The organism is Shewanella sp. POL2 (assembly GCF_000282755.1).
Lineage (GTDB): Bacteria > Pseudomonadota > Gammaproteobacteria > Enterobacterales > Shewanellaceae > Shewanella > Shewanella xiamenensis.
Window position 1 is genome coordinate 1 of the sequence record NZ_AKZL01000014.1, and the last position, 57671, is coordinate 57671.

Here is a 57671-nt window from a genome sequence, read left to right on the forward strand (position 1 = left end):
CAACAACTAAAACAGGACGGAATTTGGGGCCTGGCCGATTAGGATGTTCATCCGAAGGGAACCAGGCAAATAGAATGACCCCAACTAGGGCCGTAGGGTTACTCATAGGAACCTCGACCTAGTTGTAGGAAATAATTTGATTGAATTATGGTTTGCTGAATACCCCATTTCTCGCGAAGAAATCCTCAATGGACTCTCCTGCGATCGATGGCGAACAGTCACTCTGCATTCCTGCTGAAACGAAACGTAGAACCAATTGCTCAGTTGTAATACCGAGCTGAGAAGCTTTGGCCTCCAATTCTGCAAGAAGAGTGTCACGATCATCAAATCGAATTGTGATTGATGGCATGTTAGATACTCGTATAAAAAGTTTACTTGAGCATCGTAGCACGTTCTGTTGTAACATGAATATTCTCCTGTGGAACAACTAAACATAATTAGCTAACTCAATAGATTCTTGAGCCATTTTTAGTGAAGTGGCATCAATCACCCTTGCTGAGTTCTCACCATCACAAATGAATTTTTTCATAGCGGATACCTATAAAGTTAATTAAAGGGAATCCGCCCTAGGGCAAAATTCCCTAGGGATGGTTAATCTATGTTGATTTATATTTATGCGGCTTCTCGAATGTAAGCACCAGAAGTCCAAGCGCTTGTCGCGATTCGGACTTCATATTGCTCACTTAACTCATCGAAAAGTTTTGTACTTGCAGAAGCATGATGGAAAAGAGCCAAAGGATTAAATTCCCAAGGTTCTGACCAATTCGCTTCTTTGATTTGTACGCTGATAGCGATGTAGCTACACCAGCTGGTTAACAGCACTTTATAAAAGCCGTTTTCAGCGATAATTTCTCCATCTCTAGTGCGAACATTAAATGTTGGCTCAGTGAATGATTTGGGTAAAAGAGACTGAACCGTCGCTTTCACGTCGTCAATAAACCACTGAGTCTCGTCGTGCAACTCCCAAGGCTCCCACGCTTCATCAAATGGTAATTCGATATGCACGGTACTTGCGTTTGCTAGACAAAAATGACCTGCGCCCATAACTCACTCCTAAAAATTAATTAGTAAAAAAGTAAAATGGTGCGCAGGCCTTGAGGCTATGCACACCTCAAGGGTTTTGGCTTTAAGCGGTACTTAAAGCATTGTTAGACCTTAACGTAGGTTCGACGGGCTTTCGCCAATACATGACCGCAGTACAAGAATCATCAAGTTCATTAGTCATGCAAAATCCAACTGTATTTAAAGTGGTCGATTTACGACGGTCTTAAACAAGGTTGGAAGGGTTGCTCGGTTAGCACTGAGGCCGTTACCGAGTAGTCATCAAAGTTGGCCACTCGGTAACGGCCCCGCGTTGGCAGGGCTTTGGAATTAACTATCAAGGGGAACCCTGATAGTGATACCTGCGGGTGGAGACTTCCGGCTAAGAACGTATCCAAGCACTTCACCGCAATCGGTGTGAGAGCTTGTGATCATTCGCTCACCATCTGTCTCAATGAACCGCCATACGCTAAAGGATTCCTCCTTTTTCACGCTGGGGTGCAGGTAGTTTTTTCCGTTGATGTGGATTTCTTCTCCTGTAGATTTCTGGCTCGGTATCGGCTGAAACTCAAGGAAAAAGCTCACTTCATCAACGTAGTTCGTTGGGCAGTTTGGAAAGCCGTTTTGACTCATATTCACTCCATTAGTTTATAGAGTGAGGGCTTCCCATTGAGGGCTTTCGCCCTCGCTGTGTGTGGTATTTAGGTGTTCATCTCAAAGCAGACTGTTATTAATCCACTTTAAAATGAACACCTTTTGTAAGGTATTCATTTACGACTCAAGCCGCTGTCGGTTTTGATAGTTGATTGTATTCATCAAGCCAATCAATTCCTTTCGAACCCGCTGGTATTGCTTGCTTTGGGAAAAATACCCGAGCCTCAACACCATGCGATTCTAACCGCTTCCTGAGATTTTCCGCTGCCGCCTGACCTGCGCCAGAAACGTCTTTATCAGCAAAAATGCTGACTCGTTTTACACTCGATGGTATGTGAACAGCTTCTAACAATCTATCGCTGTAACACGCCCACGTCGGTAAACCGGACATCTCTCGCACTGCCAGAGCAGTCTCAATGCCTTCAGCAACAGCCAAGTGTTCCCCAGGATGATAATCAAGGCGGATAGCTCCACCTCTTATATCACCTGGTGGTGACATCATCTTTTTGACGTCTTCCACATTGGCCTTATTACCTTCGGGTGTCAGGTAGATCCGGTGCAATGTCAGGGGCTTTCCTTCTTTATCGAAATAAACGCCTAACATCGCTGGAGTCCAGCTTTTCACTATTTTCCCATCGACATTGCTGACGTTCAGACACGATTTAATACCGCGCAGTGTATTGGGTAAGTCAGATACATCTAAACCGCGTTTAGACAGATAAGCCTTCACATAATCAGCTTCCATTGCGAGAACGGATTTTGACCACACCTTGCGTAATGACTCGGTACGTTTTGCAACATCTTCAGGAGGTAATTTGTACTCGGCAGGTTTGCAGGAACCCGATGCCACGTACTCAGAATCTAATTTCAGATTAGCCAAACGACTGATTTCATCGCAGGCCTTCATCTTCGGTAGATCAAGTACGTATGCCACCGTATCAATCACATCCATGTAACCAACCCCGTTGAGGTAAGTAGAACCATTGGATGCAATTCGAAACACGGTTGTCCCACTCCCCGTCCGAGGATCAGGTACTTGAGATGGTTTCTTGCGTAGCGCTTCGCTGAGCGCCGGAATTTTGCCGTAAATGTCTAACGGATTAACGCTAGACCGAATAGCTTGGATTTTTTGTATTGCGTCCATAAATGCTCCTTTACTCAGGGGATCTTTGATACCCACTAACTAGAGAACGCATCAAAGATCCCCCGAGGGAAATCTAGGACGAACACACAGAGAGAGCGATTGCAGGGAAGCAATCAAACTGCGTATTCATGCGCTAAATGGCGCACTTCTCCCTAGAGGGGAAGTACGCCCCTCTAGGGATTAATTGTGTTAAATGTGTTGCTTAAGCAACTGCATTAACTGTTTCGGTAACTCGTTGACGTGGTCGATACAGGCTACTTTCAGGTCTTTAAAACCAGTAAACCTTACGTCCACCTGACCAATGATGACAGGCAAAACCACAACGCCATGCTGAGCTAACCAATCGAGTGAACCAACCACTTCATGCGGACAGTCTGGTTGACCATCGGTAATAACAAACATCACCTTTTTTTGCGATGACTGTAAAATGAGCTTGCTGCCCATTTCCATCATCGCAGCTCCAGTGCTTGTGCCGCCGAGGTCTGAATAGGGCAAGACCGAAGGTGTTTTCTTCTGAGCAAAACCTTTTAGCTCAAGATAAAACTCACCAAACAGCGATAATGACGTCAAAACACCACTCTGTTTTTCAAGAGCCTGTGTCATTGCCATTGCCGCTTTTGTTGCTACACAAGAGCGGTGTGTATCGTCATCCGGATACCCCATAGAACCTGAAGCATCAAGCAACACACCTACAGATAGGTTTGCCGCGACATCACGACGGATGTTTTTGGCGCCAGGGTTACCCAGATAAGCATCGACCAACCGATCCTCGTCTAACTCTCCAAACTGCGTCACGCCGGATAATTTCATGTTTCGTTGTCGAAACATGACCTTAATAGCATTGGTGACAGCGCCATTCACCTGCAGATTTGCCGCAGGGAAAACACTGTTTGGATTACCACGCAACAACTCCTGCACAGTGTAAGGAATGACTTTGATTGGTTTAGGAACACGAGAATAGTTACTCATATCTTGCTGATCTCGGTGAGCCTCTAACAGTTTGCCTACGTCCAAGTCCTCGAAAGATTGCTCCAAATCGATTTCGTTGAACCCTGCGCTATTGCTAAGAGCCTTACCGCTTGGCTTGCCGTTGCTTTCACCTTCAGCATCACCTTCAGCATCACCTTCAGCATCACCTTCCGCTTCACCTTCAGCTTCACCTTCACCTTCCGCTTCACCTTCAGCTTCACCTTCACCTTCAGCTTCACCTTCAGCTTCTTGCTGATTAGCCTGTTGCATTGCCGCAAGCTCTAACAGAAGGTTTTCTGCCAACTCACGCACTTCTAAGGTGTCTTTCGCCGTTTGTGCAAGCTGTGCGTATTTCAAACACAACTTATCAAGCTCCAGTGTTACCCAATCAAATCCAGCTAATGCTGGTTTGATCGCAGTAATCCCGTTTTCAAGGTTTCCGACTAGAAGTACGTAATACAAAATGTCGTCGAGACAGTTTGTAAACTCACGCTTGGTAATGATGTCTACCAATATTCTTCGGCTTGATTGATAAGACTGTATTGCGCCAGGAAATTCCCTGATATTGCGCAAGTCGATTCTTATGTCCTCAAGCACGTTGATTGCGTTTTTCAACGCTGTACTGGTCTGCTGCATGACGTTTCCGATTGCACTGAAGTTGGTGTGATTGAGATGGGCCGACTCGTGAAGTAACGAGCAAACCATCTGATCCCACGGGCCAACCCCAATGACAATTCTTTTACCGTTGGTGTAAGAACTGCCACCAGCAATCGTGACGTTAACGCCTTTGCGAGTTAACGCATTCGACAGCATCGAGAATGACGCTTGTTCAGTATTTCTTTTCATTTCTCACTCCAATTGCACCCGTAAGGTAAAAAAAATGGGGTGAGAAAGCCCTTGGGGGCGTACTCACCCCCAAGGGTTAAATTAAGCATTCGCAGCTGTTAGCGATTGCGTAAACATTTCAGCTAAATGCAGCTTGCCCAACTCATTAAGCGCTAGACGCTCTTCAGGAGTTGAAGCGGCTGTAAACACAATCTCAAACACCTCCTGCATCGTGAAGTCAGGCAACAACTCCCACATTACCGCCCAATCAACTAAAACACGAGTTGATAGTGCTGATTGAATGCAGTGCTGAGAATTGCCGTTGACAGCATCGGTGTTCATCGCATCACGTACCGTTTTGGCAAATTTCGCCATCGCAAGACGAATACGATAAGACAGCTTAGTCATATCACCGAGAATATCTGTATCCACAGAAATTGCTGGATATTCAAAGCCAATCCAAAGGAAGCGACGTTTAACCGCCTCGTCCATATCGGATGAAATCGAACCGTAACGGCCAGACATGTCGGCTATACCTGGGGTCTGACACGTTGCAATTACTCTAAAGAGCGGGTGAGGATTTACCACCTCGCCAGTTTTCTCAATCGCAAGAGGTTTGCCCTCGAGGATTGGGTGAAGACTAGCTAGCAGGTCGAATGAGCCTTTATCCAGCTCGTCCAGCAACAGAATACCGCCTTCGCGATACGCTTTGACCACCACGCTCTCTTCAAAAACGGTTTCACCATTTTTGATACCAATGTTGCCCTTCAGCGTTTCGGGGCGCATGGTTTCACTCACGGATACTCGGTGCAGAGATAAGCCAAGAGAAGCCGCAAGAAACGCGACAAACTCCGTTTTACCCGTACCTGTTTCGCCATAACAAGCCAGTGACATGTTACGGCTCTTTCCGAACATCCAAGTCAGCGCAATGAGCAAATTACGCTCGTTTGGTCTGTACTTGGGGTTCACTTTTGGCACGTTAGCCATACCTTCAAAAACAGCGACCATTTTACCGCTTAAAGTTGGGCATAATGGGAATACTGTTGCACCGGATACTTGTTTAGCTTTAATAGACATAACTCACTCCAAAATTTTAGAAATGCCCGTAAGGCATTAAAATAAAAGGGTGAGTCTGCCCCATGGGGACAAAACTCACCCCCAAGGGTTTAAAAATTAATTAAAAAACGCAGCAAAAGCGGCATCTAACTCGGCACTTAATTCCGAGTGCTCCACTTCTTCAGTCACTTTTGCCGTTGTAACTTCCGTTTCACCACTGTCTTCTGTGGATCCGCGTAACGCATGTAGCAACTGAGCGACATCTTCATCAATCTCAGCCATAGGCTCGTTAACAATTTCAGGCTCAACCATCGCTTCCAAGCCTAGTTCGTCGTATGACGTTAACAGAGTTTCAAGCGCGGTTTTGTTGCTTAATGACGTTAGTAACAGCCGTAACAAACCTAACGATTTGCTATCCAGTTGCCCATTCTTAGGGAACGAGTTGCGCATCTCATTGAGACATGCCGCAAGTCCGACCCAAGTATCAGAAAGAAAACTGAAGTTCGCCGCCTTTGCTTCCATATCAGCAAGGAATGAAATTGCCTTTTGACCAATCACGTCGCCGCGACCAATCTTATTCAACACATCCTCTGACAAATCCGCAAATTCTTGAAGCAGCTTTTTATCCAAGTGAGTATCAGCAGCAGCCGATTCATCATCGGACATAGAACCGATAACGATAGACATTGGTGGGCTCATGCTCATATAGAAGCGTGATTCCACGTCACTGACAGTAGGCGCATCACGGCGAATGAATCTTGCCGCTTCAGGATGTGCCGCACACTGGTTATCCAGCAGCTCTTCGTAATCTTTCACGAAGGCTTCTGCTTCCTCATTAAAAGCACGCTGAATTGCTTCAAAGCGAATTTTTAAGGTATCGAACTCACTCTCAGGGACTAACCACCCACCCCAAACAGGAATGCCAGCAGTATCCATGAGTCGCTTAGCTCTCATGTAATATTTACTGACGAATTTAAGGGCTGATTTATCAACCAAGAACTTACGAGGCTTCTCTGTGACTTCTGACACGTCCCCACCTTGATCATCAAATACCTTTGATGATTTCTCTGACTTCTTGCCCGAAAAGGACGAGAAATCTAAAGACAGATGGAGACCTTTTTGGCCTTGCAATGAAGCAATTTTGGCCTGACGTGCAGCGATGTTACCTGCGGTATTAAATTTCATGACTCACTCCAAATATGCCCGTTAGGCATAAAAAAAGGGTGAGTCTGCCCCGGGGGGACAAAACTCACCCCAAGGGTTAATAAATTGATTTGTTCACCAGCTGCAGCAGTCAAACTCCGTTGGCGTTTTATGGCTCGGATTTTACTGATGCAATTGGATATGCTGGAGCGATACTGACTCAAAATAGTGCCAATGATTCGCCCCAAGAAATAGTCTGCCAAACGCCTTCGCCATTTCGCAATTGCGATTGCTGCTTAGTGCGTTTTTTAGACCAAGTTTCGTTGTTGAGCTTTATTCTGGCATTGACGATTTCAACTGGGTCAACGACGTCTAAGACACCATCCCTCAGTAAATCACAATCTAAACCAGCATAACGACAAGCAACTAGAAACTGCTCTGAAAACACCCAGTCAAGAATGTCTTCCGCTTCAGTCACCGAATCTCTCAGTAACTCCAGATTTGCAGAAATGATTCCGTCCCAAAAAGCGCGACATTGTTCAGCGCTCCAATCAACAGATTCATGAATGCCTAATTCACCCAACGATTTCTCGCGGGTTTGATATTTTTTAGCCATACCCACTCCAAATAAATAAGTTGCGGGTACGGCCCTTTAGTGGGCAGAACCCACAAGGGAAAAAATGCTTAACGCAGCATCAAAGCGCCCTTTCGGGAGATTGTGATGGTCAAACTAGATGCTCTAGTAGACGCACCACAACCAAACAACAACTCGGCAATTAAATTCCAGTTTCGCGTAGGCGATTGGAATACTGATGTTCAGCGCTTAATTGGGAGTTGTTGTGAGGAAGCATGGAGTGGTACTAAGCAAAATAGGCTTGAAAAAACCCACTTTGGTTAGTTGTGCCAATCAGCACCGGCACTGATTGGCTGACACGTCCGTAAGACGGTCTTACTAGCCGGTTAGATAACACCTAGAGTTTCCTCTGGTGACAGAATGTTTTGAGATTTTGCCCAAACTGATAAACGCTCAGCCAGTTCGCCATGATCACTGCTGCTCACATCAAAACCAACCTTGCTTGATGTAATAGCAACACATTTTTCAGACGCGGTAACGAGCACATTCAGATCAGAGAAGAAAATCGCAGATAGTGTAGACATAAGTAAAATTCCTGTTTATAGAGTGTCGCTAGTGCTGTCTATTGCGAAAGAGCATTAGTGACACCCCATAAACAGTCCTAGAGGACGCTTAAGTGATGTCGATTTACAGTGGTTAATTTGGCATTACCAAACTAGGCCCAATCTCTCTAATACAGGTCTAACTAAAAACAGATAGATAGTCATAAAACCCATAAAGATTGCCGCAAATACGATAGCGTCCATAGTCTCACTCCAGTTTTAATAAAATAAAAAAGAAAAGGGGTGAGAACGCCTTTTAGGGCAATTCATCACCCCAAAAAGGTAGGTTTGTTAATCAATGTAACAAGTTGAATAGATTCCGTTTGGCCAAGCGTGTACGTGCGCCAGAGTCAAGCAAGGCATACGTAAAACTGTCTTGAAGCTCTAAAGGGAGTCGATTCATTAGTTCTTTAAATGTCGCAACCATCTCTGATTTCAAAGATTCAGCCGCAGATAAATAAAGGGTCCCACACAACTCACCAGCTAAATCAGCATGGAATTTGGCGTTTTTTTGAATTTTTGAATTGACATCACGAAACGGAGAATCGTTAAGCAAGGCAATCTGAGCTGAAGCAGTTTGAATCTCGCCTTCAGCGTCACAAAGTGTGATTTTTTGATTAAGGGTGATCTGATGCAGAACACTCTCGGCCGAAAAAATACTATTCATAGTTCACTCCAATAATTAAAAATTGGGTGAACAATCCCTGTGGGGGAATATTCACCCACAAGGGAAGATATTTAGAAAATCTAAACATCTGGTTTCAGGTCGCTAATCTGAATTGAGTCTGAGTCCGAGGCTAACGGAGACTTTTGGTTGCTGCGTAGCAACACCTTTTGAACTAAACGCCGAATCTATCTAACTGAATTTTTCAGTGATAGATTTTTCGTAAAGAAATGGAAAGCTGATATTCAGCGAGCCAGACGTTTAGGTGGGAGGTTCGGCTGCGCAATTGCACTAGGAAATCGTTATTTCCTAGTGAAACTGGAGGTAAATCAGAAATAGCTAAAGCCACCGATACGAAAGCCATGAACAGGTGTGTACATCATGGCCCTGAAAAGAATGCCTACTGAAAAGTAGAACACTTAGAAAGGCGAAGGGCATCCGCCCACATACACATTATTTTAATTTCACTGGTTTGTCAATCTGTCAGTTTAAGCGTAAAACCCCACACTTCTTTAGGGGGTGGAGGATGTCAAGCGGCGTCAAAATCGTCAGCATCGTCTTCATATCCAGACTCCAGCTCTACAACCCTTTCTTTGTTAACCTCGTACAGAAACTCACTGGGCTCACTGGTGTAACTCATAGTGAGCGACGAGATAGCGCGGGTCATGGCCACATACATTAATCGACGTTCTTCCGCTATCTTACCCTCTGCTAACGCCTCTTTGCTCGGGATGGTTCCTGTGTCGCTCCCCACAATCCACACGTTGTCGAACTGCAAACCTTTTGAAGAGTGCATAGTGATCAATGACAGCTTAGGTGCGGCCTCTTCTGATTGGTCTTTACGCTTTTTGCAGTCTAACGAAGACTTCAGTTGCGCAATACTTTCGCCCAGGCTCTCCCAGTGACGTCCAGCAATGACATCACCGACGACTTGAGCATGTTTTTGGTCCCGCTTATCGAGGTGTATGGCTAACAATTTAACGATAGATTGCATGTAGGTTCGCTTAGCATCCTCACGCCCTGCAGGTATGTCATGCCAGGCTTCAGCTAATGAGTGGAACTTTTGCAGGTCAGCATGATGACCAATCTCCGCATGTTTAAGGCCGCCAAAGGTCGTTTTCGCCGTCCGGCATAAACCAATAATTCTTGCCGTTTCCGCCTCTGGCACTGACAAAGCCGCCAAAGCCCGATGCAGGGTATGGTCATCATGTTTGCCTGAAATCACAGAGGCAATTTGAATCAAGCTGTAGGGTGCTACGCCATCAAAAAACGACTTACCGCCGCGTCGATTGTACTCAATGCCATGACCCTGAATAACCGTTTCAACGCGGTCAAGGATGGCATTGTTCCTCGCAATTACTGCCCACGTATGAGGCTCTTTGCTCACCGCATCTAAAATCTGGTTAAGCTGGTTATCCATCGTGCCAGACTTAATGATTTTGACAGTACCTTGCTCTTCCCTAACCGCATTCATCGGCTTATCAATCCTATCGGGGTTATTGAACTTAATCAGCATCCCCGCTCGATTCAGGATTTCCTTTGAGCATCTAAAGCAGTCTCTTAACACGTAAGCATCTGCGTTAAACTCTGACTGAAAGGCCACCATATTGTCGTATCCTTGGCCACCCCTAAACGAGTAGATAGCTTGATCGTCATCACCAACGACCACCAGCTTTTTACCAAGCAGCGCGTGTTCACGTAGCCACATGTATTGCAGTGCATCGGTATCTTGAAATTCGTCTACCAGAATATGCGTAGCCGACACAGGAGGGATTTCCCTTTGCGCCAGCCAGCTCACGGACAATTGGCATACGACGTTAAAATCCGTCTTGCCCTGCTTAATCAGCATATCTTTGTAAAGCTCGTACAGGGCAACTTCTGTGTCACTATACTCTTTTGACAGGTCTTGGCTTCGGCCCATTTCATCAAACAGCCTAACAACGTCCGGCACCTTAAATCTGAACTTATCAATGAGGTCTAAATGGTCAGCTTCATTGAGCACCGACTTAACGAACAGCATTAACTCATTGGCCATTAATAACCGGCGATTAAGTTTGCCGCGAGTCATCGCTAACGCAGTTGAATGAAAGGTACTGATAGTTACACGTTCCATAGCTCGTGGGGTAAGGGCGTGAAGCATTCGCTCAGTGAGCTCAACACGAGCCGCATCCGTGAACGTAAGTAAATGGACAGAATAGGCGCCATCTCTGGACAGTAAACGCTTAGTCAGCTCTACCAAAACATAGGTTTTGCCGCTTCCAGGTAATGCACAAACAAGGGTATTGTCGTCACGCTCGATGACTAACCCCTGATCTTTTGTTGAGCCCATTTAAACTTCACCATTAAATTTATGTGTTGTCCAAATGATAATTTTCACAGGCAAAACAATCAACCTTTAACCACTCATATTATATTTCAAGAAATTTGCCAAGTATTAAGCCTGTGTTAACATTGTTGGCAATTCTATCAGGAGTTCACCATGAAAAAGACCTACTCACTTGCCGCCGTTCTTGCTTGCACCGCATTGTTCTCTGGTTGCGCGTCAACACCAACTGACAAATCAGCACCTAAAACAGTCTCTCAACTCGATATTAAATCTGATGATTCTTTTGCATTTAAAGTTTTCAAGTTGGGTCATGGGGGGCATGGAAACATCAAAGACAAAATTGTTTCTGATGCTGAATGGGAGAAAATTAACGGTTCTAGCGGCTCGGTTGTCGCAATGAACGCGGCAGCTGGCACAGCTGGCTTAGGTGTGATTTCTGGTTCCGGCCTATCTGGTGGCCTATTAAATGCGGGTCTATTTTTCTTAGGTTCAGGGGAGATCCCACCTTTACCAACATTTATGTTTTATCAAATTGTGCCAGCAGAACAGATGGAACAAGCAAAAGGTGACTTAATCAAAGCCTACTTGCCAAATGGTCAGAAATTTGAACTCACAGCTGGAGTTGATGGCAGAACTGTAGTGCTGGTTGATTCGAATTATTCAGATTTACCATTACCCCAATTCAAAGGTAAATTTGCGGCATTGAGCATTTCTACAACTACCTTGCTTAGTGGGGCTGAATTGAAATCATTGCTGAATATTGGTGATGGAAGCGGTAGTTATGCGATTTTAAAGTTAGGCATTGGTTCTTGTTACCAAGTTGAGAGCAGCAAGTTATTAGCTCAGACCTTTGAATATCCATCCTACTTTTATATGCCACCAAAGGCACCTAATTCACGCAAAACCTGTGAGTCTGTTGATAAATCATTGACTGATTATCCATATATCATTGACGTTAATACCAAAACTCAGCGCTTCTTCGTCAAAATGTAATCTTATCCCCGCAACCATTTAACAAAATACTTGCGGGGTTTTGTCACTTTAGATTGGGCAAGATGGTGGTCTTGGGAAACCAGAACAATCTAGGTTAGTAGCAGGGGAAGCGTTTTCAAACGCTTCTCTAACTTTTACACCAGTATCCACCCCTAACTGATTTTTAATCCTGTCATCGGCGCTGTCTCGCGCATCGGGGTTAACTATGGCATCTTCACCCGTTTTTTCCATGTCAGGCTCAGGGAACATACCAGATTCAGTCATTAACCCCACCCACTCGCTGAAGTCTACTTTTCCTAGGTCGATATTCGATAATTCGTCTAGGGTTAATCCACGACACATTTCGTTGTCATGCCATGACACTGGATTATGGCCAAGTTGAACTATCACCTGCTCCATGATAATTCGAGCTAAGGTACTCTTGAAACAGCAATACTCGTTGTGCGCCTTATCAGTACATATCCCTAATGTCTTTTTACAAGGCACTTTACGGACAAAGAAGCACTTGCGCTCTTTCAGCTCGGTCCCCATTTTCAGCTCTTCCTCGTCACATGCCGTTAGAATCGTATAAAGCAATTTGAGCATGTTATAAATGGTGTAAAGCATCATCACGAAAGAAAGCGCTGCTATGAGGTTACTTACAACACCTTCCATAGCCTGTGCGCCAGCACCTTCTGCTAAAGCACCTGATTGCTCTTTGGCTACTTCAACCCCTAGCGCTTCAGCCCCAGAAACTATAGCTTCCTGCATCGCCTGCGGCATGACATCATAAACCCACTGGTAGATTTGAGTTTTTACCGTATCGATTGAGGTAGCCAAATCAGTAAAAAAGTCAGTAACAACGGATCCAGCTTCTCCTGATACGGTAGTTGTCGCATTACCTGCTGTAGCAGTAGCTTCAGACGAAAAGGATTTACCAAGATAATCCCATGCACCTTTTGCAGCCTCCGTCGCTGGTTTAGTTGAGTCAGATACCCAATCGACGGCATCATTCCAACCACTTTTTACCATGCTCCAGCCTTTTTTGGCATATTCCCCGCCTAAATACTCATTCACCCACGCGTTCTCACTGGACACTGCGTTTTGCCCAGCTTTAAAGGTCATTAATGACAGTTTAAATAAGTTGGATGTGGTATCGGTGCCTTTGGTGGAGCAGCAGTCATTTACCTTGAGTTGATCCCAACTACATTGCTCAACACTGCCGACGAACACTTGGCAGGTATCAGGATTAGTTGGGTCAGTACATGATGATCCGTTATCTAACTCGTTAATCGCCGCATACATCGCCGCGGTTTGAACAAAGTCTGTAATGGTCTCTTTTGCTTTTGTTTCGCAATTGCCGTTCACACATGAAGTATCTGTAAAACAGGTATTGTTCTCTACCGTTTCAGTTTTGGTTATAACCGAACCGCTCTCGCAGCGATAAGTTACATCCCACCCAAAACATGTATTTGTTGCCGAATCAAGCCACCCCTCCGCACACGTAGATGACTCAATACTGCATTTTTCATCTGAAGTATACTGACTGCACTGATCCCCCATTGTCCGAATGTCAGAATAACCAACGGTGCCACCATTAAAGGGTAGTCGATTACCCTTAAGAGGATCACACACATAATCTTCCATGTGTGCATACATGCAAGGCGTTAGGCCATCATCACCCTCGTATAACGGATCTAGATTGACCAGAGCAAACATATCTTTGGTTTTTTCTAACGCTTCGAGCACTTGTTGGTCCGAAGTTATATCACGCAGTACTTCCCAATGAGCAAGATATAGTGGTGCGTTAGCTCGTTTGGTCCAATCCTCAGAGGTATTCCCACGCCCAATAATAATTCGACGTTGTTTTAAAGAGTCAAAACTTCCACCATACATCTGCTTAGAATCAAAGATCTGGCCATTCTCATTGTAAAAACGAGACGTCACACCATTGTTAATTTTAACAGCAAATACAGACCATTTATTCCGTTTAGGTAAGACGTTAACAAACTCTGTCCCATACATTCCGGGTCCACTATAGATACTATGAGTTTGAAACCCTATCCCCTCTTTACATACCCATAAACCGTCGTCGTTCTTATTGTCACCTTCATCATCTGTGGTGCCAACGATGTTACCGCAATTTGATTTTGTCCCATTTGCCAAGCTTGGTTCAAAATCCCTACGCATAACCATTAATACTACGTCATTAGCTCCGGAAACGGCCTGAACCCCCGGTGCACCTTCGATATCCGACAGGTTCAATACACCACCGTTATTGATTAACTCCGAATCTAACCGAGCATCGCATTTCCAATCTGAAGCCGTGCAAAAACTGTCAGTAGTTGACAACGATGCCTCACATCCTTCTGGCGACTCAACAATGTCCTCAACCCAGTTAGCAAGCAAGTCCTGGTCAAAATTAATGGTTATACTTGTATAGCCCTCCCCCAGGTTTTTTACTGATAGCAGCTGCTCGACTGTCAGTGTGCGATTTTTTGCCAATGCAGTTTGAAACGGCACAGTCACATCAATAGGGGTAGCACTGGTGGTATTACCGACATCGGAGCAAGACTGTCCATCAAGAGGAAACGTAGAAGACTGGTTCAGAATTGTGTCGTTGACTGACAATTTGAAATAATCGTCGTACCTTGATTTACCGATTGTAGCGGAAACAATATTTATTCCTTCAAGCAATCTGAACGACGACGCATTGCGGTAGACTTTACACGTTCCGTCTTCATGGTCTTGAAGAGCATTATCCGATTCATCTCCCAAATTGATTGAAATACAGCGTTTACCACAATATCCAAAACCACTGCCAAAAATTTTATTTTCGTTTGGAGGCGTTAAGATTCGTTCTCTATTACAGCTTGAAAGATTGTTTCTGTTTGGCTTAAAGCATTCTTGAATTGTATTTTTAACCAAGGAGTCATCGATAGTAGTTTTGGTTACAGTCTCTGTTGAACAATCTCCGAAAAATTGCCCTCCGCTACCATTAAGAATGTTTTGCTGTTCCTGTGATCCAGATTTAAGGAATGAAGCATCCTTTCCAATAGTGTGTGGCGGGTTCTTGTTTTGAGCATCAAGCAAGGTTAGATAAGCATTGGCACTATGATCTTGCGCATCATTCGTTTCATCTTGATTTGCCCCTACAACGGGCTCTGACTTTCCATAAGCCGTGTTTCGCTCAACGGCCTCTTTAATCGATTTTTGTTGCGCCTTTTCGTCCTGATAAGTACCTGTTGCAGATACGTTGTAACCGTTATTGGAGTCAAGCCCGAGCATATCAGCATTGGTCATATTAGATGTGGTCATATCTGTTTGACCAACATTCCGGTAATTAAGCTTAATATTGTTAGTTGTGCCTCCTGGCAGCTCAATGGCGCCTACCGCGGATTTGCCAAAATCGCGGCCCATCTGCATAAAGTAATCAGGATCTGATAAGTTTCCCTTCGCCGTAATACAGGTATTGCTGTAGGGATCTAACTCTTTTCCAGTTGGACAACTGGCGACAGAACCCGAGGAATTAACACATGAACCGTTCATTAACGTCGTACCTGCCGGGCAGCTCGGGGCAGTCCCAGGCATACACTGACTACCATCTTGATAGTAGCCTGCCGGACAGCTTACAGTTGATACAGTGGTTTCGACTTTCTGGCAGTTGTCATCACCGGCAGGCGTGTAGCCAGTTGGACAAGTGGAAATGGTTCCCTCATACAAGGTTCGCTTACAGGTTGATTCGTTTTGCTTTTGCCAGCTTTGATCAGGCAATGTAACTGAGACCGTCTCGTCCTTTTTACAGAGTCCGAGGTCTACATAGGTTTGTGGGCAAATTTGCTCTACTGTTTCTGCCGCCCCACCTTCATCCGGGCAAGTTTTACCCAATGGGGTCTGCAGTTTAAAACAAATTCCATTGCTAAATGTTGTGTACCCTGTGGGGCAACTGGCCTGAGATGAAGCGCTTTGCCTTGCTGAACAAAGGTTAGGATACAGAGGGTCATGATAGTTCCACGATTGTTGAGAGTCCAACCAGTTTGTCCCAGTGGGGCAACTGTTTATCGTTGTCCGGGACTCGTTTTTGGCACATGTTTGTAAGCCATTTACCGTGGTGACTGAATAGCCCGGTGTCGAGCATGACACTACCGGGGCTGCATAAGTGTACTTAATACAGGTGCCATTGGAATAGCTCCACCCTGTTGGGCAGGAATACTGAAGAGATACTGGCAATGGGAGATCTGCAAATGCAGGGCTACTTGTGAGAAATAGCGCCAGAAAACTCATAGTTAAAATATTGAATAAGTAAATGCTTCCTATTCCGTAAGAGATTGCCTTTTCCCACCACGTAACCAGTTTATCTTCCATTGTTATTGAACCCTCACACAGCAATCGGTGTATCTGAAAATTGAATAAACCGCGTGTTGGTCTTTTCCATTACCAGGAGACTTTCTACCTGAACCCCACCAAATCGTAGGCCAACCGAGAGGGTGACAACATTCATCCCATGAACCATCTAGGGTTGATTTATTTTTATCTTCGCTGTTGTCGTAATTGCCAGTTTCAGGATTTTGTAGATCCTCAATATTAAAAGCCTTCGTGGGTTTCACAGCTGATGCTGCTGCAGGATTAGCTTCAGGAGACGGATACATCATAGAAATTTTGTACTGCGCCTTAGGGATCATTGGACTGTACTCGGCGTTACACATCGCCTCTTTACCGTAAGTTTTTCGCGCTAACCCCCTGCGATGTAGCGCAGCAAGTGAACGAGTCGTGATTAACTGAGTATTGCGGATAAAATCATTGTCGGCCCCAATAAAGCCGGTTAATGGATACAAGGGACCATCTAAACCAGCGCAGAACCACAGTGCCTCGTTAGCACTGCCGCTACTAGCAGTGATCATCCCATCGGCAACACAAATGGCGCGGCCAACTGGATTCGCAATCGGAATTGCGTCAGGAGTGAACAGAAATGATAGCGCCGAGTTTTCGTAGGTGACATCGAGGATTGACATGTACGCAATATCGAGGTCAAAGTAACCAGGGGATGTGTCGCACTCAGGCAACAAGAAAAGACCTAACATCTTGAAAACCGGATTGATGATGTAGTTGTAATGTAAGAACGATACCGTTTCGGCAGATTGAGTTTCTGGGTTGGATGCCCTCCCCCGCATCGTCATGTCATTTTGTAGCAAGGTTCCACCCAGCGTTGGACTGCACCATGGCGTTGCAGAGACTTCAACTAAATGATCAGGTGACCAGTAACCCAGAGATACCCCAAGCTCCGGCACACCCAGAGCATCCGAGCATGAGCATAAACGACTCGAATTAGCCCCTTTAGGCACATTGTCCGAGAATCCGGCGAGGTTAAAAGGTAGCGTACATGACCAGCAAAAAGAGTTAATCAGGTTTGAGAAATAGCCAGCATCGGGGCAAACCGAGTCCGGCTTACTGTTCGCACTCACATTTACGGACATCATGGAAGCCAGAAAAACAGCTACTTTTGCGAACTTCTTCATCATTTGGCACCGCCATTTGGAGCTACTAATAGTGTCGGTAATCCCGCATTACTCAGAGTTCGTTGACCAATCTCAGTGACGCGGATTTCTCCCTTAAACAAATCAACCAATGCGGGTAAATGCTCAAGCTGAAAACGAGACACCATCGTCGGTTGCATCAAGTACAAGCGACGGCCTAGTTTTGTCTGCAACCGGTTAAATTCGGTTAAATCGCTACCGGCCGGCAGCGCAGATAGCAGCACGTAAACTTGCTTGTGCTCAGTCACGGAAAGTACATCATTCATCCACGCCAGCTGACGTTCACTGGTTGGGTCAATCATGAATAAGCGGGTTTCCATTTGGAGTAATGCTGTAGGATCTACAACATCACCGGCCTTGGCAAAATACTGGCCATCCGGCGTTGTTTGGTCTTGGGTAAAGCGAACACGCGGGTCAATTTTGTAACGCACATCCTCGTCTTTAAGGCTCTCTGTCAACTGAACCTCTTTACGGTTAACGAATCGGCTAACGGCCTCGTGCTTTTTCTCTTCCCAATCTACTTTTTTGAGCTTCTGTTGGATAAGTTCGAGCATGTCCATCTCAGTAATGTCGTAAGTGTCTGACAACTTCCCGAGCGAGCCGCTTTGCAACAAGCCTTCGGACTGCTTAACGAAATCTTCTAATGACTGTAGCCCTGTCGCGGTAACCACTTTGCCACCGTTGCGATACACCATTGTTGGCGCTACTTCGACTGCATAGGTATTAAACAAACGAGGGTCTATGATAACTCTTGGAGTAACATCTAAATCTGCTTCATCTATCACTCTATGAATGGCGTTGGAGGCATCACGCAGACTTTCAGATTCATCTTTCAGGCCTCTAAATACGACTGTTGTTTTAACTTGGCTTTGAGATGCTGCTCTCAGCGCTGATTTCAGCGTGTATGCTGGCATACCGAATGAAGCGAAAATGAATACCTCTCCGTTTGCGGCTATCTCTTGCTGCACAACAGGCGTGACAGGTTCTGGCTTTGGCAGCACTTGATGCCTGATCGCATCGGCCTGCTGGGTGAGCATTTGTGCTTGTGAAATGTAAGATTGCTGCCCCCAAGCAGCGGGGAGGCCACCTTGGGGCTGCTGGGTATTGTTCTGCCTCATAGCCTCGATTTGGCTACGGACTTCATCCATCTGTCGTTTTGCATCCAGAATAAACTGCTGGTTATCGTCTGTAGCCATTGCATCGAAATAAATGGCAGACATCGTTACCGCCACAAACAAGCTAACAAGAAACTGTCTATTAGATAATGAGGTAAGCACGACCAATCACCTGCTGAGTTTTGATTGAACCAAAGAAACGACTGTCATAACTGCCAGGTTCTGTGCCTAACACAAAGATCCCGCCATTCTCTACAGTCCGAGTACCAATGAGCTTTTGTACATCGATATTCAGCGCATTCGCCGCATTGTCGATAGGTGCTGGGAACCTGTGTTTTTTGTTGGTCACACTAAACCTCCCTATTTCTACGAGGTCTCCTTCGACACCTGCCACTAACTTTATGATGTTGATCCCTGACGGAAGAATGTCGGTTTGAGGAGACATGAACATCACCAGCTCGCCGCTATTAACGTGTTTTTGTCGTGTGTCTACCACGAATACTGAACCTGGAATGCATTTATCGCTGTTGAGTACCAATATCAGTTTATAGCTATGACTAAACCACGTAGTAGCAGCTGTAATGACGGCAGCAATACAAAATGGAAGTAAATACGTGTGACGCCAGTGAGCCTTGTCGAATTTGATCATCTACACATTTCTATTAGTATACAGTTCATGTATATTACTAGACGGAATGCAGTTCAGCAACAACGAGAGCGGCGATGAAATCTACTGTGAATGACTTAGAGCTAATTTTGAATCAACTAGGAATTGACCCGACAACACTGATCCCAGTGAATATTACAGGTCTTACAATTGAAGAGTTGGACCGCATTTCCGCACACGTAGAATGTGGGAAGAGTTTTGTGAATTGCTGTAGAACTCAGAGCATATTGAATGCTGAACTTATAGTGCAAGGGATCGTGATTGTCGCGATAGGTGATAATTTAATCGCGCTAGATCATCGATGGTTAAAGCGTGGCGACTACTATTTAGACCCCACATTTAGTTTATTCAACAGCACCAGCAGCCCTAATGATACCTATGTTCTTAGCTACTTTATGCAAATTGAAGTTGCAACCGCAAATGCTGCTAATGATTCAATATCCGATATTTCGATCGATTCATTAAGCAAACTAGCTCAATAGTGAACAACCATCTTCCGTTTAGACCCATTTAACCGAGGCCTCAACCACCTCGGTTTTTTTGGTTTGGGTTAGATTTTACTTGTCTTGACATCCTCCTCGCCGTAAACGACGAGGATTCCTACTGCGGTTAGGCGCGAACGCCGGACTCGCTTCGGTGGGTTCCTGCTGCTGGCGGCATTGTTGCACCACTCACTTCACAGGCTAATCGGGCGTGTCCCGCCCTTAATACATTGATCGCGCCGACGACATCGGCGTTTTCTTCAAAGCCACATTCCACACAGGCAAACCGAGCTTGCGTGGCGCGGTTATCCTTCGATATGTGACCACAGCACGGACACGTCCGGCTGGTGTTTTTCGGTGGAACGGCGATCAGGTGGCCGCCATTCCATGCCAGCTTGTAATCGAGCTGGCGACGGAACTCAAACCAGCCTTGATCAAGAATGGCTTTATTCAGGCCTGACTTCGCCCTAACATTCCTACCCTGTTGCTCGGCGGTTCCTGCCGCTGATTTTGACATGTTTTTGACCTGCAAATCTTCAATACAGACTATCGCGTGGTTTTTGCTAATGTCGTTTGATATTTTATGCAGGTAGTCACGGCGGCTGTTGCCGATATTGGAATGAATGCGCTGAACTTTGGCTTTGGCCTTTTTCCAGTTATTGCTGAATTTTACCTTGCGGCTCATGGCCTGCTGCGCCTTGCGCAAAGCGGTTTCGTGCCGTTTGAAACTGTTGAGCGGGGCGTAGAAACGGCCATCGGACAGGGTGGCAAAGCGGGCAATGCCCATGTCAATGCCGATGGCATCGCCCTGATGCACGGCAATTTCAACTTCCCGCTCGGTCTGGATCGATACATACCACTTACCACAAACCTGACTGACCGTGACGTTTTTAATCTCACCTTCCACCGTCCGACTGTTGCGGTAACGCAGCCAGCCGAGCTTGGGCAGGAAGAGTCGATTATTGCCTTGCTCCAGTTTCACCCCTTGTGGATAGCGAAAGCTATCTGACTGACCCTTCTTTTTGAAGCGCGGGAAGTCTGCTCGTTTGGCAAAGAAATTTTTGTACGCCCGATCTAAATCTTTCAGCGACTGTTGCAGCGTTTGAGAAGGTGAATCAGACAGCCATTTTGTTTCTGGCTCTGCTTTCCATTGTGGTAACAGATTATTCAGTTCAAAGGCCGATAGTTTCTTTTCACCCAGCTCATGTCGTTCTTTTTGCAACGCCAGCGCCTTGTTATAGACAAACCGACAAGCACCGGAGAAGCGGCGCATCTGGCGCTGCTGCTCTCCAGTGACAATCAGTTCGAATTTGTAGGCTTGCAGTCGTTGCATGGCTTGCTCATACTGTGTCAATACAACTCAATTATAGATTGGTCTATGGAAATTGAAAGCGATTTAAGGCATGGCAGGCATTGTGTTTTTAAAATGCACGTTCATTTGGTCTTTGTAACAAAATACCGACGAAATGTCTTTACCAAAGAAGTGCTGGATGATCTAAAAATCTTTTTTGAAAAGGTCTGTCTTGATTTTGAATCAGAGCTGGTTGAGTTCGACGGTGAAGACGACCATGTGCATTTGTTGGTGAATTACCCGCCGAAGGTGGCCGTGTCGAATCTGGTTAACAGTCTCAAAGGTGTATCCAGCCGGATGATCCGAAAAAAGAATTACCCTTCGATCAAAAAGAAACTCTGGGGAGGTGCGCTCTGGTCGCCCAGTTATTTTGCGGGGAGCTGTGGTGGTGCGCCAATTGAGATCATCCGGCAGTATATTGAGCAGCAACAAACTCCGGCGTAGCCCTCAGAACGGCTTCGCCGTTGCGCTATTCATCCTCGCCCTGAACGGCGAGGTTTTCCGCACTATCCGATAAATAAAATGAGAACCCGCTTAACCGAGTTGTCTATGCTAGCTAATCAACAACTTAAATTAGTCTTGGATCGATTTGATATTTTAAATCAACGGCATTCTTAACCGACTCAATTACAACTGGATTGGAAGGGTTGACCAACACATTGTGCTCCAAGGGCACAATAAACGAGGGCACCATCAGTCCAGCCGCCGATTCAGACTCTATAAACGAATCTCCAAGCCCTCTGGACATTATGTCGTTGTATCGCCACCCCTCGGCCAATTCGCTTTGTGGCAACATCATCAATTCACTTTCGGGCAATTCCAGTTCAAGCGTGACGAAGTTATCGAATCTTCGGGGTGAATTGAGATGCACTAAGACTTCTAGGATTGCTAGAGATAGTGTAGGAGAGGTATACACCATCGGTACTCCCAATGAGTTCCAGCGCCCCCCATACATTGCAGCCCCTTGTCCATTCCATGCAGAATCCACGTACTGCTTTGATACAATGCGATAGAGCTTCACATGTAAACTCCGTGCATTAATCTATTAATTAGACGAATGACATCTAATGTGCCCGACTCAGAGCCCATTAACTCAATTGGTCTTTTACCGTTCAATCCAATTGCGGGTTCATTGAGCCATTGAATAGCATCAGCCTTGTTTCCACCAAGCATCAAAGTTGCTGCTTCATACATTCGTATCATCCTTGCAAACGCTTCGCTTTCACTAGGTTTCAGTCGATGTTCTTTATCCTTTACCCGACGGGCGAAGGTTGCCCGGCTTAAACCGGCATACTGAACAAGGTTCGTAACGGGCATGGAAACGGCTTCGGCAAAGCGATTCACAACATCAATACTAAACCCATGATTTATTGCGTCACTTAGCACAGGGCCTTCGCCAGCAGGCAACCCCACTTTAGCCCAGATAGATTGATGTGCTTTAGGTTTTAATCTGAACTCACGTAATTGTTGAACAGCCATATCAATGACTCCTGCATTCCAAAATTATGATTAATTATCGCACTATACGTCTCATTTGACAAATTTTAATGTCTCACATGAAATTAGCATTTATAAAAAATCCCGCACTTGCGGGATTCTTTATTTGAACGGTTTAATATGTGTAATGTTTCTCAATAGAATTTGAGTAAGCGCCAGAGTCATCCACGCCTCTAGCGATAATCACAGCACTATAACCAGTTGACTTACTTACGTAAATATAAGATCCAATGTAGGGTGATACTTCACCGTTAATGTTCCACTCGTATTTCGCCATCTTACCATCTTCGTCAGTACATATCAGATCGAGTCGGAGAATGTTGGAATAATTGCTTTCCTTCACGTTACATTTGGGTTCTACGTTTTTGGCAACGGGGATTTCCATTTCGTACTCCCGTTGGATGTTGAATACGGATGTCATAACCGCTTTTAGTTTGTGAACACCCGCTTCAACACCACTTACCATCACCCTCAGATTGGTAGGCTCCACCAGCTTGCCATCTAGATACCAACTAACCGTGTTGATTCTGTCTAATGGATGTCCCATTTTGCCTGACAAGTTTGCTATCACGGTTAATGGCTCGCGCATCATAGTGTTGCTATAACGTGGCTCAATGCTCAACTGGGGCTCCGGCGCTTGGTTGGTGCCAATATAGCTTGAAACCACCTTAGCGTTTCCTCTGTTATCGGTGACCGTAGCTTGAACATTCTCGGTTCCCGCTTCCGTCACATTGAAAACCACTTGCTTATCTGACTTACGAACCACTTCAAATGTCTCAGGGATTTTCCATTCTACTGAGAAAGTCACTCCTGAATAGTAAGGAGGGAGATCTGTCGGTGTGTTAATCAACATTGAACCAGAAGTTGGGGCATAACTACTGTTCGTTTTGCTGATGATCTCAAAAGATGGGAAAGTATATCTCCATGCAGCAGGCGTTAACCGTTTCAGGTTTTCAGTCTCAGCCTGATACCCCTCTGCCCATGCTCTGACTTGTAGTGTAACCAGCTTATTAGTGACATCTGCCGCTGTTGGGGTGTAAGTAATAGATGGTGATAGAGTTTTAGTACCGTCCGGCAAAGTCCATTCAGTAATGATTGGAGTACCTGCAGCAGTATCAGCTAAGGTAGTTGTCACATCTAGTGTGTAGGGTACACCTTCTTCCATCGCTTTGATTACTGGCAACGACATTCTCACAGGTTGTAATCGTGCAGCACGTACAATCTTAGTAGCCTTCGAGAATCTAGCATCACCAGCCAAATCAGTATTCACATAAGCTGCGCGAGCATAGATGTTATAGCGAGTTTCACTGTCCATCGTTAACGTGAAACTATCATCACCTTTCACCCAGTTCACGCCATCTAACGACCATTCTACTTCGGTTGATGTCAAATCGACTGATTCATCATTATCAAGCAGCTTATATTGGCCAATCTCGCCAGCATGTAATGCACTAACACCCTCAATCTTCAGTTCTGGTTGGTCGTACACCAACACCTCTTGGAAATCGGTGGTCTGTTTAATACCGCTGTACTTGTTAGCAATCTGCGCTCTAAATTGATAGATACCTTTGTTAGATAACAGGATTTGCACAAAGTCTTTGTTAGTGGCAATTTCTTCCCATGTACCGCCACTATCTTTCGACATTTCCCAAATCACGTCGCCTTTAGCACGACGGTCATTTAGTGTATTAGGTACGTATAGCAATTGAGCCGCGAATGGCGCTTTACCCGCCATGCGCTTTATCAGGATATCTCCGTCAATAGCCTCACCTTTATAAATCTGGAAAAATGCAGAATTACTCTTAATCGTTTTTTGGTAATCAGCCAGTTTACTGTCCACAGTCACCAGAGCCACTAAGCGAGAACTGCCGATAGAAAAGTCCTTGAATGGGATTTCCGCAGATGCCACACCTTCACTGTTAAGCTTTAATGGCTCTGTTAGGTTTTGATAGCTAGTACCTTCTTTGTTTCGCGACTCCAATGCAATGACCGCAGACCAATCACCCATAGTCTCTTTATCGTAAGTCATTTTTCGAGTTAAGAAGTCCAGAGAGCCAATACTCACTTTAGCAGTGATCGTAGACTGAGTGTTTTGAAGTACCTCGGGGGTTTCTAGCTTCGCTACAATAGTATTAGCTGGCACAGTCAGAACTTTAACCTTCTTAGTGCCTAACGCGGTTTTGTCCCCAGTGTACTGAGCTTTTAGCTCAATATCTCTTGTGGTCCACAAGGCAGATGCCCCCACACTTAAAACTTTACCAATCCGCTTTTTAGACTGAGCTGAGCCTGATTGTGTGTAAGGGTATGACACCTGAGTGCCATCACTGCTAGTGATTGAAAAAGTTAAATCACCGTTAATAAACTCAGCTGACGTGGTGGTAATCACCCCACCATCAACTGTCGTCGTAAAAATGTCAGGTTTAAATTCACGGTATTTAGCAACAGTTACTACTGGCGGCTCCGGCTCAGTCACTTTAAATGCTTGCGAACCCACAAAGCTGAGCGCTTCTGAGTTTTTTCGGTTGATCATCCAAACCTTGTACTTAGCCTCGTTAAGTGAGGATGTACTGGTCGCTTTTTGGAACGTACCCGCGAGCACTTGCTGAGAGTTAGACCATTCAGAGCCTGTGCCATCAGGGAATTGTAGCCATTCAATAAAACAGCGATAATTTAACTGACCACCAGCTTTACGTGCCTGCTCAGCTGACGCATACATGCGACAACCAACCCCCTCGGTGTTTTTGAGTGGCATAGAGACCGCTTGAACACCTCTTCGATAGGTCTGGCTTCTGTCATCTATCTGCCATTTTACTGGCATATATCGAATTGAGACTTCCTGTACTGATGTGTTACCAGCATTATCCTGGACTACCACAGATAGTAATTTATCAGTATTGGGCTCTAATGGAGTATCTGGAGTTTTGAGCATTTTTAAATACTCAATCCCTTCATCAATACCATCTCCAAGAACTGATTGGCCATCCACTGACGCAGCAATCACCTTCCCCCCACCAGACATGGAATCAACAGCCGCAACGAGAATATCATCAAAGAAATAAATAGGGTCGGCAGCGTTAACAATGCCGCCGTTAGTGTTGTAAATCCTGATAGTTGGAGGATTTCTATCGATGTTACTGGACTCACCTACGACACCTTCCCAGGTGTTGCTGTAAGTGTCCGTCAACGTCGCGTATGGGATGTAAACGCCATCTGGAAGCGAAGACAGGTCAAACTCGAATGCCCATACATCGGAATGCTGCTCAACGAGCTTAGGGCTCAGCTTAAGTTCTCCCGTAGGTAAGGTAATAACATCGGTAGAGAGAATGTCATTTCCTGCCAGGTTATAGCTTGGTTGTTTGATTGAATACTGTGGATCTGGTTTTAGCGTAATAGTCGCCTGTGGATGCCACCACGTACCTGATTTACCCGCGTGAGGGGTAGCTACTGTTAATAGCGCTTTTTCGTTATCGATAGTTAGTGTCGTGCCGTCAGCAAATGTTTTAGTGATTGGCACCTCGTTACCCGAGGCCACCGCTTGCATCATATAATCGTCGAGTGTCGCGGTCCTGAAGTCCCATGCGAGATTGTATTGCGACTGATATTGGCCATTGATGGTTTTGAAATAGCCATTATCCGAATCTACGCTCATGCTGTAGTTGGTTGAGCCCGTCGAACTGCTTGTGTCGGTAACAATAGTCGTGCCAGCTGTGGACATGGTACATGATGTGCTGCCAATCGGGATGGTACACGCCCCGAGACTCGGCGCATTAACTACTTGGGTATATGGCCTTGAATCGGTCTTAACTTGGACGGTTTTGAGGATGTTTCCCTTGCTGTTGCTGGTTACGTCCGAACCTAACTGGATACCAGTGGTTAAGTCACTTACGATTTCAACGATGTTTGGGGAAATAGCTTGCGCCGCTTCCACAGTCATCGAACCTGTTTCAACCAGCACTTTTTCACTGCCACTGCCAGAATAAATACTTACGGTATACCCGATGATGTTATTGCCAGAGTTATTCAAGTAACCCTGAATACCATCGCTGTAAGTGCTTAACCCTGATGGCAAGCTCCACTCCAGTAAACAGAGCATGTTACCTTGGGATTGCGTAAAGGCTTTTGCCGCCGCTACATCCGTCGTTAAGCTACAACCCGCACCGGATCCTTGAGTTGGTTTGATTTGCACCTGCTGGACGTTTGCCACCACTCCTGAAGGTGGGGTCAAGACGATTTCGGGCATTTTTGCAGACAGTTCACCAGTGATGGTTACACCGGATACAGCTAAAGCGTTAAATGACCACGCCGATTGCGCTAGTATAAGTAGCGCTATAGCGGATTTACTGAAAGTTAAGTCGCGCATTCTGAACCCAACATTTTTTTATGATTACATAGGTTATCAGAATTATATAAATGGATAAATTTATTTACCCATTTTTTGAGCAATTAATGGGAATTTTGCGATGAATTAATACACATTAAATTAATCAAATGTGCTTATAATACCAAGGAGATCCCAATATGGGATCTCCTTATGGAGTTGGGAAATTAATTGACTGATGCGGTGAGTTGTAGCGAGTTTATGGCTTGGGAGATTGCGGCAAAGTTATTCACCACTTTGACCATTTCACCACCATTGCGATAAAACAGCGTCGGCGTACCTTGGATGCCCAGTGTACCCATGAGCTCAGAGTTTTGGATGATGGCCATCTTAGTTTCTGGGGTTGGGGTTGCAGTGGCATAAGCAGCTTTAGTTTGCTTCGCCTCTTCGTGCTTCCACACCGCGTCCTTACCGCCATCAATCATGGCTTGGATTGCTGGGACAGAGTTGGCGCTGATCCACGCTAACGGCACCAAGCGCACATCCAACTGTTTGCTTTCAATCTCGGGTTTCAAACGTGCGAGTAAGCTACTGCAAGCACTACAGAAGGGTTCAAAGAATACATAAATCGCTTTCTCAGCTGACGCTTGTTCATAGCCCAGTTGAATGTATTTCGCCGCAGTGAGACTTTGCCAATCCTGCTCAGTGTAAGTTTGCTGAGCAACAGGTGCGCGTTGTGCTCGACCTGCTTGTTGTGGCTGATTCCTATCGGCTTCGGAGATGCCCAGCGTCGTCGCCCACTGCTCCGTTAAGTTGACGCCATTCGCATCCACCAGACCACCAGCAATAACAAAGTCGCCCGTGCTCCAATAAATTTGTTTTTGGCCACTCAGATCCACCAGCCAACCCGTGATATTTTGCGAACCGTCGGTGACACTCCATTTCTGGATCACTTTGTTATTGGCGTTACTGCTTAACAAAGTTGCTAGGGCCGGAGGGCCATCTTTGGCGACACCCGTTGGTAGTGATGTTTTATAGCTGTTGAACTGGCTCACTACCCAAACGAGAAGGGCAAGAGCCAAGATAACAATAAATGCGATGAACGATTTTTTACTTAACGATTGTTGTTTCATACCTTACCCATAAACCACAAAGCTCTTGAGTTAATAAAATTGTGTTGATTCTGACCTAACTTGAGGTATCAATCAACTCAATTGCATCGTTTAAATCATCAAGATTGATTTTGTAACCGAACAAATATCGCTGATTAACTCCCGTTTGCGAGCGACCTGATTTGGTTAAATCGCCAAATCCTCTCAGTTTCATGTCCTCAATCGCTAGCGTCACGCCATGTGAAATTTGAGAAATTAATTCAAGCCTATCCTTTGATTTTGGGCTTATTTCAGGGGGTAACAGTAAATCAAAGTACCCTACCCCTCCGTGCCTTGCTAAGCGCCCTCTAAGCTGATGGAGTTGGACAAGACCTAGCCTGTCTGGATTCATCACAATGCAGTGGGTTAACCCTTTAATAGTCAGCCCAGTTTCAACTAATGTCGTCGCGACCAGCACGTTTGCATCACCCGTATTGAGCGCATCGATTGCAGCTGCATTTTCTTCGTTTGTTAGCCCTCCATGCGCCAGAACAACCCCGCTACCATCCGGTAGGACGTGGCGATTACTATGGATGAATCGGCACCATTTCTCGTATGTCTCTGTCGCATTCTGAATATCCGCAAATGCCTCACACTTGCTTTCATCTTTTAGGGCGCAAACGATCAATAACTTTTGGCCGCTTTGAAGCGTCGCTAACGCTCTTATTGCCAGGTCTCGACCTGCGTAATGCTCTAACAAACGACTCTCAATACGCTTATCTACGAAGCAATGCTTTAGCTCGTACACCTTCAGCACTCCATGTTTTAGCAAAGCCGCTGTTCGCGGTACTGGGGTTGCTGTCGATTCCAGTAAATGCGCCCCGTCAGCGCAAAACAGCTCGCGCTGTTCAACTGAAAACTTGTGCTGTTCATCCACGACGGTCAGATCAAATGTGAATGGCCACTGTTTGTGTAAAATCGCCGTGGTACCAATCAACATTCGACATTGGGAAATCTCTTCAATGATCTCCCCTTCAATGACTAACGTTGGGCTGATGTCAGGGTAATACTCAGAGAACTCTCTATGTAACTGACGCGCTAAATTCGAAGTAGGCAGCATAATGGCCACTCGCCCACCGGCATCCACAACTGAGGCGGCACAGGTGCCAATCACACAGCTTTTTCCGGTGCCAACGTCACCAATTAACATCATGTGTTGAGATACTGCCGAAGTCATTTGCGTGACCATACTAAATGCCGCGGATTTTTGTTCCTCGGTCATTTGGAATGGTAACGATTTAATGCGGTTATCTATCGCCTCTGACTCAAACTGCAACGGGACACGCTTTACTCCCCACTGTGACGCCAATTTCTTTGCCTCTGCACCAATGAGGACTGCTGCTAACTTACTAACTTGCCGAATCCGTGCGTAACCTCGTTGAACACAATCGGGGAAATGGATCTCCTGTAACATCTGCTCGATGTTGTCACTCGGGGCTGCACCCAGAAATTGCTTTAGTCGTTTGTTACTTACAGCGGTAGCTGAAAGCAGCTCTCTAATCTTGTCAGCACACTCCTTGATAACATCACGTTCTGACAGTAAGCGGCTGAGGAAATCGATTACCTTGGGTTCCGCTTTGCTCATTCCCTTGGCCAGTTCATAGCACACATGCAACCGCCCTAAATCATCGGGGGCAACAAACTCCTGATTTTTTAAAATCAGTTGTTGGTTTTGATATTCCGGTAAGCCATAGACATAGATAGGGTGATGCTGATTAGCCATCGCGAGCCCGTTGCTCAACGATTTTAGGTTTTCAGCTGTGTCGTAAACGAAGGTTTTCAGTCGGAACCCCTGTTGGTCTGTCAGCTCAACAATGATGAAGGGACTGCGTTTTTTAGTGCGTCCTAACTTGATGTCAGATACGGAGTGAATATGACCGCCGAAAAGCGTCATCCCAGAGAAGCCTTGATAGGGATTCAAGTCATATTGAACAAGGCGTAAATCTTTGTATTGCAGAGGCATTACAAGTCCAACTTGCCATAACTCAGTTATGCCAAACTTGGATAATTGCTCTAAAGACGTGTCTGTCATGCCCCAATCCGATTCGTGTTCTATGTCTCCATTAGATCACGCTTCTTGATTGAGGCAAATTTTGAGAATTAGATGTTGGGACTAGCACACTGCACGAATTCTTGGAATCCCCTTTTCGTCGGCTGCGCTTCTCTTTCGTCACAGCGTCCTAGGAACTCGATTGGCTTATTAATAACCCCCATACACGAGGCCAACGTCCAGTAGCTCCCAAACGATGCGCTATGACCCGATTGATAGTTGTTATATGCCGTGTGAATTAATCGACGAGTAATTTCAACAGGGATCTGATTGCTACCCTCGGTGTACTCTTTAGCAATATAATAATCAATAATCACCCCTTCTGGATTGACTTCGCTTTCTGCGTACTTAGGTGCCTCTAAACTGCCTGGGATCCATTTAGCCCCAGTCTCATAACCATGTGCGTAATAGCGAAACTGGGCCATAGCAACAGCACAGCTTTCAGCCTCATTAGGCGCGGGTGATGCGAATGCTGGCGCCGTGAACGAATAAAAAACAGCCAACATCAAACCTAACACCATACAATTTATATTTCTCAACATGCGACCCCCATAGTTAAAGTAGTTTATACTAATTAATTTTTTTGTACGGCATAGATACTGATGTACGATTACACTCAATCAGGTGTTTCATGATACTCTTCAGTCTAAGCGTCTAAGCTGTTAATTAATGGATGATTTATGGCTAACTACACCATATCGGCTAAATCAATAACTGACGCAACCCAAAGCGCTCAGTTTGATTTACTTATCAAAAATGTCCCCGTACCGGAGATCAGGGAAATTTTGAAGCACGACGATCCCATTAATGAACTTTACCGACTTGTTGGTAATGATGCTGCTCTCGCTGCGTTGTTCCTTCGTGTAGCCAATTCAGCTGCATTACCCGTCATTAAAAACTTTGATGATTTAAAACGTGCAATCACCAAACTAGGAACGCTCAGAAGTGTCAATCTGATCATTACCTACATGCTAAGACAACTTTTGCCTAGCTCCGCTTATGACGTCAGTACTCAACTCATAAACTATTCAATCGACACCGCCATCGCACTCGACTACATTCAGCGCAAACCCAGTTCGTATATCACAGGCATTGCGTTATTCGGTGGATCTATGCTGGTAGCTGGTTACGCTGATCACATGGGTATTAATGTCACAATTGGTGAATGCACAGCACTCAACCAAGAACTACTTCCTGTGTTCATTCGACACTGGTCATTCCCTGAAGAAACACTGCAAGCAATAGAGCTGTATCTTGCCAATGAACATTCGAGTATCACATTAGCGATTTCCGCTGTTGCCCATAAACATCTGTTATCCCCCTTCCCTGGGGTAGATTCGAGCCTCCCTGAGAGACAGCTTGAAGAAGTTGTTTCCAGTATCAACGCTAATCCATTCTTTTAAGTAAGAACGCGAGGCCTGCGAGCAGCAGGCCTAAGATTCATTTTCGGCGTCGAATCGACGTCGCCATGTCCCGACTAGATCTTTTCCTTCCCTTTCAGCAATCATCTGGCAAGCAGTAAACATATCGACCCCATTGTCTTTCATCATGATTTCAATCTGTTTTTTCTCGTCTGGAGCGGTAGAGTAAGTCAGTGCTTTAGCCCTTGGCAGATATAGCCTGCCTACAGATTTTGTGCCGCCACTGCATAACAGAACTTCACTGAAAAACGGCCTAACAGTCTTGATATTCCTCAGTAAAAGGTAATCCTGCTCAATGAACTTACCCTCTTTATTGAGTCGGGCCAGTTCCTCTCCGTTTTGCATGAGGTAGAATAAGTGAGCCGAGTTACTGGCCATCGCGATACCCGCAGGCGACTCGTTGGCATCCTTCATCGATTGCGAAATACACACACCCAGGCTGTTGTACTTACGGAAACGACGCCAACCAGATTCGAGGAATTTTGCCAGAGTTTGAAGAACCTGACGGGTCTGCTCATCTACACCCTTGTTTTCCTTTAAGAACTCCCACGCTTCATCGAGAATAAAGGCTTTCACAATATGCAGTTGATCATGCCTAAACATTTCCTGCTGAATACGTTGAATACACAGCATGATACACACCGCTTTGAGCTGGTCTGAACCGTTAAGTCCGTCTAGCTCTAACACCACTAAATCCTTCTCAAACTGAATGGGCGGCTTGCTAGGGTTGAACATCCAACTGTTTTGGCCACCGCGTAAGTAACACCAAGGAGTCAATTGGTCGCTGATTTGTTGAACTTCTTCTCGGGGATGTTTGGCACAAGCATCAGCGAAATCGTCAATACTGGTTTCCCTACCCTTCTCGTTCCACAGTTGCATGAGCAATACTGACATTGCAGAGTATTGATAGCTGTTACAGTCTCCAAGTGGGAAAGCCATCAACTTCAGGATGTTCAACAGCATTTCACCTTGAGCGCCTAAATAGTTGTTAGCGTCACTATCTACAACGCCTTCATCAGTATCTTTTTGAGATTCGTCGATACTCTTAAAAGGACATAGGTTAAACGCAAAGCGGTTGTCCGGAATAACCTCTACGAACTGTCCTGCGTACAACTCTGTTGTTTTAACGTATGAGCGACCTGAGTCGATGATGAATACGCGGCCACCATCAGGATCACCGTGGATATTACCAAGTGCATCTGGATAACGGTTTTCTCCGGTTGAAAGTAGACCTTCAATCAAATAGTTAGCAGAGACCGACTTCCCAGCGCCAGAGGTTGCGGTTATAAAGATGTTGTAATTGGAGTCTGACTTTAATGGGTCAAAGGTGATTAACTGACCATCACGGGCAATGTATGTCAGCACAGGGTGTCGAACTGCGTTTCCTGGCCACGATGCCACCATAGGAACGAAGAACTTGACCAAGTTACTAGGGAGAAAGTCAAAGCGTTCAATGAAACTACTGACTTCACTTGAGGTACACATTGGCAGACCATTTAGCCAAGTGAAACGGCCAATCAAGCTATCCACGCCAGCTGACCAACTAAAGCCTTCCATGCGCGTGATTAGTTTTTTAGTGCAGTTCTTAACTGACTTTAAAGTCGGTCCCCACATTTGAAAGTTTAAATGAAAGCGGCAATGCTGAGCCTTTTCTCGCTCTAGATAATGCTCGTAGTATTCAAAATCTTGCAGGCCGTATTTCAAAGACGAAATCCAACGAGCCCACGGACCTTCACCTATCTGTTTGGCCATTAGGCGGCGCTTGGAGTAATCCTTAGCGACTTTCTTAGGGCTCATTTCAACAACAAGGTTGATCATGAAATTGCCGGGAATAGCGCCATCATCCCCTTTCAACCAATCGCCAGTCATTAAATGTAACGTGCCTTGGTAAATGGAATCTGGGAACTCTTTAATGCTCACACTTTGAATAAATCGTGTAGAACCATCTTCTGCTTTAATCGCCATATAATCAGAACCATCGACTTTGACCTCAGTGCCAGGTTCAAGCAACTGCGCACGGATGGGCTGAGTAGAACGGTAACAGCCTTGTCTACCATCTACTTTAATTCCACGGCGCCAAACTGCATTCGGGGATGGGTTGTGGATCATCTGCAATCGGTTAATTAGGATCTCAGGTTGCATTTTGGTCGCTACACCAAAGATTTGTTGTAATGACGCTTCATGGTTGTTAGCCATATCTACAAAATCTTCGACTTCCTCTGTAGTCGGCATGGCTTTCTTGATAGGCACCTTGATTGAGGCCCATACCTCGAAGTTGCGAAGCGGTACACCTTCCATATCTCGCGAAGGGATTGAGGTATCAGCAAGCGCTTTATAATAATCAACCATGTATTCGGTCATATTGTCATTATCAATGACCGTATCGAACCGATTACGCTTGCCACGGCAATGTCGGTAATTGTCTAACACTGTTACTAAGTCGTCTGAAGCCACTAGCGAGAATTGCAGCACAGTCCCTTCTGGATAGACTTTTTTGAAAATCGAATCCAGCGTGGAAATCGTACTCGCACCATAACCACCTGACGGTGGGCATAGCCACGTTACGCCAAGGTAACCCCCTTCTAGGATGTAACCAAGATGTTCCCCTTCCTCACTCACAAATTCATCTAAGATTGGGATGATTGAGGAATATTTCTCAATGCCTAGACTATTTTTCCAGTTATTTACAGTTGTCATTTCGCACCCGTGTTAATTGCCGTTAGCGCGTAACGCTTCTTGAACAACTTTTGGCGCTTGATCCAAAGTGGCCTTTGCCGCTTCTAGGTCAGCATTGAAATTATTACGCCCAGGTTTACCTGTCTTAATGCCAACTCCGTTAATTTCGCTTGGGTTACCCCTTCGCTCTTCTTCAATGGATTGCTGACGAATATAAAGCGGAGTGATTTGAGCAGGCATGTTGAATGCTTCACGGCCATAGGTGTATTTACGGGTTTCAATTTCGGTATAGACATAACCGACATTCTGTAAACGGCCTTTGTCGTCTTGCCATGGAGCAAATGCAACACGAAGCATTTTGGGCGCCTGCCGAACAGCGATAGGCTCTGGAGCGGGTAATGCACGGTTGTTATCAGCCGTAAACATGTAAGCATTACTGACTTCATTCAGGGTGATTGGTTGGCCGTTAGCGTCCAAGCCATAGCCGGCCATGGCGCCGGAGTTAGCCACTGACTTTTTAGGTACTTTACAGTCTGGGCAATCTTCATCGCTTTCAGCTGCTCGCCGCGCTTTTTCTGCCTCAATGCCGCCAGGTGTATCAGCCAGTTTCAGAATTTCTCTAGTGGTGGTACAGGGTAATCCGCTGTTTTGAGTGTTTACACAAACCGTAGGCTCCTCACCCGTTTCGAACATCGATTGACATCCAAAAATAGTTGCCAAACTAACAGCGACCATGCCTAATTTTAATGCTCGAGTAATCATTATTTCTCCGTTTGGGAAATGAAATCAGTTAATGAATCGGGTAATCCGACGTTGTGCAGTCCGTGTCCGTTAACGAAATAGGGTAAACGACGGATCTGTAGAAATTGAGTAACCCCAATCGTGGTGGATAGCTTTTTAATGTCGCAGTTTTCGAGGGTTTCCGGGGCTGTGGTGAAATCACTGTTAACTAGCAAACGTAGGGATTCACTTTGGTCTTTGGCGCACCACAGCTCCCTCGCTCTAATCGCAGCCTCTTTACCATTCACTAATGGGGTAAGCAGTAACGCGATTTGCTTACCTTTAATCGAAAGGAGCTTATTGAATAGGTCAGCGTTTAACTTCGATAAAGGGTCCACAAATACAACTAGATCGGGCTCTGTTTTTGCTAAATCACCAATGTAATATGCAGCCATATCCTTAACAGAAACCCCTAAGACCTTATCAATCTTGGCAAGCCATGCCGCCTTTGCGTTGGCTTCAGTTGCTATAGGTGAACTGTTCCAGCCATCGAATACCTCGCCGCCTTTAACGAGAATCCTGCCATCCGTGGAGGCGAGCACTTGAGTACCATCTCGAGACACCATCATCACCATACCTTTCACGGGAAGCGCTTGAGACCATACGATGTCGTTTAACATCGAGAAAGCATTCTTGATAAGCTCCTTACCCTCACTTTCCGGCATTTTCTCTGGCTGTGTTTGTGCCTGCTTAGCTGATTTGTTTGCCTCTAACAAAGCATCTAAGCCACTGTTGGCCATAGCCAGCGGATGACACAAACCAAGCGATACTGCTAACGCAATTTTGGTTACCTTTCTTTTGATACTCATAGCACTTACAACTTAAAAAGTGTGTTGCATATTTCAGCAGTTTTGCCGCCACAAGTCAATTTTCAAGTCATTTTTCGTGAATTTCTTGTGCATTAAAATTTGATTGGTATGATGCAGTCATTATTAAAACAACTAGAACTTATAGCTAATAGCTAAAAGCTCACTCCAATAGCCCGCTCTTGCGGGCATTTTTTTGCTCCATTTCTAGAAATTTGCCTCAATAGGAAGCCGTGTAATGATGGTTTCAATTGAAGAGTTAGATTTTTGGAGTGAGTATCATGAGTTCATTTGATTTTGATTTAGATGCGTTAAATTCTGCTATGAACGCATTTTTTGACCCTGCCAGCGTGAGCATGGTTACCATCACCTGCCAGCAAACCTCAAGCATCATCCCTGCAAGCCTGACGCATTTAGTCAAGCCTAGTTATGTGGACGGCAAACCACAATTCTTATCTGACACCGGTGAACTTATCGAAGGTGTTTACTCAGACATTCCAAACGATGTGTATCACTCATTAGATGCCATTAGCTCAAGTCAGGTTAAGTGCTATGCAGATAGCCCAATGAAATACGAACAAGCGTATATCAACGGTAAAGGTAAACAGTTCAGCGCTAAATCCCGCGAGTCCGGTGTTCTAAGCCACGAATTAACACTAGAGGGAGCCGATGTATTTAATGCTCGCAGATTTGCCCTGCTCGACTCAGAGCAATTCCCAGATGATCCAAAGTCATTAACCGAGCTTAAAGATGCCTGCACAGCCAACAAACTAACAACCAGCGGCACCATTGCTGAATTAATCAAACGCCTTGAGCAAGCCAACGCTCCGCAAAAACCGTTTGAGTCACGTCAATTGGAGTGGATCAAAGCGAACATTGGTGACGAGTGTTTTGCGTTATGTGATACAGAACTACAGTCAGCGGTGACCTGTGCAGCAATCATTAAATTACTTCAGGATAATCAACATATCGCGATGAAGGCGCTTAAGCTGCCAGTGTCAAAGGAGATGTTTGATAGCGTTATAGGACTCAATCAAGCCATTGAACGCAACGCTCACGCGAACAAATTTTTAAATCGTAAAAACGGTATGGCGGAAGTCGCATTCTTTACAAGAGATCCTGAGACCGGATTGATGCTTAAGTGCAAAGTGGATTGGTTAACAGCCGTTAAAAATTTTATTGTTCCTTGCGATTTGAAAACCACGCGCAGTGCTAACCCAGCGTTAGCGGCCTACCAGTTCGCAGACTTACGTTACGATTTGCAAGCTGTGTTTTACTTAAAAGTGATTAAGCCACATTTGAATGAAACCGAGTATGCAGAGCGTCTATTCCCACTCATTACCGTTGAAACGGGTGATTGTGCAATTTGTGAAGTGTTTGAGCTTCACGATGATGATTGGGCTATCGCTGAGCAAGATCTGCCAATCATTCTTGATAATATGAAAAATAGCATTAAGAAAAACGAGTACCGAGGCTACACCGAACAAGGTAAGTCTGTTATCAAATTGGCAAGACGCAAATCTTCTCTGGCTGCAACTCGATAGGGTGGTGAAGGAATATGAATCTGCAACTCAAAGCACTTAAGGCTATTTACGACAAAAAACCTCACTTGGTGGCCAAGTACATCTCAGCAGGGCTCACCGGTAATCTATTGAACTTCAAAGATGGTCTTTTGCTGCGTGCGGCAATTACATCAAATCAGCCTGAGATTGCTAAGGCGATACTAAATGCCGGTGCAAACGGGTTTGTGCTAAAAGGGGAGGCTTATGCAGCAGCGTTTAAGCAAAACAATCCAGCATTGATTGAAATAATGCGGGACTGGGCGGAACGAAATCCGTCAGAGCTTAACACTATACCTGGGCTGGGCAGAAAACTCAGGCTTGATTCGGTGGAATCAGAGGTTTAAAAGTGAAAAATACAATTTATTATCAGTAACTTATTCACAGTTTCAGCTGGTGCAGATATATAGATTAAATCCAACATTGTAGACTTGAAAAGATTTTTAGGCTTCCTGAAATTGAAAACCCCAGCTCAAGGCTGGGGCAAATTCTTTAGGTCTTTACGCAAGGTCTTGGATATAATCCTTAGAGCCAGACGTCAACCTGACAAAAATTATATTTAATACTGACGCCGACGTCAACAACGAAGTTCGAGAGCAACGATAAATGCCACATACAATTAGCTATAAGGAAATTATAGAAGATTTTATTACAGAAGAACGTCTAAGAAGTTATAAGGTCACGTTTAAAACTCAAAGCGATATTGAATTGCTCGGGGCTTACTTATGGAACACCCACGTTTGTTCTGCTATATACCCTTTGCTTAGTGCCACAGAAGTGGCGCTACGCAACGCAATTGACTCTGCACTAACTTCTTCGGATTTAGGTTACTTTTGGTGGAAGAAGAACAAACTCCATTTTAAAAGTTTCGCCCCAGAACAGCCTGATAAGAATCCTCCATTTGAAGTCGAAGCTATCAGAAAAAACTTCTCTAAGGCTACAAAGCAAGTTCAACAAGACAAAAAGAAACGTTATAACATTGCCAATCCAACTCCGATGCATCAAGAGATAATAGCAAAAACTGAATTTTCCACATGGGAGTACATTCTTAGTAAAGAGTTCATGGGGCCAGGTTTGATTTGGCCAACTCACCTGGGTACCGTTTTCAAAGGAGAATGGAACACAACTAAGACCAAAGAGCTGCTAATCAATACAAAAGATCTAGTCAAAACCGTAAGAGAATTCCGAAACAGGGTTTCCCATCACGAACTCGTGTGGAAAAAATATGGTGTAGAGACTGAAATTGATGCTATCGAACATTTGCGCGATAAAATAAGCAAAATTTTGCAACTTTTGGAATTAGTATCCCCGGAAAAAAAGCGTCTTCTGGAAAAGAACAAAATTATCGAGAGAGCTTACCGTGCATGTACATTGGGTGAATTGAGACGATTCCAACACAATATTGCTACACACAATGTAAAGTCTATTTCTAAACTTTGCCGATTAGTGCAAAGCGCACATGATGCTAACTCAGTCGAGAAGATTCAAGTCTATGAAATGGGAAAAATTAGTTTTTTGATTCACCCAAACTAGGGTGTCAAAGCAATTCACCCCAAAATCCGCAAACGTCGAAAGAACGAATTACACAAATAAAATCGGAAGCTAGTCGATAGCAATGCGGTCATCTTCGTTGGTAACGTCAATTCCCTTTCGATGTTCAAAACCAAGCTGGCCAAATCAGCGTTGGATGCAGGCAGGTGGATGTTGAAAACAATGATGGAATACAAATGCGCTCACGCAGGTGTTGTTTTTGAAGAGGTCAACGAAAGTTACACAACCCAAACTTGTTCGTGCTGTAGGGAAATCCCCGCAAGTAGTCCGAAACAGCCAAGAACATGCTTACTGTCGGGTATAATCGTCTAGCGGTAGGAATGCCCGCCCTAAAAGGCGGAGAGGATACCAACAATAACACACCATAATTTACGGAATTGAATAACAAACTCTCATCTCAATAATCCACATAGGGTACATCACCCATTACAGCGCAATCATTTGAAGTAAGTTCCTGTAAAGTATGTAAGCGCTAGACAGTATTAATCTGTGCTTGATTCGGTGGAATCACGGGCTTAATAATCGAAAATTTTCTTTATCTTCAACATTTTACCATTAAAAATGCTTGGTGCAGATATTTTCGTTCCATCTAAAAGCAGCACCAAGCTATAACCTCGTTAAATTATTGTTTTTATGCTAAAAAACTCAGAATTTAACGCTTGATTCCACCGAATCACTCCATAAAAAAACCAGCATCTCTGCTGGCTTTACTTTCTTAATTGGCTGTTTGTCTCATTTTCGCGCTACAACGATTTAGTTCTTCCAGTTCATAGAACTTCATTGCAGGAAGTCTGAATGGTAGTTTATTGGTAATCGCGTTGTTTAAGGCCGTGGCTAGTGTTAACATCACTTCTGCTGACATAAATACTCCGAATAAGTATGTTTGTTAGTGCATGACAGGTCAGGCTTGGCGGTCGGCCTGTCAGTTTCTTTTACTACTGGTTTTTTGCTTCTACTAAATCAATTAAGAATTGTTTTAGCTTCTCAATCTCTTGCTCCGACAATCTTGTTACTTCGACCTTGGTCTTTCGATTTTGGGTCGATAATTTAGCCCAACGATTGCGGTCGTCACCCTCGGCAATTTTATCATTTGCCAGCTTTTTGGGTTTTGATTGTTTATCAAAGTCTTCGAACACCTTCAGTATCTGACTGTTTTTCTGGCCATCGACATCAAATAGTCCCGCTACCGATGTTTCGCCTTCATTTGCATCGATGCAAATTTTTTCAATTTTCTCAAGTAACTGCTCGCTCAATAAAGCTGAAAGTTGATGCTTTTGAGTAATGTCATAAAGAGCCATAATTTGTGTTGAACTTAAAGCAGAAGGACAGGGGAACAACTCAATAATTTCATCTGGAATTTCTGCGGCTTTAAGTGCTCTCGTTACATACGAATAAGATACGTCGAATTGAGCAGCTAGCTCTCTCAGAGATAACTTAACTGTTTTGTTGTTGGCAATCTCGAGCTCGTTTTTCGCGAGTGCCTTTTTCATCTGAAAACCCGCATCTCGATAACTATACTTTTCAGAGGTTTGGACGTATTTAACGATTTCGTGAACTTCTTCTTCTGTTAGTACAAAATCGGTATACAGCACATTTAATCCAGCATTCTCTAAGATTGCTGCCATACGTCGGCGCTGACCATCAAACAAGTGATAACCAGTTGAATCCCGTGTTGCCAACGCATCAGAAAATTGCACCTTTGCAATAGTTTTACGGATCCGCAGTAATGAATTTGGTTTTACATCACCGGCTGGACGCGGGTTAAATGGGTGTACGAAAGACTTTGTTTTGAGTTCTTCCGCCGTTAAGTGCTTACGAGTGAATGTAAGAGTACGCCCACTGGACAATTTAATTTTAATTGAAGTAGCAGAGTCGTTCAGTACATCAGTATTAGCAACAAATGCAGACTCAGTAGTTTCTGGATGTAATTGACTATTTAAACCAGCAGAGTCAACTAAGGCTCTGCCAAATGGAACGCGCTTACGCGCTTCTTTAGCATTAGATACCATATTCTGAACCTCTAATTCTTGAAATGTGTTGGAATAGCGCCAAAGTAAATTGGTCTAGCGACTCTCTTGCTTTTTTAAGAGCTTTTGAGTCCCCTGTGTAGCTTCCAGGATGTACTGACACAACGGTATCAAATGTTTCTGCACAGCGCTTAAAGGCAGATAATTCAGGAATACTAGCCATCATCATGTCTTCAGCAAATACAGCGTTGGCAATCATTGAGCTATTAATATCTTGCTCGCTCTGCGAATACTTAGACATAAAAGCCAAATGGCCTTTCAAATTCGTTGTTGCGCCTTCTGCTTCTAAATGATCCAGCATTTCTGGAATACGAGTCACGTATTGCAATGTTGAATGTAAATCAACGGTTGAGGGCGGAAGTGGAGTCACTAAAACGTCAGCTGCACACAATGCACTTTTTAAAAGTGAGTCTAAGTGTGGGCCGCAGTCGATAAAGATAAAGTCGTAATCGTTGATTAGCTTTTCACAGACGTTGCGAGATAACGCCTCAAACGGATTAATTTCCGAACCAAAACGCTGAGCGCATAGAGCTTCCCATTGAGATGCTATAAAAGCATCTGCAATGCTTGACGGTATGATGTCAACACCAGGCACTTGAGTAGGTATGACAAACTCGTCTAACAGCTCTTCACGAGTTAAGTCTTGAAATACGGCTTGAACGACAGTGTTATCAATTGTACCAATGGAGTTTTTATGGCTCATGAACATACTGGCTGAGCTTTGAGGATCAATGTCCAGTACTAACACTTTTAAATCATGCTGAAGCATTTCAGAATGGCAACGTAACGCTTGGGCAATATTTACGGTTGATACAGTCTTACTTACACCGCCTTTGAGGTTACAAAGGAATACTACATAGCCGCGTTCAAATTTCTCACGCAATGCTTTATGTCCACGATGCTTGTAAATATCGACTACTTGCTCAACCGTTAGATCATAAACTTCAACGCTACCGTTTAGCTTCTTATCGAACTGGTAACCAGTAGCTTCCATCTCATTAATCGATTTTTCTACGATCTTACGAGTGAGGCCTCTCAGGTTAGCTAATGCGCCTTTTGAGTAACGCTGGTGAAATGTATCTAAACCAAATTCGATTTTGTGCTGTGTAATAGAGTCAGACATGGTGTTAAGCATTTTTCGTGCCCTGTCAGCAGTCGTTCTCATACGAGCTTTGAAGTGTTCATTCATAGCAATTTAACTCCATTTATCAATTGCGTATAAGATTACAGCTAAAAGGTGTGGATTTCAATATTTGGTACATTAAAATCCGCACCTATTTAATGGTGTGCTAATTTCCTCACCTGGATGTTAGTGTCTGATGATATTAGATATACACTCAGCTTCATATCATGAAAGGGCAATGATGCTTTATAGGTGAAGACTGTAGGTTGTAGGTTTACTTGTTTGCTATGGAGCATTCGGGAAGTTGAACTAGAATCGAATAGAATCCTGTTTCTTCTTTTGATCTTAAAAGGATCAAAAACAAGATCTATCTGCTTGGGAATATAAAAAGATATGATCTTTTTATTAAGATCTATTAAAGATATAAAGATCTATAGGGTAGAGTTTTTTATTTTGAATCAATATGTTATGCGTGTTTTTCAAATAGTTTTTTCGCTTTACACCTAGATCTTACTCGTCAGGTTCCCAGATCTCACTCGCTTTATGCCAAGATCTAACTCGTGACAGATCAAAAGTTTACTCGTTTAATACACTGATTTTACTCGTGTTACCCATAAGTATTACTCGTGTAGTTATCCACAGTAAAGAGTTTTGGTTGTTTATTGCCCTAAACACAGAGTAGATGCGCCTGTATTGATTGAATTTTATACTTTCTCATGTGTTTTATTCGTGTGACCCCTAGAGTTTATTCGTGTGAAAGACTGTACTTTACTCGTATTTATGAAAAATCAGTTCGTTGTCGCATCCAATTTTAAAATAACCCAAAAATAGACCAATAGTTTACTCGTTCATATGTCGGTAGTTCACTCGCTACTATATCAATAGTTTACTCGTCTATATGTCCGTAGTTCATTCGCTTCGATACCAATAGTTTACTCGTCTATATGTCTGTAGTTCACTCGCTTCTATATCAATAGTTTACTCGTTCAAGTATCTGTAGTTCACTCGCCTCTATATCAATAGTTTACTCGTTCACATGTCGATAGTTTACTCGCATCTATAACCATTAGTTTACTCGTTCCTTTATCTGTAGTTCATTCGCTCCTAAACCTGTAGTTTACTCGTACCCATGTCTATATTTTATTCGTGACCAACTCAATATTTTTTTCGTGCACTAACCCAATAGTTTACTCGTATTTGAGTAAACTATTGAGAAAGACCAAAGGTTTGATATGGAGGGGAGGGGGATCAGGTATTGACGTTTAACAAGAAATCTAACTTATCGAGTGCAGAACTCTTCAGTTTTGGTCGTTCAGTTTGTTCAGATTCGTTTTCTGCTTTCTCAATCGATATTTTTCGGTAGTGTTTGTAAATGTCGTAAAATAATTCTCTACAGCGCGGTCTGTATTTCTCATAGTGTGATGAGAGAACGTAGTAAGCTACGGCCAGCTGCTCAGTCTCTTCTTGAGTAAGCGTTTCTTTTTTCATACGCAGACGATTCTCTGCATTCATTGCGACTTCCGCTGCTGCTTCAAGATCCATTGGATGCAATTTGATGAATTGATCTATCCAAAGGTACTCGAACTCAATGCTGGTAATTTTGTTGCCTGTTTTGTTTTCAATGATGCCATGACGTTTTTTACCAGAAGGATCTGTGTTGAAAAACATTACCTCGTCACTACAAGCCTCCTCTATTTCTTCAATCGACTTTACCAGCGCCTGATTGACGAATACCGATGTGTCCTTCATGGTTTTCTTGCCTGGCAGATAGTTATCTTTGTCGTCAACTAACCCGAAAATACCTTTGAGAGTCATAACGTCTGTCTTATACAACTGCTTCTCAGGGGTTTTGAACCTCGATAATAGGTCATACATTGGTTTAGAGTATTTTCCCCTCAGTCGTAGGAATCTAGCCACGTTAACGGAAGCGTATCCTTTTGACGCGTCGTGAAAAAAGTCTCTCAAGTCATAATTTGGTACCATTGTTAACTTTCCACGTGCATATTTCACTGTCGGGAAAAGGACGGATGATTCAAATTCATGAGTCGTCGGATGCTCTGCTAAAACCGTTCGTTTCTGAAGCCTAAGAGCGACAGGTTTAATTGTTGCCGCAAGGCTTTTGGATTCAACTTCAAGCCAATCAGCCAACCTAGAGGCGGGGATAGAAATTTCGAGCTGGGTTTCTTCTTTCCACTCTGTCTTTTGCATCTGGATCAGAAATAGGGCAAGTAGATTTTGCTCATGGGTCGTCATCGATATACGACTGTAGATTAAGTTGTGGTTTTTCTTATACGTCTGCGGTAATTGCGCTTCTGGATGTACATCGAATTTGTCAGTTTTGACTTTCTTCGATGTTGTAGTTACCCCATCTGAACCCTGTAGTACCTGTTTGTTGTTTGCTTTATCTGTCATGGCATCCTCCCTATGCATCAATATAGCGTTCGCCATTTTCTCATTCCATATTTTTTTCGTATTCCCTCCATATTTTTTTCGTGTTGACCCAACTATTAAATTTCAATCCCTATCTTTTCTTCGTGTATCTCCATATTTTTTTCGTGTTCACACAATATTTTACTCGTCATATACCTATATTTTATTCGTGTAATCCAAATAGTTTACTCGTCTTAAATTGTGATCAAAATTAACTCTGTAAATGTAAGTTATTGTTATATAAGAGTTAAATGTGGGCGGTGAACAACGGGATCTTGCAAGTAAAAATCTGTATTTTTTTGCACAAATATGTTAAATTTTTGAATCAGATTATTTAAAGGCAAAATGAAGTCTAAAAAAAATCGTTAGGTATTGTTTTAAAAGGGTTTTTAATGGTTTACATAGATTTCGATATAAATATTTGTGTATCAGCATTGATTTTGACAACCCAACTGTGAATGACACTCTAAAGATGACGAGAAAAATCTATGAGTAGACGAGTAAAATCTCGGGCTCACACGGTTTATTTATTGGAATTTTGAAGTAAATCGTGGCAGGGAGGGGAGCGCAAATTTGCGTGAATTGATTCAGAGGCCAATATCGGGCCATCTTTCCCCGATTGCGAGGCATTCATGAAAGTATCCAGTTCTAGCCAGTTAACCGATTTACTGTCTTCCGTTTGGCCCAATAACGAAGTTAACGCCTTACAAGGTCTGCTTTCATTGTTTGACACGTTAATTAATCACGGCGCCAGAGTATGCGAGCAGCCAACGCCGGATATTACTCCCGCTCAAAAGACGTTGTTTGTTCAGGCTGTCTATTCAGAGTTATCGAGCGGTAATCTCGACCCCATTGGAAAAGCAATTAGTTTTTATGGTGCCGATGCAGGGTTTACTCACGACAATCAGGATTTCCGCTTGTGTATCCATGCCGGTGATCGTCAGCCATTAACTGTGAAATCGTATTCATCATTGCAGTCCGGTTCGGGGCTGGATGTACAGGGTTATCTGTTACAGCTGGCTAACGGTTGTCAAAGCAACATCGTAAACGACCCATTTCATTCTCTCTGGATACGACTAGAAGATCCGAGTCGTAGCAAGCTAATTGCCGCATACGTGCAGATTACTCTGCTAATGAAAGCGATTTCTAAGCGAGTAGGTAGGGCGGTATCACCGTTTTGTGTGGAACTGGTGGCAATAAATATTTAAATATACAAAATTTGTGTGATTATGAGTTTGCGTTTTAATGTGCTCGTTAATTACTTCTTTGGAGAGAGCAAAATGGGTTCAGTTAATAAAGTTATCATTGTTGGCAATATCGGTCAGGAAATTGATTTTAAGACACTTCCTAGCGGTACAAGCGTAGCAAATTTCAGTGTGGCCACGAGTGACACTTGGAAAGACCAACAGGGTGTTCAGCAAGAGGTGACCGATTGGCACAAGATTGTTGTTTGGGGCAAGCTGGCTGAGATTATCAATCAATACGGTGGAAAAGGCCGTCAGGTCTACATCGAAGGCAAGCAAAAGACTCGCAAATATAAAGATGCCAATGGCCAAGAACGCTACACAACAGAAGTTGTCGTGGACTTTGATGGTCAAGTACAGCTTTTAGGTGGTTCACCAAAGGATAATGCAGGCCAAAGCTCTGGTTATCAGCAAAACGCACCACAGCAGCAAGGTTACCAGCAAAACGCACCGCTGCTGCATGGATACCAGCAAAATGCACCGCAGCAAGGCGGTTATCAGGCGCAACCACAGGGCGGTCACCAACAAAATACTCAGCAACAGGCTTATAACTACCACCGTTAACCTTTAGGGTTTGTTGAACTAGCCGCCTTCGGGCGGCTTTTGTTCTGTCCACAGGGGCTCATAAAGCCTGCGGCGCCGTGCCTTTAACTGGCCGATCCCAATAAGTCGGAGCCAAAAGGTTTTCGAATATGGGTTTAATGGCTTCGGGAGAAAGGAAAGCGAATTTATGCTTGCTTGAAAGAAATCGATGTTATCCGCAAACATTAATCTTAAATTATTCTATAGTGCTATATAAGGATGTTTCTCTGAAATACAAGATGTTATCATTGGCCATCACAGTCTCTCTTGCTGGCCCAATCCACGCAAGTGAGTTACCGATGTTGTTGGACAGACCCGCTGACTCTATTCCATTGGATAGGTCTATAGAGACAAAGCTCAAGCAAGCAGGGGGTTCTCCTTCGATTATTGCAAAGGCGGTAGCGTTGTCAGCGGCTAACATCAATATAAACGCTGATGCTGAGAACGCAGAGATTAACTGCAAGCCATATCCTCGTGGTAAATACTCTCAAACACTGGTTCAGGATTGCACCACTGTACCTGTTGATCTCTCCAAGACCGTAGCAGATGTGATTTTCTTTTATCACCCTCGTTGGATGGAGCAAATGCCATCGAAGGGGCAGGCATTTAAAGCAATCAGAGAAGAAATAGCTACAACAAATAGGGTGTTAGCTCAAAATACTCCTGCACAGCTCAAACTGGTAGCATTTGAAGAGCCGACGTTTGCTGGCTATCGAGATTTCGAAGTGGCTTTATATGGCGGGGAAGAAAAATACCAAGAATTACTCGCTGTGGGTTTGGATGAAGTGCCAAACAGCTTCGATGCCTATAACAATCGTTCATCTAGCTACACCTACCAAGGTGAAAAGTGGACTAAGTATTATTATGGCGCTGAAGGGATGTTAAATCTGTCGTGGAACTATTTACCATTTTATTTAAGTGGGCGAATGGGTATTGAGACTCTGCCAGAAGATACCAAGATGCTGTTAGATTACAGCCCAGACATTGAAATTTATGGTCGTTTAGCCGAGCCTGAATACAGTGATTTCGAAAAAACACTCTGTGGCTCAGCTGGATTTAACGCTGCACAGCTTACGTCCCATGGTGTAAATACCTGCCCGAACACCGTTGTGCATGAAATAGGGCATGTGTACTTGGCCGATCATGACCTAGCGCACCGCAATACCGATAATATCGCTAAATTTAAACGTGCTACTGATTCCCCTTGTGATGGCGGTTATACGGTAATGACTTGGCAATCATCTCCGGACACCAAACTGTATTATTCATCCCCTGAAGTGATTGTAAATGGTAGTGTTTGTGGCGATGAAAGCCTGAGTTTTGTTGTGTCTCGTAACGGCGATTTATCAAAGTCAGCGTCGGTGAAAGTGTTCATTGATAACGCGGTAACACTGCTGGATTCAGATTTTATTGATGTGAAGTTTGCCGCCGGTGAAAGCACTAAATCTGTTGTAGTAAGCATCATAGACAATGCCTCAACCGCTGAAAACAGTAGTTTAGTGGCGGAACTTGTTACCCCAAGACTATTGAAGGTGACGGGCAGTACGATGGCGATCACTATCAACAATGACGATGTACTACCTGTGGTGACTCCGCCGACTACCTCGACTACTCCAACCACCCCAACAACACCAGAGCCGGAATCATCTAGTGGTGGCGGGTCATTAGGGTATATCAGTCTCGTTTTCCTCGCCTTAGCTAGACGATTACGAAAATAACCCAGCGCTTCAAAGACAGCTCCCATTGGAGCGGTTTTTTTGTGCGTAATTTACAGTCATATTTGATGACCAGAAATATTTAAGTGATAGGTTAACAGAGTAAGCAGTATCGAGCCTGGGAACCCCAAATTTTTGCGTGAATTTCCCGATATGAGTTAATGAGCATGAGTCAAATGGCTCAATAATTCTGAGAGGGAAGGGTAGTGGATATACTGAATATTGCTGACATCAATGTGGCTGAATACGTTGAATACGATACGCCAGATCAAACGCCTGTCTGGGCATGGATTGAAGACAACGCGACGTATACGCATCGCAAGAACCATGACGCGGATAACTGCGGCATTTGGGAGTTTGTTGTGAATACCTGCTGCATTACCGATGAAGATTGTGATGTATCAATCGAAGATGTGCCGCAAGAAATCAGGGGGGCGGTCCGAGAGGCCATTGATAATGGCGCAGCCTATATTCTGTTTCATCAAGGCACCTAAGCAGCTGCCTAAGATGTAATTTAGCCCCCTGATAGATTTGGTTCTATCGGGGGATTTTGTGTTAAATTGCTGATGAAACAGAGGAAAGCAAATGTTGTATTAAGCATATCCAAGCGTTATTCACAAAATCTGTGGATAAAAGGAAGCCTATAATGAAAGTGAGATTTTTGTGTGCAGTAGCTCTTGCGAGTTCACTCAGTGCCTATGCCGCAGACGGTGGAATAGATCTGAAAAAATCTTTTACCCAATTGGATTGCTCTGAGACTAAACCCGTTGGTAAACAGCTCGGCTATCAGTCTGATTTTGATGATGGCAGTCGCTCAAGATTGTTCTATCCCTTCGTGAAGGCTTTTGGTGGTGTTCATCGTGAGTTTAGTTTGCTGAGCGGGTACAACGATGACCGCTCTCAAACTGCCGATTACTTTTATACACAGATAGGGACATCACGCGTCAGGTATTTTGAAACTACGGCCAATTTTAATTCTGAGTACGGGGCTAACAAAGTACCGCTATACTGCTTCGAGATAGAACGCGCTTATATTTTTCCAAAAGTCTAATCCACCAGATCTGAAATTTGCCAGAAATTCAATCATTGGTAGCCTATTCACAGTAACTAACCCAATGAGGAAAAATAGATGGAAACTCAATCAGTAGACCCAAGAGAAGCGTTTGTTAAAGAAATCACTGGTGAGTCAGATGTTGCTAACTGCTCTTCTTCAGACTACGAAAGGATAGAGGATGCGTTTATTGATGGCGCAAGCGAAATGGGGAAATACCTTGAACAATGTGAAGCACTTCGAGCGGCAGGCTTTACTGAGCTGGCTGACAGCCTAGTCACGTTAGACAATCATCGCCAAGCCTTCGATTGGGCGCGTGAAAACCTCTAATGCCTTTGAGCATCCCTTCTAATTAATACCCGCTTAGTGCGGTTTTTTTATTGCCATTAAGCATGATAAAAGGCGCTTAATCGCGCCCTTATTCTGAATAATCCAGCAGTGTAATAGAGGCTTATTCTTCTTGTAGACAATGCTCACAAGCATTACAGCTAAAACAGTATCGGCAACCGCATCCTGCGCCACCTTCGCTCACTCCGCAATCACAGCAATTGAAGAGAGAACTACAGTCCCACTTGCCGGATTGATTAAGGCATTGAGTGCTGTCACCTTCGCTCTTTGTTACTGGCCCTAGGATATTCATCGTCATCTTGTACGCTCCTGCTTTGAGTTTCTAGCAGCTTCTCTCACAGATTCCAAACGACACAAATTTCTAGGGAATCTCTCAAACGGGGACTGATGTTGTTCTGATGGCTCAAGTACGACAGCTCCGGGACGCGCTTTACCCCAGGCTGACAACTCTGTTAGGCGATTACATGGGAATTGTGATTTTGGCCAATGCCCGGATAGACATGAAGCGATGTTGAGATGTGTGTTAAGCACTGACATTGATACGAGTATTTTAGTCCGGGACATCTCCTGCTCCGGGACATGATTTCCCTAGGCTGACAACTCAGTAAGGCGTTAACGTGTTTTGAGTGGGGACGCGGCGATTAGTTTAAGTAGGGGAGGGCTAAATTCAATCTTTGATTCGGTGGAATCACGCTAAAAATATTAAAGTTAACCCTTTACATTCAGGTTGTTAGGTGTGATTTAGCTTGGTGCAAATTTGTAGGAATTTGAATGGAAGATGTGACTTCTCACCGCCCTATCGGACGATGCTTCTTATTTCGTTAGCCGTTGCTCGATAGTATCGAGACTTACGCAGCTTCCATAAGCAGAGACGACCGTCCAGCCGCCTTTAATTCCAGAATGCCTTTATCTCGGATATTTAGGGCGGCGTTTAAGTCGCGATCAATATCTGTAGTGCCGCAAGATGGGCAGTTCCACTGACGAACCGATAAGGGCATATCATCCATTTTATGACCGCAACAATGGCAAGTCTTAGAGCTGGCGTACCACTGATCGAGCTTTATTAGATGCTTGCCTTGCTCTTTCAGTTTGTATTCCAACTTAACGACAAAGCTATGCCATGAGGCATCCGCTATATGTTTCGCCAGTTTGCGGTTTTTCATCATGTTTGCCGATTTCAATGTCTCAACTATCACTGCTTGGTTTTCGTCAACGAGAGTTCGAGAGAGTTTGTGTTGAAAATCGGCACGAGCATTAGCTACTTTTTCATGGCATTTAGCAACTCGCAGTCGAGCTTTCGCACGATTGGCACTGCCTTTTGCTTTTCTGGATAGCTGACGCTGCTTACGTCTGAGATTCTTCTCAGCACGTTTTACAAATCTTGGGTTGGCTGTCTTTCTGCCGTTTGACTCAATGGCAAAATGAGAAAGACCCAGATCAATACCTGTCACTTTGTTCACAGTATGAATTGGGCTAGGAGCGTCCACAGCATCATCCGCAAGGATTGATGCGTAGAACTTACCTGTTTTACTCATGCTCACGGTGATGCTTTTAACTGTACCCACAATCTCACGGTGAATATTCGCCTCTACTGGCTTCATTTTCGGTAGTTTGATTGCGCCATCGAGTACCTTTACGCCTACACAATGGTAACTCGATTGTTTTCCATGTCTGCGTTTGAATTGTGGATATTTGGCTTTCAACTTTGGATTAAAGAAGTTATCAAAGGCTTGGTGAAGATTAATCACCGATTGCTGCAAAGCAATTGAATCATATTGCTTCAACCAATGATATTTTCGTGATTTCTTTGCAACCGAAAGCAGTGGCTTTATATCCTTTTTTGGACTCAATGTGACACCATGTTTGCGGTACATGTAAGACTTTAAATGTAGAGCTTTGTTATACGCAAAGCGCACAGCCCCAAACTGAGCAATTAAAAACTCAGCTTGTTCTGGCGTTGGATAAATGCGTACTTTCGTTGCTCTTAACATTTCAGTGGGCTTTGTTTCCTAAATCAGTTGAACTAAAACAGTAGACGTTGATCTGATCGGCATTGCCCATCAATTCACTCATCACCCGTGCCAAAACCTTGCTATAAAACAACCAACTGGAAGCAATACAATCAAGCCTTAATCAATCGTGGCTCGCTTACCTTCTGGATTGACGAGGATGCTATCGCCCAGTGGGAAGCCAAGGTCGAGCAACCACGGAAAGGTCGCCCACACGTATTTAGCGACTTAGCCATTACCACCGCGCTGATGGTTAAACGTGTTTTCTCTATGCCGCTACGAGCGTTACAAGGTTTTATCAACTCAGTGTTTAAACTGGCTGATATTCCGCTTTCGTGCCCACATTACACTTGCATCAGCAAACGAGCGAAAACCGTCAAGATTGCTTTTAAAACCAAGACTCGTGGCACCATTGAGCACTTGGCTATCGACTCGACAGGCCTGAAGGTTTATGGCGAAGGCGAGTGGAAAGTGAAGAAACATGGTACAGATGGCAAGCGCCGTGTGTGGCGTAAACTACATATTGCCGTCGATACACATAGCCATGAAATTATTGCCGCAGAACTCAGTTTATCAGGTGTAACAGACGCTGAAGTGATGCCCAATTTACTTAAGCAAACCCATCGAAAAATCCGTAATATCTCGGGTGATGGTGCTTACGACACGAAAGCTTGTCACGATGCGGTTCGTAGAAAACGCGCTTTAGTGCTCATTCCACCGAGGGAAAGAGCCGCACTCTGGGAACAGGGACATCCGCGTAACTTAGCGGTCAGTTGGCAACAGCTTTATGGTTCAAATAAGCAGTGGAAAAAACGGTATGGTTATCATCGCCGCTCAATCTCAGAAACCGCAATGTACAGGATAAAACAACTGCTAGGAGGCACGTTGAGCATGCGGAATTATAACGCTCAGGTGGGAGAAGCTTACGCGATGATTAGGGCTTTGAACAAACTCACTGGGCTAGGTATGCCTGAAACCCACTATATAGCTTGATTTTTAAACGATTATGAGGGGCTTTATTCGCTGAATCGATTTAGGAAACAAAGCCAGATGGAGCGGCGGTGATAGCCATAGCGCTGCTTCCATTTTTTATTTGTACCATAAAGCTTCTGAAAGCTCACCGCGAGATTACGCGGATGCCCTTGCTCCCAGTATGCCGCGCCTTCACGTGGCGGGATTAAGGTAAATGCCCGTTTACGCCGGAGCGCTTCGTGGCACTCACGCGTGTCATAGGCACCATCACCTGAAATGGTGTGGATTCTACGCTGAGTTTGTTTGAGTAAATTGGGTAACACTTCAGCATCCGTGACATTGGATAAACTGAGCTCCGCCGCGATAATCTCGTGTGAATGAGTATCAACGGCGATATGCAGTTTGCGCCAAACACGGCGTTTACCGTCTGTACCATGCTTCTTCACTTTCCATTCCCCTTCGCCATAGACTTTAAGTCCCGTAGCATCAATCGCTAAGTGAGCAATAGCACCACGCGTTTTGGTTTTGAAGGAAATGTTGACGGTCTTCGCACGTTTGCTGATACAAGTGTAATGCGGGCAGACAAGTGGCACCTGAGCCAGCTGAAATACTGAATTAATAAAGCCTTGTAACGCTCGCAGAGGCATGGCGAAAATGCGCTTAACCATAAGCGCGGTGGTGATGGACAGATCACTAAACAACCGTGGACGACCTTTCTTACCTTGCTCTGCTTTAGCTTGCCAACTGGCGATGGCCTCTTCATCAATCCAAAAGGTAAGTGAACCTCGGTTGATTAAGGCTTGGTTGTATTGTTTCCAGTTGGTCGTTTGGTAGAAGGGTTTAGGCACAATAGTTGGGTGAGTCAGTAAATGATGCCGATCTGATCATCGGCATCAAAATTAGTTCAACCGATTTTGGAAACAAAGCCATTATGAATCACAATCGTTTCAGTCAGCAGAAAAAATCATGAAGTATTTAAAACGTAAGTAAAACTAACAATCAACTTAATCGAGACAGATAAAGCTTTCTCGGTTCCTCTTCGCTGCGGCTTCTCCTTCACTACAAAGCCGCGCTTGTTTTCTGCGTTATCCCTAGAAATTCTTATCCGAAACTGACGAGTTAGAGTTAAGGCTTTAACTCGGAAAATGTCCATCTTTGAGTCAGCGAGATCTTCGCTGACTCAGTTATGCCCCTTAATGGTTTAGAGTAGAAGCTCATACACATTCTGTTAATGAACTTTTGCCCTACAAAAAGTTATCCAAACTCAGCACGTTCAGAAATTATGGACTCACAGTGCACCCTAACTTTTTAACACCCTCACTAAGTTATTGATTTTCTGTTGAAGACTTAAACGAAAGGCCGCATTATATCTATGCAAAAGAGCGGCTTAGCGCGGTATAGAAAGTGTTATATGTATGAGGTAAGTTTTGAGTTCAATTAATCATCACTATGTCCCACAATTGTATTTACGAGGCTTTATTGCTGAGTCTGGTCGTATTCAAGTATTTGATAAACAGTTGGAATCATTCAAGAAAGATAAGCAAACACCTCGAACAATATTATTCGAAAAACATAGGAATACAATCACACATCGAGGTGTGCAAACTGATGCACTAGAAAAGCTCTACGGGACAATTGAAGCACCATTGGGGCAATTTTTTGATTTAGTTCGCAAGGGCCTGTTGGCGAAAGAACTAATATCCAAAGAAGGCATTTATCTTCTAAAGATATTTGTAGCGTTTCAATTTTGGCGAATGCCTTTGTTAGATCCCTTTGTAGAGCAGTACATTAAAACTCTAGACTTAACACGGTTTGGAGACAGAATTACACTGAATGGAGTCAATATTGGCGATTGTGATCAAATCAAAAACGCATTAGAAAATGACTCAGGGTTCAGACATTACTTTCGTAGCTTTATGCTGCCTCTATTAACGTTTGATTTTAAGGTACATGATAGTGACTATGAATCATGGAAAGTCCATCATGTTTCGCCAGAATACGGAGGTTGGAACAACTTTTTAACGGGAGATAACCCGCTACTCTTTGACGATTTGACTCAGATGTTTGCATTTAAGTCTAAGTTTATTATGCCTTTATCTAATAATCAGTTGATCACCTTTTCGCCAGTTCAAAATCACGCTATGAACCTAGACCCGCTTTTTACAACTTACTTAGCAATGGCTACATATAATCAGTGTCATCGATATGTTGTAGGTACTAATAAAGACTATATTGAGCAAATAAAGTTATGTTTGGGTTCGGAGGTGGAACCTTCAGATTTGAGGGCGGAGTTATTTACATACATATAATGATTGAGCAGTGCAATAAAATTTGGTCGTGGAAATAACCGATTTACCACACCTGAAGTTATTCATTAATTGCTGATATTCGATTTTACGAAACTAATTGTTGTCCCAAAGTTACTTAGAATTGCCGTTGTGGTGTTGGGGGTTGTTTTGGTGAGCTTGCTCTCTGTACAAAGAAAAGAGGCTGACGTTCCAGCCTGTTTTAACTATCCACACTGTAATTGTATATTTAGCTCTTAACGCTTGGTTTAAGTCACATTCCCTTTCGCCTGAAGATATTGAATTAAAGGCGCATAATCGCCGGCATCAGCTTGGCGTAAGCTCGCAATGTACTCACCCCGCTCTTGGCTTTGTTTATCCAAATCTGTATTGGACCAAACTAAAGGCTTTTGTTTGAGTAGTACCATTCGTATGTAGTCCGTCATCACTCGCGAGTGACGTCCGTTGCCGTTAGGAAAAGGGTGAATTTTAACTAACCTGTGCTGTATCCGAGCCGAGAGTTCTAGGCTGTCATAGTGTTCAAACTCAATCCAGCATTTGATGTCTTCCAGTAAGTTGTATAAATCTGGCCGGATATTCAGCGGATCGACACCAATGTTCAACTCTCGGTGACGGTAGCTGCCGGCCCATTCCCACACATCACCAAGCAAACGTTGATGCAACTCTTCCACAAACGCCATAGAAAGAATGTCATCCATGCTGGTTTTAGGCGTCGTGGATAACCAACTCAACCCTTGTAGTATGTTGGCATTTTCAAGCTCATTAAGCTCTTCGCGAGTCGTGATGTGATCAAATTTCAGCCCGGCAACATCATCGGCATTTAGTTGGGTTGCACCCTCTGGTTCAACAAACAGACTCATTGGTATTTCTCCTGCAAACTGACTTTCCACAAATCTCGGGTGCTGCCCGTTTTAATTTCATTGGCTAATTGAACCAGCGCTTGCTGTTGTTGCTCTGAGGTTAACTGCTGTGCTTCTAAAAACATCGATTGGTGGCTCATGGCCAAACGCTGCTTGGCCAACTCCATAGCGCGCGCTTCTATCATGTCATCAATCGACTGACGCGGAACAATCGCATAAACCAGTTCGGCATCGAGCCCGGTCGCCAGTTGTTTAAGTTGTTTGAGTGTGATGGTTTCATCAGCTTCTTTACGCTCCAATATGGAGACCTGATTACGAGAGAGATTAAGACGTTCACCTAATTGCGCGCCCGACATCCCCAAGGCCTCACGGATACTGCGCACCCAACCATTTTTCGGCGGTTTAGGCACAGATAAACCGAGTAAAGCGCTGATTTTTGCTTTGACTTGCTTGAGTGCAACGGCATAGACACCGGATTTTTTCATAATTTTGTATCTCAAATTAAATACACTACAGAGATAATGGTATCTAATTTCGCATACATTATAAAGATTGTTGTATCTATTTTTTAATACGCGGCAAGGGGGAGTGTATCGATTATAAAATACATTACTTATTTGGCTATCTGTTTACTGGACAATGGTCGTGTCAAATTCATCTTGGAAGTGCAAACGTCTTCGGCAGCGCTAGAATGGGAAGTGAACGGTTTAGGTTGATTTAGAATGGGGATTGTTTCGGGAAAGTACACAATCCAGACTTTTGCTCTGAATGATTTCTGTCCAAACAGCGCCTGAGAGACGCTGGCTTAGGTAGGGACGTAAACGTTTTAGAAATGGCGCGTACTCTGATCGTTGTCATTTAAGTATGAAACTTTAATACTCAGTATGAGGAACTATATTCTACTCACGCAGCTGAGCACTAAATGAATGAAGCTAAGTGACGGCAGAGCCCCACGGCTTTCCGCGTCGTCACGCACTGACATGACGATCTCCACTGGCGCTTTCCAGAAAATGATTTCGCCGTCCTCTTCCTGCATCGCACATGTCGCGCCGGTTGGCCAATCGATGTCAGTTATTAACGCTGATAAAGCCTTGGTTGTCCCGGTGATCCCAGGCATAAACAAAGGCTGGTCAAGTTGAATAAAAGATGTTGCTACGTCCATGATTTCCTTGCTGATAACGTCAAATAGGTGTTGAGCTAACCCGTATTGGGTGATGTTGATAGGATTTAGCCAGTAAGCGGCTAATGCCCTTGGCCAGTTTTATTTCCCCTAAGCCCATAGCCTGCCAATAAAGGCAGTCAAGCGCCCCTAAGCAAAGCGCGATTATATAGATCTCTTGTGACCGCTCAATGGCACGAGTTAACTCTGATTTGCTCTCGCTAAAGTGCCGACGTAAATGAACACGGATGGGACGCTGTTGGCGTAAGCCCATAACATTTTCGTCATCGCCGGTGATTTTTTTGGCTGCTTTCTTACTGGCCATACATCCTGCCTAACTGTGCTTTTGGGTGAGCAGTGACAATATGGTGCGCCTGATTGATTCAGTCTCACCAAATGTCGTTGGAATTGGGCAACGCAGAAGGGACTGCGCTGCCTCGGGGTGTTGCTGGATATTATCTGCGTTAATCTCAAATATGTTGATGGCTAATCGCAGTGAGTGTGGGAGCTCACCCAGATTGTGAGTCTCAATAATCTGGGCTAGCTGGTTTTGTTCACTAGCTGCCAACAACGCTTGAGCGATTTCCATGTCAGCCATAAACAATTAATTCCCTGCCATCTGAAGCAGCTGCTGTGGCGATGGCGGTACTTTGCCTTCGTCTTGGTATTCGCTACGAATTTGCTTAATGCGGAGCAACACCTCTGCTCTTGGGATGTCCATTTTGAACTCTTCAGGAATGCGCAGCGTCATACTGCTATCTATGACGAGGTATCCCATGTCAAAGTAGAGCTGTCCCAGTTCTTGAGCCGCCGAGCTTAAATCCGCTTGGTTAACCGATTCCTTTGACCATTGCTGAAACATCTCACCTAAATCTGCTACTACGATTTTGGATTGAGTATTGGTTTGTTCGGCGCTT

49 protein-coding genes and 1 pseudogene (1 of these 50 running past the window's edge) are annotated in these 57671 nt (G+C 44.3%); 15 read left to right on the forward strand and 35 right to left on the reverse strand.

All coding sequences use genetic code 11. From position 1 onward, the window contains the following. Positions 1-612: 612 nt before the first annotated feature. The 10 genes from SHEWPOL2_RS05395 to SHEWPOL2_RS05440 all read right to left on the reverse strand — a co-directional run bounded on the left by SHEWPOL2_RS05395 (position 613) and on the right by SHEWPOL2_RS05440 (position 11001). A complete protein-coding gene (locus SHEWPOL2_RS05395) occupies positions 613-1044 on the reverse strand; it encodes a hypothetical protein (protein ID WP_037426819.1) in 432 nt (143 codons plus the stop codon). Positions 1045-1371: 327 nt separating this feature from the next. Then, a complete protein-coding gene (locus tag SHEWPOL2_RS05400) occupies positions 1372-1674 on the reverse strand; it encodes a hypothetical protein (RefSeq protein ID WP_037426820.1) in 303 nt (100 codons plus the stop codon). Positions 1675-1819: 145 nt separating this feature from the next. Continuing rightward, entirely contained in the window at positions 1820-2839 is a 1020-nt protein-coding gene (locus SHEWPOL2_RS05405) for a toprim domain-containing protein (RefSeq protein ID WP_011711536.1), read from the reverse strand. A gap of 189 nt (positions 2840-3028) precedes the next feature. Further along, positions 3029-4654: a hypothetical protein gene (locus SHEWPOL2_RS23015; RefSeq protein ID WP_037426824.1), complete on the reverse strand. Its 1626-nt coding sequence runs from the start codon at positions 4652-4654 to the stop codon at positions 3029-3031. An 81-nt stretch (positions 4655-4735) separates the two neighbouring features. Next, positions 4736-5710, reverse strand: coding sequence for an AAA family ATPase (locus tag SHEWPOL2_RS05415; RefSeq protein ID WP_011711538.1), 975 nt, complete (start codon positions 5708-5710; stop codon positions 4736-4738). 96 nt (positions 5711-5806) lie between these two features. Next, positions 5807-6874 carry a DUF3150 domain-containing protein gene (locus SHEWPOL2_RS05420; protein WP_011711539.1) on the reverse strand — a complete coding sequence of 356 codons (1068 nt, stop codon included), beginning with the start codon at positions 6872-6874 and terminating at the stop codon, positions 5807-5809. Between the two features lie 178 nt (positions 6875-7052). Next, entirely contained in the window at positions 7053-7448 is a 396-nt protein-coding gene (locus SHEWPOL2_RS05425) for a hypothetical protein (protein ID WP_011711540.1), read from the reverse strand. 344 nt (positions 7449-7792) lie between these two features. Next, complete coding sequence (locus SHEWPOL2_RS05430; protein WP_037426827.1) at positions 7793-7990, reverse strand: hypothetical protein; 198 nt, start codon at positions 7988-7990, stop codon at positions 7793-7795. Between the two features lie 313 nt (positions 7991-8303). Continuing rightward, positions 8304-8675, reverse strand: a complete 372-nt coding sequence (locus SHEWPOL2_RS05435) for a hypothetical protein (RefSeq protein WP_037426830.1) — start codon at positions 8673-8675, stop codon at positions 8304-8306. Positions 8676-9201: 526 nt separating this feature from the next. Continuing rightward, complete coding sequence (locus SHEWPOL2_RS05440; RefSeq protein ID WP_037426833.1) at positions 9202-11001, reverse strand: ATP-dependent helicase; 1800 nt, start codon at positions 10999-11001, stop codon at positions 9202-9204. A 150-nt stretch (positions 11002-11151) separates the two neighbouring features. On the opposite strand from SHEWPOL2_RS05440, the gene SHEWPOL2_RS05445 reads away from it, so the two are divergent. Then, entirely contained in the window at positions 11152-11991 is an 840-nt protein-coding gene (locus SHEWPOL2_RS05445) for a hypothetical protein (protein ID WP_037426836.1), read from the forward strand. Between the two features lie 48 nt (positions 11992-12039). Here SHEWPOL2_RS05445 and traN read toward each other — a convergent pair whose 3' ends face one another. The 4 genes from traN to SHEWPOL2_RS05465 form a co-directional block, all read right to left on the reverse strand. Next, the gene (gene traN, locus SHEWPOL2_RS05450; RefSeq protein WP_239642739.1) at positions 12040-15858 is read right to left on the reverse strand and encodes a conjugal transfer protein TraN; all 3819 of its coding nucleotides are present in this window, start codon (positions 15856-15858) and stop codon (positions 12040-12042) included. 479 nt (positions 15859-16337) lie between these two features. Beyond that, positions 16338-17489, reverse strand: coding sequence for a TraU family protein (locus tag SHEWPOL2_RS05455; protein ID WP_050991310.1), 1152 nt, complete (start codon positions 17487-17489; stop codon positions 16338-16340). Next, positions 17486-18724, reverse strand: a complete 1239-nt coding sequence (locus tag SHEWPOL2_RS05460) for a TrbC family F-type conjugative pilus assembly protein (RefSeq protein ID WP_239642740.1) — start codon at positions 18722-18724, stop codon at positions 17486-17488. The genes SHEWPOL2_RS05455 and SHEWPOL2_RS05460 overlap by 4 nt, the downstream gene beginning before the upstream one ends. A gap of 37 nt (positions 18725-18761) precedes the next feature. Continuing rightward, positions 18762-19268, reverse strand: coding sequence for a S26 family signal peptidase (locus SHEWPOL2_RS05465; protein ID WP_037426844.1), 507 nt, complete (start codon positions 19266-19268; stop codon positions 18762-18764). A 74-nt stretch (positions 19269-19342) separates the two neighbouring features. Here SHEWPOL2_RS05465 and SHEWPOL2_RS22430 point away from each other — a divergent pair, with 74 nt between their 5' ends. Next, the gene (locus SHEWPOL2_RS22430; protein WP_083848303.1) at positions 19343-19768 is read left to right on the forward strand and encodes a hypothetical protein; all 426 of its coding nucleotides are present in this window, start codon (positions 19343-19345) and stop codon (positions 19766-19768) included. A 127-nt stretch (positions 19769-19895) separates the two neighbouring features. Here SHEWPOL2_RS22430 and SHEWPOL2_RS05475 read toward each other — a convergent pair whose 3' ends face one another. Further along, positions 19896-21101: an RNA-guided endonuclease TnpB family protein gene (locus tag SHEWPOL2_RS05475; RefSeq protein WP_037426850.1), complete on the reverse strand. Its 1206-nt coding sequence runs from the start codon at positions 21099-21101 to the stop codon at positions 19896-19898. A 45-nt stretch (positions 21102-21146) separates the two neighbouring features. Between SHEWPOL2_RS05475 and tnpA the strand changes: the two genes are divergently transcribed. Next, on the forward strand, positions 21147-21563 hold the full coding sequence (tnpA, locus tag SHEWPOL2_RS05480) for an IS200/IS605 family transposase (RefSeq protein WP_037426855.1): 417 nt from the start codon (positions 21147-21149) through the stop codon (positions 21561-21563). 124 nt (positions 21564-21687) lie between these two features. Here tnpA and SHEWPOL2_RS05485 read toward each other — a convergent pair whose 3' ends face one another. The 6 genes from SHEWPOL2_RS05485 to SHEWPOL2_RS05510 all read right to left on the reverse strand — a co-directional run bounded on the left by SHEWPOL2_RS05485 (position 21688) and on the right by SHEWPOL2_RS05510 (position 30677). Continuing rightward, a complete protein-coding gene (locus SHEWPOL2_RS05485) occupies positions 21688-22140 on the reverse strand; it encodes an RES family NAD+ phosphorylase (RefSeq protein WP_037426858.1) in 453 nt (150 codons plus the stop codon). Next, complete coding sequence (locus tag SHEWPOL2_RS05490) at positions 22137-22598, reverse strand: antitoxin Xre/MbcA/ParS toxin-binding domain-containing protein (RefSeq protein ID WP_050991311.1); 462 nt, start codon at positions 22596-22598, stop codon at positions 22137-22139. Before SHEWPOL2_RS05490 ends, SHEWPOL2_RS05485 begins: the two co-directional genes overlap by 4 nt. Before the next feature lie 133 nt (positions 22599-22731). Beyond that, on the reverse strand, positions 22732-26976 hold the full coding sequence (locus SHEWPOL2_RS05495; RefSeq protein ID WP_037426860.1) for an Ig-like domain-containing protein: 4245 nt from the start codon (positions 26974-26976) through the stop codon (positions 22732-22734). Between the two features lie 185 nt (positions 26977-27161). Further along, the gene (locus tag SHEWPOL2_RS05500) at positions 27162-28067 is read right to left on the reverse strand and encodes a thioredoxin fold domain-containing protein (protein WP_011711551.1); all 906 of its coding nucleotides are present in this window, start codon (positions 28065-28067) and stop codon (positions 27162-27164) included. Positions 28068-28122: 55 nt separating this feature from the next. After that, the gene (locus tag SHEWPOL2_RS05505; RefSeq protein WP_037426863.1) at positions 28123-30117 is read right to left on the reverse strand and encodes a helicase-related protein; all 1995 of its coding nucleotides are present in this window, start codon (positions 30115-30117) and stop codon (positions 28123-28125) included. Between the two features lie 68 nt (positions 30118-30185). Continuing rightward, positions 30186-30677, reverse strand: a complete 492-nt coding sequence (locus SHEWPOL2_RS05510) for a hypothetical protein (protein ID WP_037426866.1) — start codon at positions 30675-30677, stop codon at positions 30186-30188. 138 nt (positions 30678-30815) lie between these two features. Here SHEWPOL2_RS05510 and SHEWPOL2_RS05515 point away from each other — a divergent pair, with 138 nt between their 5' ends. After that, positions 30816-31538: an HDOD domain-containing protein gene (locus SHEWPOL2_RS05515; protein WP_037426869.1), complete on the forward strand. Its 723-nt coding sequence runs from the start codon at positions 30816-30818 to the stop codon at positions 31536-31538. A 30-nt stretch (positions 31539-31568) separates the two neighbouring features. Here the strand turns inward: SHEWPOL2_RS05515 and SHEWPOL2_RS05520 are convergent, their stop codons facing one another. From SHEWPOL2_RS05520 to SHEWPOL2_RS05530, 3 genes are read right to left on the reverse strand one after another with little or no spacing between them, the layout of a single operon-like run. Beyond that, positions 31569-34253, reverse strand: coding sequence for a TraC family protein (locus tag SHEWPOL2_RS05520; protein WP_037426871.1), 2685 nt, complete (start codon positions 34251-34253; stop codon positions 31569-31571). A 12-nt stretch (positions 34254-34265) separates the two neighbouring features. Next, positions 34266-34994: a TraV family lipoprotein gene (locus tag SHEWPOL2_RS05525; RefSeq protein WP_037426873.1), complete on the reverse strand. Its 729-nt coding sequence runs from the start codon at positions 34992-34994 to the stop codon at positions 34266-34268. Continuing rightward, the gene (locus SHEWPOL2_RS05530) at positions 34994-35821 is read right to left on the reverse strand and encodes a hypothetical protein (protein ID WP_037426876.1); all 828 of its coding nucleotides are present in this window, start codon (positions 35819-35821) and stop codon (positions 34994-34996) included. Before SHEWPOL2_RS05530 ends, SHEWPOL2_RS05525 begins: the two co-directional genes overlap by 1 nt. Before the next feature lie 278 nt (positions 35822-36099). Here SHEWPOL2_RS05530 and SHEWPOL2_RS05535 point away from each other — a divergent pair, with 278 nt between their 5' ends. From SHEWPOL2_RS05535 to SHEWPOL2_RS05545, 3 genes are all read left to right on the forward strand, one after another. Beyond that, positions 36100-37362 carry a PD-(D/E)XK nuclease-like domain-containing protein gene (locus tag SHEWPOL2_RS05535; RefSeq protein ID WP_037426878.1) on the forward strand — a complete coding sequence of 421 codons (1263 nt, stop codon included), beginning with the start codon at positions 36100-36102 and terminating at the stop codon, positions 37360-37362. A 14-nt stretch (positions 37363-37376) separates the two neighbouring features. Beyond that, complete coding sequence (locus tag SHEWPOL2_RS05540) at positions 37377-37724, forward strand: hypothetical protein (protein WP_037426880.1); 348 nt, start codon at positions 37377-37379, stop codon at positions 37722-37724. Between the two features lie 259 nt (positions 37725-37983). Next, positions 37984-38910 (forward strand): Abi family protein, encoded by a 927-nt coding sequence (locus tag SHEWPOL2_RS05545; RefSeq protein ID WP_037426882.1) that lies wholly within the window; start codon positions 37984-37986, stop codon positions 38908-38910. Between the two features lie 953 nt (positions 38911-39863). On the opposite strand, the gene SHEWPOL2_RS05550 is transcribed toward SHEWPOL2_RS05545, so the two are convergent. The 3 genes from SHEWPOL2_RS05550 to SHEWPOL2_RS05560 form a co-directional block, all read right to left on the reverse strand. Then, complete coding sequence (locus SHEWPOL2_RS05550; RefSeq protein WP_037426883.1) at positions 39864-40937, reverse strand: hypothetical protein; 1074 nt, start codon at positions 40935-40937, stop codon at positions 39864-39866. Next, positions 40927-42144: an AAA family ATPase gene (locus SHEWPOL2_RS05555; protein WP_011711563.1), complete on the reverse strand. Its 1218-nt coding sequence runs from the start codon at positions 42142-42144 to the stop codon at positions 40927-40929. The genes SHEWPOL2_RS05550 and SHEWPOL2_RS05555 overlap by 11 nt, the downstream gene beginning before the upstream one ends. A gap of 1182 nt (positions 42145-43326) precedes the next feature. Beyond that, complete coding sequence (locus SHEWPOL2_RS05560; protein WP_011711564.1) at positions 43327-44490, reverse strand: replication initiation protein; 1164 nt, start codon at positions 44488-44490, stop codon at positions 43327-43329. A gap of 650 nt (positions 44491-45140) precedes the next feature. Between SHEWPOL2_RS05560 and SHEWPOL2_RS05565 the strand changes: the two genes are divergently transcribed. From SHEWPOL2_RS05565 to SHEWPOL2_RS05590, 6 genes are all read left to right on the forward strand, one after another. Further along, a complete protein-coding gene (locus tag SHEWPOL2_RS05565) occupies positions 45141-45716 on the forward strand; it encodes a hypothetical protein (RefSeq protein ID WP_011711565.1) in 576 nt (191 codons plus the stop codon). 72 nt (positions 45717-45788) lie between these two features. Further along, the gene (locus tag SHEWPOL2_RS05570; protein ID WP_011711566.1) at positions 45789-46316 is read left to right on the forward strand and encodes a single-stranded DNA-binding protein; all 528 of its coding nucleotides are present in this window, start codon (positions 45789-45791) and stop codon (positions 46314-46316) included. A 257-nt stretch (positions 46317-46573) separates the two neighbouring features. Further along, positions 46574-48052 (forward strand): hypothetical protein, encoded by a 1479-nt coding sequence (locus tag SHEWPOL2_RS05575; RefSeq protein ID WP_037426888.1) that lies wholly within the window; start codon positions 46574-46576, stop codon positions 48050-48052. Positions 48053-48255: 203 nt separating this feature from the next. Then, a complete protein-coding gene (locus SHEWPOL2_RS05580; RefSeq protein ID WP_011711568.1) occupies positions 48256-48543 on the forward strand; it encodes a hypothetical protein in 288 nt (95 codons plus the stop codon). A gap of 152 nt (positions 48544-48695) precedes the next feature. Continuing rightward, on the forward strand, positions 48696-49100 hold the full coding sequence (locus tag SHEWPOL2_RS05585; protein ID WP_037426890.1) for a hypothetical protein: 405 nt from the start codon (positions 48696-48698) through the stop codon (positions 49098-49100). Positions 49101-49178: 78 nt separating this feature from the next. Then, positions 49179-49430, forward strand: a complete 252-nt coding sequence (locus tag SHEWPOL2_RS05590) for a hypothetical protein (protein ID WP_011711570.1) — start codon at positions 49179-49181, stop codon at positions 49428-49430. Between the two features lie 866 nt (positions 49431-50296). Here the strand turns inward: SHEWPOL2_RS05590 and SHEWPOL2_RS05600 are convergent. Continuing rightward, entirely contained in the window at positions 50297-51439 is a 1143-nt protein-coding gene (locus SHEWPOL2_RS05600) for an RNA-guided endonuclease TnpB family protein (RefSeq protein ID WP_037426893.1), read from the reverse strand. 87 nt (positions 51440-51526) lie between these two features. On the opposite strand from SHEWPOL2_RS05600, the gene SHEWPOL2_RS05605 reads away from it, so the two are divergent. Beyond that, complete coding sequence (locus SHEWPOL2_RS05605; RefSeq protein WP_037426896.1) at positions 51527-52450, forward strand: IS5 family transposase; 924 nt, start codon at positions 51527-51529, stop codon at positions 52448-52450. Between the two features lie 56 nt (positions 52451-52506). Here the strand turns inward: SHEWPOL2_RS05605 and SHEWPOL2_RS05610 are convergent. After that, positions 52507-53277: pseudogene (locus SHEWPOL2_RS05610) on the reverse strand (IS5 family transposase); the annotation flags it as partial. A 579-nt stretch (positions 53278-53856) separates the two neighbouring features. On the opposite strand from SHEWPOL2_RS05610, the gene SHEWPOL2_RS05615 reads away from it, so the two are divergent. Continuing rightward, entirely contained in the window at positions 53857-54738 is an 882-nt protein-coding gene (locus SHEWPOL2_RS05615; RefSeq protein WP_037426901.1) for a DUF4238 domain-containing protein, read from the forward strand. A gap of 245 nt (positions 54739-54983) precedes the next feature. Here the strand turns inward: SHEWPOL2_RS05615 and SHEWPOL2_RS05620 are convergent, their stop codons facing one another. From SHEWPOL2_RS05620 to SHEWPOL2_RS05645, 6 genes are all read right to left on the reverse strand, one after another. Next, complete coding sequence (locus tag SHEWPOL2_RS05620; protein WP_011711581.1) at positions 54984-55595, reverse strand: mobile mystery protein B; 612 nt, start codon at positions 55593-55595, stop codon at positions 54984-54986. Next, positions 55592-56080, reverse strand: coding sequence for a mobile mystery protein A (locus tag SHEWPOL2_RS05625; protein ID WP_011711582.1), 489 nt, complete (start codon positions 56078-56080; stop codon positions 55592-55594). Before SHEWPOL2_RS05625 ends, SHEWPOL2_RS05620 begins: the two co-directional genes overlap by 4 nt. Before the next feature lie 407 nt (positions 56081-56487). Then, a complete protein-coding gene (locus tag SHEWPOL2_RS05630) occupies positions 56488-56757 on the reverse strand; it encodes a hypothetical protein (protein ID WP_037426904.1) in 270 nt (89 codons plus the stop codon). A gap of 19 nt (positions 56758-56776) precedes the next feature. After that, complete coding sequence (locus SHEWPOL2_RS05635) at positions 56777-57079, reverse strand: hypothetical protein (RefSeq protein WP_011711591.1); 303 nt, start codon at positions 57077-57079, stop codon at positions 56777-56779. 9 nt (positions 57080-57088) lie between these two features. Beyond that, positions 57089-57352, reverse strand: a complete 264-nt coding sequence (locus tag SHEWPOL2_RS05640; protein WP_037426906.1) for a hypothetical protein — start codon at positions 57350-57352, stop codon at positions 57089-57091. Between the two features lie 6 nt (positions 57353-57358). After that, positions 57359-57671, reverse strand: partial view of a hypothetical protein gene (locus SHEWPOL2_RS05645; RefSeq protein ID WP_011711593.1) — the 3' portion only. It continues 230 nt past the right edge of the window; 313 of the gene's 543 nt are visible here — the last part of the coding sequence; its start codon lies off the right edge, out of view; the stop codon is at positions 57359-57361.

Excerpts from the sequence above, each read along its gene's own strand:
- SHEWPOL2_RS05395 (WP_037426819.1), bottom strand. The coding sequence starts at position 1,044 with ATGGGCGCAGGTCATTTTTGTCTAGCAAACGCAAGTACCGTGCATATC.
- SHEWPOL2_RS05400 (WP_037426820.1), bottom strand. The coding sequence starts at position 1,674 with ATGAGTCAAAACGGCTTTCCAAACTGCCCAACGAACTACGTTGATGAA.
- SHEWPOL2_RS05405 (WP_011711536.1), bottom strand. The coding sequence starts at position 2,839 with ATGGACGCAATACAAAAAATCCAAGCTATTCGGTCTAGCGTTAATCCG.
- SHEWPOL2_RS23015 (WP_037426824.1), bottom strand. The coding sequence starts at position 4,654 with ATGAAAAGAAATACTGAACAAGCGTCATTCTCGATGCTGTCGAATGCG.
- SHEWPOL2_RS05415 (WP_011711538.1), bottom strand. The coding sequence starts at position 5,710 with ATGTCTATTAAAGCTAAACAAGTATCCGGTGCAACAGTATTCCCATTA.
- SHEWPOL2_RS05420 (WP_011711539.1), bottom strand. The coding sequence starts at position 6,874 with ATGAAATTTAATACCGCAGGTAACATCGCTGCACGTCAGGCCAAAATT.
- SHEWPOL2_RS05425 (WP_011711540.1), bottom strand. The coding sequence starts at position 7,448 with ATGGCTAAAAAATATCAAACCCGCGAGAAATCGTTGGGTGAATTAGGC.
- SHEWPOL2_RS05430 (WP_037426827.1), bottom strand. The coding sequence starts at position 7,990 with ATGTCTACACTATCTGCGATTTTCTTCTCTGATCTGAATGTGCTCGTT.
- SHEWPOL2_RS05435 (WP_037426830.1), bottom strand. The coding sequence starts at position 8,675 with ATGAATAGTATTTTTTCGGCCGAGAGTGTTCTGCATCAGATCACCCTT.
- SHEWPOL2_RS05440 (WP_037426833.1), bottom strand. The coding sequence starts at position 11,001 with ATGGGCTCAACAAAAGATCAGGGGTTAGTCATCGAGCGTGACGACAAT.
- SHEWPOL2_RS05445 (WP_037426836.1), top strand. The coding sequence starts at position 11,152 with ATGAAAAAGACCTACTCACTTGCCGCCGTTCTTGCTTGCACCGCATTG.
- SHEWPOL2_RS05455 (WP_050991310.1), bottom strand. The coding sequence starts at position 17,489 with ATGATGAAGAAGTTCGCAAAAGTAGCTGTTTTTCTGGCTTCCATGATG.
- SHEWPOL2_RS05460 (WP_239642740.1), bottom strand. The coding sequence starts at position 18,724 with ATGTCTGCCATTTATTTCGATGCAATGGCTACAGACGATAACCAGCAG.
- SHEWPOL2_RS05465 (WP_037426844.1), bottom strand. The coding sequence starts at position 19,268 with ATGATCAAATTCGACAAGGCTCACTGGCGTCACACGTATTTACTTCCA.
- SHEWPOL2_RS22430 (WP_083848303.1), top strand. The coding sequence starts at position 19,343 with ATGAAATCTACTGTGAATGACTTAGAGCTAATTTTGAATCAACTAGGA.
- SHEWPOL2_RS05475 (WP_037426850.1), bottom strand. The coding sequence starts at position 21,101 with ATGCAACGACTGCAAGCCTACAAATTCGAACTGATTGTCACTGGAGAG.
- tnpA (WP_037426855.1), top strand. The coding sequence starts at position 21,147 with ATGGAAATTGAAAGCGATTTAAGGCATGGCAGGCATTGTGTTTTTAAA.
- SHEWPOL2_RS05490 (WP_050991311.1), bottom strand. The coding sequence starts at position 22,598 with ATGGCTGTTCAACAATTACGTGAGTTCAGATTAAAACCTAAAGCACAT.
- SHEWPOL2_RS05495 (WP_037426860.1), bottom strand. The coding sequence starts at position 26,976 with ATGCGCGACTTAACTTTCAGTAAATCCGCTATAGCGCTACTTATACTA.
- SHEWPOL2_RS05500 (WP_011711551.1), bottom strand. The coding sequence starts at position 28,067 with ATGAAACAACAATCGTTAAGTAAAAAATCGTTCATCGCATTTATTGTT.
- SHEWPOL2_RS05505 (WP_037426863.1), bottom strand. The coding sequence starts at position 30,117 with ATGACAGACACGTCTTTAGAGCAATTATCCAAGTTTGGCATAACTGAG.
- SHEWPOL2_RS05510 (WP_037426866.1), bottom strand. The coding sequence starts at position 30,677 with ATGTTGAGAAATATAAATTGTATGGTGTTAGGTTTGATGTTGGCTGTT.
- SHEWPOL2_RS05515 (WP_037426869.1), top strand. The coding sequence starts at position 30,816 with ATGGCTAACTACACCATATCGGCTAAATCAATAACTGACGCAACCCAA.
- SHEWPOL2_RS05520 (WP_037426871.1), bottom strand. The coding sequence starts at position 34,253 with ATGACAACTGTAAATAACTGGAAAAATAGTCTAGGCATTGAGAAATAT.
- SHEWPOL2_RS05525 (WP_037426873.1), bottom strand. The coding sequence starts at position 34,994 with ATGATTACTCGAGCATTAAAATTAGGCATGGTCGCTGTTAGTTTGGCA.
- SHEWPOL2_RS05530 (WP_037426876.1), bottom strand. The coding sequence starts at position 35,821 with ATGAGTATCAAAAGAAAGGTAACCAAAATTGCGTTAGCAGTATCGCTT.
- SHEWPOL2_RS05535 (WP_037426878.1), top strand. The coding sequence starts at position 36,100 with ATGAGTTCATTTGATTTTGATTTAGATGCGTTAAATTCTGCTATGAAC.
- SHEWPOL2_RS05540 (WP_037426880.1), top strand. The coding sequence starts at position 37,377 with ATGAATCTGCAACTCAAAGCACTTAAGGCTATTTACGACAAAAAACCT.
- SHEWPOL2_RS05545 (WP_037426882.1), top strand. The coding sequence starts at position 37,984 with ATGCCACATACAATTAGCTATAAGGAAATTATAGAAGATTTTATTACA.
- SHEWPOL2_RS05550 (WP_037426883.1), bottom strand. The coding sequence starts at position 40,937 with ATGGTATCTAATGCTAAAGAAGCGCGTAAGCGCGTTCCATTTGGCAGA.
- SHEWPOL2_RS05555 (WP_011711563.1), bottom strand. The coding sequence starts at position 42,144 with ATGAATGAACACTTCAAAGCTCGTATGAGAACGACTGCTGACAGGGCA.
- SHEWPOL2_RS05560 (WP_011711564.1), bottom strand. The coding sequence starts at position 44,490 with ATGACAGATAAAGCAAACAACAAACAGGTACTACAGGGTTCAGATGGG.
- SHEWPOL2_RS05565 (WP_011711565.1), top strand. The coding sequence starts at position 45,141 with ATGAAAGTATCCAGTTCTAGCCAGTTAACCGATTTACTGTCTTCCGTT.
- SHEWPOL2_RS05570 (WP_011711566.1), top strand. The coding sequence starts at position 45,789 with ATGGGTTCAGTTAATAAAGTTATCATTGTTGGCAATATCGGTCAGGAA.
- SHEWPOL2_RS05575 (WP_037426888.1), top strand. The coding sequence starts at position 46,574 with ATGTTATCATTGGCCATCACAGTCTCTCTTGCTGGCCCAATCCACGCA.
- SHEWPOL2_RS05585 (WP_037426890.1), top strand. The coding sequence starts at position 48,696 with ATGAAAGTGAGATTTTTGTGTGCAGTAGCTCTTGCGAGTTCACTCAGT.
- SHEWPOL2_RS05590 (WP_011711570.1), top strand. The coding sequence starts at position 49,179 with ATGGAAACTCAATCAGTAGACCCAAGAGAAGCGTTTGTTAAAGAAATC.
- SHEWPOL2_RS05600 (WP_037426893.1), bottom strand. The coding sequence starts at position 51,439 with ATGTTAAGAGCAACGAAAGTACGCATTTATCCAACGCCAGAACAAGCT.
- SHEWPOL2_RS05620 (WP_011711581.1), bottom strand. The coding sequence starts at position 55,595 with ATGAGTCTGTTTGTTGAACCAGAGGGTGCAACCCAACTAAATGCCGAT.
- SHEWPOL2_RS05625 (WP_011711582.1), bottom strand. The coding sequence starts at position 56,080 with ATGAAAAAATCCGGTGTCTATGCCGTTGCACTCAAGCAAGTCAAAGCA.
- SHEWPOL2_RS05630 (WP_037426904.1), bottom strand. The coding sequence starts at position 56,757 with ATGGACGTAGCAACATCTTTTATTCAACTTGACCAGCCTTTGTTTATG.
- SHEWPOL2_RS05635 (WP_011711591.1), bottom strand. The coding sequence starts at position 57,079 with ATGGCCAGTAAGAAAGCAGCCAAAAAAATCACCGGCGATGACGAAAAT.
- SHEWPOL2_RS05640 (WP_037426906.1), bottom strand. The coding sequence starts at position 57,352 with ATGGCTGACATGGAAATCGCTCAAGCGTTGTTGGCAGCTAGTGAACAA.